Origin of the sequence: Alcaligenes faecalis, from assembly GCF_041521385.1 — a bacterium.
Taxonomy (GTDB): domain Bacteria; phylum Pseudomonadota; class Gammaproteobacteria; order Burkholderiales; family Burkholderiaceae_B; genus Alcaligenes; species Alcaligenes faecalis_E.
Genome location: NZ_CP168006.1, coordinates 4,045,459 through 4,102,856, shown reverse-complemented (window position 1 = coordinate 4,102,856; position 57,398 = coordinate 4,045,459). Strand labels below are relative to the sequence as shown.

Sequence of the window (57,398 nt, the reverse complement as noted above, 5' to 3'; positions counted from 1 at the left end):
ACACGCGGCAGATGGGGCAGAGCGGATCCTCAAAGACGGCCATCTTGCGTTGTCCGTTGCCATGGACCTGCACAATGGCTTGACTCAGCGGTAGTGATTCCCATGGGATCGCGTTGAGCTTTTCAAGGGCTGGTGCGGTCACGTCACGGCGGTCTTTCATGTCCATGAGGGCCCCCCCGACAAATGCGTACCGTCCGGTTGAGTCGCTATAGAAAATCTCGTTGCCACTGACGACCTGGTACATGCCGGCAATAGGCGTGGTTGAGATGCTATCGATGGGGACAGAACCTTGAGTGTGTTCCTCAATAGCTGCTTGCACGTCAGACGGTACGCCTTGAGCCCAGGACGCTGTGGCCAGTCCCAGGCTAAGGCTTGAACTGGCTGCCAGGCGAATCAGCAAAGAAGAAGGGGAGTAGGTTGAGGTAAGCATGGTTCGGAAGAATCCTGGTTGTCAGTAATCAAAGGCGCGAACGCCTCGGGCGACACGGCATTGTTCGACCGCGTCACGAATAAGTTGGGAGACGTGCTGAGGGCTAGCGATCGCGCTGATGTGCACGGTCGGCGTCGAGGCGTCAGTGGTTTGCAAAACGACACGGCCACGGCCAAACAGGGCTTGAAAGAGGGTGCCGGAAACGGCGATGTCTTTTACCCGGTATAACTCCAGGGTTTCGACACGTTTGACGAGGATCCCGCTGTATTCCAGTAGGCGTTGGTTCGTCAGTTCATAGCGATGATTGGCAACCTTAAGGTATCGGTAGATCGCCCACAGGACAGGAATGACTGTCCAGCAGAACAGGATAGCGACAATGAACCAGCCCGCATTGATGAGCTGGCCTTCTGTGCCTACCCAGATAAGTTCTGTCTCTCGCGTGGATGCAGGAGGCGCAATGTGGCTGGCAGCAGCCTGCGATAGTGGGGGAGGGGTGTCGAATGGGTCCATGTGGCCACTGTAGGGCCGCATGAAGTGTGTGTCTGTTCAAACCCTTGGGCACATAACCAAGGGTTTCGACTTGACAAGCCTTTAAATCAATTCTAGGCCGATTCGTTGTTGGCGTTTAGTCGTGCGGCGTCCGGCGATGTGAATGTGCTTTCACAGGATCCGCAGATAATCTTCAACTTTGGTTTACCCCAGACGCTTGTGCCGCATGGGCAGACGTACTTCCAACGGTTTGAATTGCCGGTGGGTTTTATCGGCACACTCTCGTCGCCATGGGCGGCGTTGCTCGTTGAGGAGGCACTGGAGGCCAAGGCTTGAGTGAGTGCTGGAAGCGCGATGTATGGAGGGGCTCCACCTCCTACTGAGCTGTCCAAGCGCTCAGCGGCGCTACGAGGTGCGTCGGCATGTGAAAAGCGATCGTACCAGGTCAGACAAAATGACTGGGTGAGCAGATCGGCGCATGCTTTCACAAATTTGCCATCCTCAATCGCATAATCAGCCATGAGTTGGCCAGTGCGAGCGCCACCAGGTTGGCCAGTCGAAGAGGGCATCAGTCCAATCGCTTCCATCTTCGAGGCCCACTCTTCATTGTGATACCTGCCACGCCCAGGCTTGCCGAAATGGAATTGCCAGAGATGGCACATTTCATGTACCAAAGTTTGCATGGTTTCGATCAAGGGCATGACGGCAAAGTAGGCCGGGTTCATCGCTATTTCGTCTGTATAGGTGCCTTGAGCATCGACAAATCGCTGGCTTGAGAAGTAGCCCATTGAGCGTTTCTCGCGTTGCAAAGTAATCAAACAGTTAGGCAACCTACCGTCGAATAGGGCGGTATTAAAATGATCGTAGGCTTGTTGCAGCTCGGTATATGTTTGATGGGTCGGCGCCGTTTTCATGTTCATGGTGGTCTTAAAGCATGAATTTGTATTGCACAATACACTACATTTGGCGTCAAAGCATTGGCCGAATTTGAGATTGGAGACAGTTAAACTAGTCACCGCGTGAGATCTCGTGCTCCTGAAATTGCAGTTTTTTTAAAGTCTATATGGAATGAAATGAGTACATCCAACATTGAGGCCCTGGCCAGCATTTGGGCACGGATTGCTGAGGAAACGGAATTCCCAACCGACTACGAAGGGACGGCCACGCCTGCGGCACACCAAGCCAGCGTAGCAATACAGGTACGGATTCGGGATCATATCGTCGCGACCAACGACATGCGGTTGTTCGGCCTGCTGCACTTGCTGGGGCAGGCGTCGCTGTGCATGGAGCAGGTGCTATGGCCGGAGGAATACGAGCGGATGGCCCGCGAGGTTGAAGAAGCTCTGGGTGAAGTCAGTGATCCCAATGCCAGGTTGTACACCCATGAGGAAGTAATGCAGGTGATGCAAGAGCGGAACCAGCAGGCACGAAGCAAGCTCCGTTGATGGGGTGATGTAATTGATGGCTGTTTCGGCTTGAGCGGGGGACGCTGGGCTATCGATCACGAACTCAAGGGGCCTTGTCTTTGCGTTGCATACAACTGTCGAAGCATGTTGCATGTAACGGGTAATGGCCGTACTATAAGTGCATAGTTATGGAGGTCAAGATGGCAAATGTAAACGCGAGAGTTCAGAAGCACCGGGATTCCCTCCGGCAAGCAGGATTGCGCCCAGTGCAGCTTTGGGTGCCTGATACACGTCGGCCCGATTTTGCGGCGGAATGCCGCCGCCAGGCGCAGCGGGTAGCCAAGGCAGACAAGACCGATGTGGATACAGAACATTTTATGGATGAGGCTCTGGCTGACCTGGATGGTTGGACAGAATGAGACGTGGGGATCTAGTTACTGTTGCAATGCAAGGGGATTTTGGAAAGCCTCGGCCTGCATTAGTGATCCAAGCGGATTTGTTCGCTGCCCATTCCTCGGTCACAGTGCTCCCAGTAACCAGCACAATTGTGAATGCGCCCTTATTGCGCATTAGCATTCAGCCAGACCTAGAAAATGGTCTACAAAAACCTTCGCAAATCATGATTGATAAGGCGTTGACTGTTAAACGGGATAAGATTGGCCAAGCCTTTGGATCTGTTAGTGCTGATACACTGGTAGAAATTGAACGGTGCCTTGCTGTTTTCTTGGGAATCGCTAAGTAATACAGAGTGTGATGAGGGCTGAGGTATATGAAATATGCTCTGAAACTAGCTCGACATGGAAGTATTTTTCTTGGCCGAGTGGCATGGATAGGAATGATGCTCGCAGTTGATTTCTTCCTGTTGTTGATGAATTCAAGTAGCAGGGAAAATCGGAACAACATGGCCGCACCAGAAGTCCCCGATCCATTGGATCGGATGGATCCTAGTTGGGAGTTCTACTGGGGAGATCGTGAATAATTTGGCTTAGCGGGTACTAATTTAAAGGGCCAGGGGTGGGGCTGTCAAAAATTCTATTTTTATAGCGTAATACGAAATCGCTGACAGGCCCACGTATTTGAATAAAGAGTTATCGTAGGATAACGAAACCTACCGAGCACAACCATTTCAGATCAGCGGTGAATGTCGATGTGCGCCAAACTCCAGGTATATCAGTTTCTATAAGCACACCAAGCATTTCCAGTTCCGCACCAAAATATGGTCCAAAGCCTGGCACAAGTACAACTCCTTGCAACCCGACTGCAGAATCAAAAGTCTTTCCCGAATTCGCGATTAAATCGAGCAAAAGATATCTGCGAACTGTATCTTCGCCCTCCACATTAACTGCGATAGTCTCTTGGTCAACAGTTTTGACTAAACCTGTCTGTATGGAGACTGTGATTGCTCTAGAGATCTCGACGGGGGTGTAGCCCTCTTTAGACAGAAGATTTATAACGCCATCTTTCTGGCCCTGTGTACGGATAATGGCGTGTGCAATCTCGAGAGGCGTCAGGAAACCAATCTGCTGTAGCTTACGGCGTAAGCGAATAGCAGCACTTCGAATTTGGAAAAAATCGTCTGTAGTAGACTTCGAAAGTATTTTCCTCAAATCCCCCGCAAGTGCAGATGAATAGCCTGCTCCATCAACATACTCTAAAAATAATGGACCGGGCGAATTGGACCAAGATCTAGCCATAACAGCCTCGGCGTTCAAACGAGATGTATCTGTTTGGTCAACATTCTTGTGGGAAACACTGCCCGAGTCACCTGCGTAAAATTGAGATTGAACAAATAGGCGCGGACTCCAGCCGTCGACCCGAAATGGTAAGACGAAATCAAATGCGCGGGTTTTTTTGTCTTGGTTTGCAGATTCCTCTGCATCAGCAGCGTCTGGAGGAAGGTCAGTCTCTTCAAGTCTCCCAGCTTCGACGTCAAGCACGACATCAGTTCTGTTGAAATCAACATCGGACCTAAGGCCCCAGTCCAGCATATAACGCCTCAGCCGATCTTCTGGTTCATGGCCTCCTGATGCAGACACCGAACCTCTCACTTGAAATGCAACGAGAGGTGCGAGTAAAGCGCTGGCTGCTTTACCACTTTGCTTTAATTGCCAATAGCTTTGAGTAAGGACAGTAAATTGCTCCCGAGCATGATCGCCAGCCAGAACAAACTCTACGAATTGATTCAATAATTGAGTGGCGATTTGGCGGCATGGATTGACATCAGGAGTCATACCGCCGTCTTCAAATTCGACGAGCAACGCCGCAACGCGTGCCATATATACGTCCGACTTCAGCACCCTCGGTATAGCTTGCTCAACAATCTCAACCTTCCCACGTGTTTTTTTACGAGTGGGCAGAGATGTCCAACCCAACTGGTTCTTTAGGTAGAGTGGAAACTGACATTTGTGATTGTTGTCTGATTTGCCTGTTACGATGAAAAGTGCTGATGCAAAAGCCTGAAGCGCTGTGAGTGCGATGCCCTCCGGAGTGCTTTTAGACGCACTTTCTGAGCGCTGCTCTATCCGTGAGCATACTAACGCTGTATAAGCCTCGGCTATTCCCGCAGTGGAAACTACCGACGGATCTTTAAAGTCAGCCACAATTGGGCCGAGGGTATCGAAAACGTCTACAACGCTACTTAATACATCCTTAAATTTTCTAGTATCTTTTAAATCAGTTAGCGATGGTGTTACCCATACGTCAAACTCACCAAGCCATTCTGGAACTGATTTTTGTTGTTCATTTAGTTTCACTGAGTGACCTTTCCTTTAGATTGTTCGACATAGTTTTTAACAGATATCGCGAGATGTTGTCCAAGCAATGGGGGCACCGCGTTGCCGACCAATCTGTAGCCCGCTTTTAAAGACGCCTCATCGCCTTGTGAGAAAATAAAACTATCAGGGAAGCTTTGCAGTCGGGCACATTCGCGTAAGCTTAAGGGTCTATTTTCGGAAGGATGAAGAAAATAGCGCGGGTTATCAAATATAGTAAGAACTGTGGGGGACGGTTCATTCCAATCCGGACGCTTAAAGAGGCCGGAATTGAACATAGCACCCTTCAGATCATATTTTCCAGCTACTTCCTTGATATAGTTTTTGGTCAATAAATCATCTATTTCGTCACAGTTAATTTCTGATAAGCCGGACAATTCCTGTATAACTTCTAAAGACAAAGGGTTTCCGTTCGGTATGTCGCCGTATTGCTTGTGCCTACGGTTTAAGCCAATAGTCTCTAAGATTTTTTTTTGGCGTACCGTTACGTAACCGAAAGCCTCAGGTATGTTCCACGTATAAACAGCAGTTGCAGCGTGTCGTACATTGCAAAGTTTTTGACCTGGTCCAATGGCTCGGAACACGTGTTCATACTTTTCTGGCCATTTTTTGATAACGGCATGGTCGGAAACACCGCCTAGCGTAACAAGGTCGCTAATTGCGTCATGCATAGTGACTGGTGGTGCAAGCACACTCGCCGTATTTTCAGTATCCCATAATGACAGTGCGTCATTTACGATTGAGAATTCTCCGTTACGGGATTTAGCCGCGTGTGTTGGCTGAGGCCAATGAAAGGAGTGGTGAGACTCGAACTTGGTTCCGACAAAGATTATTCTTCTACGGTGCTGAGGCACACCGAAAGCTGCAGCGTCGAGAATTTTGAATTCAACGGAATAACCCAGGTCGGCAAAGTCGTTAATAATTGATTTCAGATAATGCCCGCCAAAATTTTGGTGCAGCCCATCGACATTCTCGGCAATAAAGATTGTCGGTTTAAGTGCCGCGACTGCTCGCTTCATCTCCTGATAGAGAGCATTGCGTTCGTCATCTGCTCGTTTTGGGCCAGCCTTGGAGAAGCCTTGACAGGGAAACCCTCCCAGTACAACGTCGCATTGACCGATCTTTTCGATAGCCTCATGGAATTCAGCCGATACCACATCGTAAACGTAGGCTCGCTCATCTACGTTGCGCCGATAGACCTCGATCGCCTTGGGATCGTTGTCAGCCGCAAACACGAGGTCGAACCCTTTGGACTGGAAGGCGTAGTCGAGGCCCCCACACCCACTGAACAGACTTACAGTCCGGAGCATCTTAAGGACTTCCTTTGTTGTAAATGCCCAATTGTAGCTGTGTAGGAACGAAGGTAGCAGCCTAACGCCGCTTTGAGGTACAGAGACTTGCTGTGCGCTGGATGACCATACAAAATAAGGCTAGGGAGTATTGGCGGGTGAACGGGCGCTCAACAGCGAGCTAAGCGTCTAAGCCGGGGCGTTTCCTACTTTACAGTTCCGGTAGTTTGGGCAGGTCAGGCCTGGACTTACCCAAGTAAAGAAAGTTCTAGGAATTGTATGGATTTCCTAGAACTAGAGGTGATTTGTGTCTACTTAGTCTCAGAAAGTATTGAGTTTTTATTTCTTCCCTCCAAACATTTTCCCTAACAATGGAATTCGTCCCGAGTTGGCTGCTCCGTTTCCTCCCTCGCTTACCATTTTATCGATACCACCCGCCACTTTTAGCCCGGCCCACGCCATCATCGAAGACCAAATGATCGGTAATCCGACATACAGTGACAGCAATATCGTATTTAGAACCATTCGTTTATAGCCTGCTGGAATCGCTCCTTTGCCGATCATCATGGCTTCTTGAACAAATATATTGCCCAGAGCGCCAGGGTACATGGCGTTGATTAGGTGACCGTCGATCCAGGTGGCGATGTACCACATCGATGCCCACATTTTGATGGTAAGAATGGCCATGGCTCCTAAGAACAACACCCGAAGACTGAAGCCGCTGACCAAGGTGGCCAAGGGAAGAAACGCGTAGATACCCATGAGAACCAATGCCTGGATCATCGGTAACGAGGTCACCAATGGCATCCATGCCATGCTGGCCATGAAAGCTGCGCCTCCTACACCGAGCGTGCTCCCAGCGCCCGTTATCGTTCGTCCTGCGACTGTAGCAGCGTCATAAGGGGTGCCCATCATCTGGTCGAAATCAACAAAGACTGGATTGGCTGCGGTTGACGCCAAACGAGCCACTTCATCCTTTTGTTTGTCGAACGACGTAAAGGTGAGAACGTTCGCCGCTCTGGATGCGAACGCTCGAACACCTGGGCTGCCATCGATCAGCTTTTCTCGTAGCTGATCCTCCCACCATTGCTTGCAGGTTGGACGTCCAAACTCTGGGTTTACGGCACCAGTAACTTGTGGGTCCACGTTGCTCGATGGGTCGTAGTACTCAGTATCGCGGGAGTAATCGATCGCAAAACCAGTTACTGGAGCACGGCTGCGCATGGAGGCGTAATACCCAGGCTCAGTTCTGAAAAACTGGCTGCCCATCCAATCCACATCAGTTGGCCCATAGTCGGTATTAGATTCTGCCAAGATCGAGGCACCTGATGCACTGATTCTGCTGCGATCGCTGCGCAGATACTGACTGCGTGCCGGGATAAAGCATTCGCTATAGAAGCGTTGCACATCACCGAGCAAGGCGGGGTCTTCGATTGTGGCATTCTTGGCCATATCCTCCAGAACCCGCATATCAGATCCAGAATTATTCATGCCATTGCGAAAGGCATTGTTTATCCCAGAGCTGATGGACATGATGGAATACCACCATAGGGGCACGTTACTCAGCCCGCTGGCCTGGCTCATGCTTCCATCAATAGCATCGCGTAGTGCCGTATCGTAGGTGCTGCCACTGGCTCCAGGCGTTGCCTCTACAGGGTTAGGGTTATCAATCGAAGGAGGAGGCACGTACGACAAGCGCGCATACGTTAGGCTTGTGATGGGCGAAGTGAAAAAGCAGACCGACATCACAAATAACATGACGATGAGCTGCGTTTGTACGCTTTTGATAACCCCCATAACGCCGATGTCTTGCATTCCCCGCTGGCCAGCTTCGCGCCAGGCATTGAGAATTACCACCAGAAAAGGGATGACGACCAAGCCGGTGCCGGTCACGATCTCGCCAAAAATATTGGCAAAAGCCCACCCGTAGAAAGTGGTAAAGAGTTCGAGGTAACTGTCTAGTTGCATGGCTTATTCCCCCACCTAAGCCGTCATGAGCGCTGTTGCCAAGCGCCATATACGGTCGAGGCCAATCGGGATCAAGATTAAGTACAGTGTGATAAATGCGGCCACCTTGCGGCGGCTAGCCAGCACGGCGTCATATTCGAATTCTTGAACAATATGTCTGGCTTGAAGCCAGCGAACGACGGATGGCCAGCGCCCGATTATGAGTAGTGCTGCCATACATTGAGCGATAGCACCGATATCTCGCACTGACGTCGTTCCCTCAAGCAGGGTCAGGAGTTTATGTTCCTGTCCGATAAAAGACTGCGCTAGTGCGCCGAGCAGCCCAATGAGCAGGAGAAATCCGGCCAAACCGATGGCGAGCCATATCAGTGCTCGCCACAGCCAGCTGCGTTTTTTGGTGAGAGAGGCTTGTGTCATAGTCCAGGCACCCGTCCACCCACTGCTGGGGCAGGATCAACAGGGTTGCCACCCGGTACGTTCAGTGATTGTGTGTCAATGGCGGACTGGGTGTTGATGATCGACAATGCCGTCTGGGACGTCAGATCCTTGCGGATCCGAGCCTCATACATCAAGTCGTCAATGTAACCACTTAAGCGATCGACCGAAGCCTGGGTGTTTTGGATGGCATCTCCTGCGGCCGTAACCTCCGGTAAGGTCAGACCTGTCATCAACACGCTACGCGCCACCAATGCCTTATTGATCACCCGGTGCATCGCCATTTCCTGAGCAATGCGGTTCACAGCGATGCTGCGGGTGTCAGGCGGCATCGCCCGTAATGAGTCAAGCAACTGGGGAGATACGGCAAAGCCAGGAGCTGAGATTTCTGCGAGATCGGCATACGTGGCCGAGTTCGATGGGTTGGCCATTGCCTCTAGCTTAGGCTGGACGAAATCGACTTCGGCTTCATATTTGGGCCCCAGGCCGCTGGAGGTCACGACCGTAGTTGGGGCGGGGCAGTGATGCTGGCCGCAGGTATAGACCTTCTGATCCCCCAAGACTTCGGTTGTCCATTGGGCAAGTTCTGCCGGCGATTTAAACGCACGAACCAGGCGAGAGTTTTTCTCGGCAGGTGAGTTACTGTAGTCCGTGGTCTCTGATGCGGTGATTGGTTTGTTGAGGGTAGCGTTGTAGCCTGCCACAGAGAGATCTCGCACCGGCTCAATGGGTCGTCCTCCTACACCCCCGGCATTTTGGCCAAAGACCCATGGCACTCCAGCTTTGTTCGCCTCTTCATTTTTCTCAATGTCGATTTTCGCCTGGTAAATATCGCCTTGCGCAGAGGCCTTGATCTTCCAGCCTTCTCCTTTGGCCATCTTGATCCAATCTTCATAGGGATTCTGGCCCGCTTTGACCATGGCCTCCATCTCTTCGCAGGATTTAAGGCTGGCCCCAAGCAGGAGATCCACTTTTTGCGAGTAGTTTTGGAAAATCTGATACAGGCCTGGCTGTGCGCGTTGCAAGACGTATAAGGGGAGGGCAGCGATACCAGATTGAATCGCCCCAGTCACCGTCTGGCCCAGGTTGTTGAGGTTGTTCATGATGTTGGCCCAAGATAGGCCTATATCAAACTTGCCACATGAATAGTTCAGCCGCGCATTTGCACCAAAACCTAGGTTGTGTGCGACCTGACCGCGATAATTGGCAGAACCGCCAGGCGACCCACCTCCCATTCGGTAATACAGTGAAGAGCCGCGTATGGGTTGCGCGTAGGCGTCGGGCATCACGCTCATGGCGGTCAACGCAAGAGCCAGCATCATGGCGGCTGGTTTTAAGCGCGGTGAGAAGGGGCGTCGTGGTTGTTGCATAAGTATTCGTCCTTCACTTAAGGGATGCTGTATAAAAACTCACCACGGATACGGCAGCAGTCATAGTGGTTCCACATGTTCCACATGTAGCCGTCGGCACCATCGGTCTTGTAATCACCAAAGCTGGCCAGGCTCAGTGAGTCATCGGCCCCAAAGGTCATGCAGGAGCGTTGGGCACTCGGATAAATCATTTGCCAGGTGGTGGGCTTGGAGGTGGGGAAGTACTTGTAGCCCCTACCTGGTTGTAGACGCTTGTAAATGTGAGGCTGTGCCGATTGCGAGATGATGCTTCCGACACGCGTGGCCAGCACGGCGGAGGCCTTGACTGGGTGTGACTGCACCAGTTCGCCGTTACGTGGGTATATAGGCCCCCAGGTAGTGGAAAGGGGCGAGGTGCTTACTTCCCCTGTACCAGGCACCCATGATTGGGGGTAAAGCATCTCCAGCGGCCAGAACCCGCGCCAGCTCATGGCATCCATGTCCGACTGAAAATGCAGATTGAACACCGACGCTGAACCAGGGCAGAACATGCTCGATAGCCCCCCTGAGGCTCCCAGGCTCTGGGCGATCTGCACCATGTCTCTGATTGGCCCAAGATCGGCACCCACCATATCGACGCCGGACAAGCCAATGGCTTGGGTGCTGACGCTTCCCCCAAAGACATTGCCTAAATTGCCAATCGACGAACTTAACTGGCCCAGTTTGGCTGGGAAGGCAGAAATGGAGGAAATGATGTCTGCTGGTGCATTGGCCATGGCACGGGTTGCTTCAATAAACTCGTTGCCCAGCTGTTGGGGGACTTGCCGCCAGGACTGCGCGATACGAGGCAGCTCTGTGCGAGTGAAAGCCAGCAATTCGCTATAGCCCGGAAACTGGAATGAGCTGCCAAAGCTGGGGATGTAGCCGCTGGCGATGCTGGCAATCAAGCCTGCCGGGTTGCCGATGGCGTCCGCACTTTTATAGGTCGTCACCTCGGTGCCCTCGCGCTGTGTTCCTGCTGAGGCGTCGATCGGGGCGCCGACTACAGCCGATCCCACTGAGGAAATAGTTGTTGCCAATGGCTTACCCACCTCGGCCCAAGGATGAGCCAGAGGGTCGTTGTAGGTGCTGATCACGACATCAGGCACGTAATGGGCAACCCGAACCGACGTCCGGATGAAGCAGCCAATGAGCGGGACGCAGACCAACCAGACACAGATGCCTTTGACTTGATAGGACGTGCAACTGGGTAGTGCGGCGACCGTGTTGGTGACGACGCCCGCCGTGGTGGTTGCTGCTGTGGCTTCTACAGGTCGCAGCGCGGTGGCCAGCACCAGCAAACTGACCGCCAGCATGTGCCTGAAGCGCAAAGTAGTGATCGACATGAGTGCTCCTTAATGCTGGCTGTCACGCCAGGCCATAAGCGCCTGGTCAACGTCGACATAGCCAAAAACCACATATCGTTGGTTGATGACGACGGCTGGTATGCGGTCAATCTGATAGTGCTGTGCGCGTGCCAGGCCGTTAACGGCACTGGCGACCATGGGCTGGATCATTTGTCGCAAGCGGGTCTCATTGGCCGCCACCCACTGTCGGGCTTCATTTTCGTCTTGTGGCATTCCGACGTTCATTTGAGCTTCGAGATTACTCAGCGCATCCAAACGGTAGACAGTCTGGATGTAGGGGGGCCAATCGGTTGATATGACTGGCATGGCGGTGTTGACAAATACCTCTACAGATAAGACTCCTGCATACAAATCTTGGCCAGGCTGTTGCGCGGACGATGGTGTGGCCACGGTACATAGCGCAGAAAGCAACGCCATGCGAGTTGTGAGCTGAGAAGCAGCGGTGAAAAATGAGCGGGCTTTAATCATGAGCGACTCCGGGCCAGTTCTTGTGCCACCATTTGAGCCGCACCCATTTCGTTGATTCCATGTTTATCCATCAGGCGACGGCGGTGTGCTTTCTCATGACCCTCGGTCATGGCCAGCGCAATGGGAAGAGCAGGAGGGACGTTGCGAAAGAGCATCTGGCCGGTCGCAGAAATCAGCACCCCTTCCGTGTATTTCGGGGGCTCCTTTTGGGCGGATTCCATCATCGCTCGCTGCTCGTTGGTGAGCGACCGGAACCGCACCACTTCTTCAATCTCCGCTTTGTCCATGGTCAGCAGCATCCAGTACTCACACATCGAGAGCACGCGCTCCATGGAGTCGGGGAAGTCTTTCAGGTTTTGTGTGGCAAGCCAGAACCAGGTATTGAATTTGCGCCACATTTTGGTGCCCTTGGCTATCTTGGGGCCAAGCAGCTCATTGGTTGTGATCAAGTGGCCCTCGTCCGTAAGGAACACCATCGGGCGACCAGAGTGTTGGTTCAGCTCGGCACGGGACTGTACTGAGTCGATGAGGCTTGTGTATGCAACTGCCAAGGCGTCTTCATAGCCGTCTTGAGTGAGCGTACCCATCTCAACTAGAGTGACATCTGCATCCGGCCAGTCCTGGCCCTCGCGATTGAATAATTTGCCTCGCAGTGCCTGAGTGAATGTCATCATGGACTGGCCCATTTCTTCGGCGCGGGCCCGCCGCGCCGGTGACATGGTCTGGTCTTTATTCATGTGCATGAGCTGCAGGGCCACATCTTGCGTCAACGGGTGCTTGGCTCCCCGTTCCTTGCAACTGATCGCGGCCATAATGATGGCGCGTGATACCAGGTAGCGGTCGGCTCGACTCATTTGTGCGACTTCGTCCGCTTCACCTCCTGTGATCATCAGGATCGCGGCAATCAGCATCTCGCCCAGCAAGTCTCTTTTATCCAGCTCGTCGTCCTGCTCTTCGTCCTCTTCCCTGGCCTGGAACGTTTCATGAAAAGACACGTCGGCAGTCGACGGCTCATCATCTTGGCCAAGCAGGGCATTGAGCAGCTCGTCATCGGGCAGGCCTGCGTTGCTTCGTGCCTGCTGCTCGGCCGCCACAAAGCTCTCCATCACTTCACTATCATCTAGTAGTTGGTACGCATGAACGAACGGTGGCAAGGACACTTTTGCACTACTGTTCAGTTCAACTTTGTAGGTCGATAGCCCTCTGTCTTTAAAAAAATCCACCAAAAGGCCGAAGGAGTTCCCGGCATCGACAATCACCAGCCGTGGCCGATGAATGGCCATCGTCATCATGGCGATGTAGTTCAAGGTGGCCGATTTACCGGCTCCGGTCGGTCCCAGCACCAACATATGGGCGTTCTTTTTACGATCGCGTTTGTTGAGCGGATCCACAAACAAGGGTTCCCCGCCGCGATTCCAGAACCACATACCAGGGTGGGGTGTGCCACGGGCACGGCCATACAGCGGTAAGAGACGCGCAATATGGGAGGCGAAGGTCAGACGGGATCGACGAAGTACCTGGTTATCGAAGGCAGGGTCATAGTTAAACGGCAGCGCCCGCATGAATGTGTCCAGCGGGACCAGGTCATGCTGATTGCTGATGAACTTCAGGCCTGATGGGATCAACAGCGCATTAATCGTGTTGATGTTGCTATCGAGTTCATCTGTGCTGGTGGCAGTCGCGTACAGGGTCACCATCATTGGAAACAGGTGGTTGCCCCGAACTATTTCACTCAAAACATTGGAGCATTCCCGGTAGGTCTCGATGGCCTGGGCGGTCTTGGCGCGTGAGGCATCCCGGATCCGCTCAATTTGTGACTCTACGATGTGCTGCGGCGCAATCGTGATGGAGACCGAGAGCATCGAGCCGGGAGGCAGACGGTCAAATCGTGCAAATCGCTCTTTACCGTTGGCCAGCTCCGCCGTGAAATGACCAATCTCAGGCTGCTTGCGCATATTTTGCAGGGTCAACGCCTTGACGGGTACGCCATCAAATTCAAACAATCCCTGTTCCAGGTTCGAACGGGGCTCATTGATGCTCAATAGCTCTGACAAGTCCCATCCAAAAATGGGCGTATCCTCGTCATCGGTCAACGGGGTGTCGCCGGGATAGGGTAATTCACGCATCATTTGCGTGCCTGGCGCCCAAGGCAGATCACGGTTAAAAAACGGCAGTAGCCACTCATACAGGTCTTTGCCGGTGCAGCGGCGAACGGCTACACCGGCTTCGGAAAACGTGGCCATGATGGTGTTGGCCACCGACTCGATTTGCTGCACCGGCGTTTGTGGATCATCGGCTGCACCGCCAAATCGACGATACAGGCAACAACGGACACGGCGGATCTGCCCGCGCCAGACTTGACCGGTGACAAGCGTATCGGTGAACAGGCCATTGGGTTGCGAGACATTCGACAGATGCGAGCGCACCTCATCCAATACCGCCTGGGTAAACGGCGAGTTCAGGATCTCCTGGCCCAGGCCATCGTCCTTGTGTTGCTCCAGGATATAGTCGGTGAAAGTGTCATTAAGATGATCTAGGTTACGGTCATCGTTGACAAAAAACTGAGCAATCCACGGTGCGCCGTTGACCGATGGCATGGCTTGCAAGGCCTCCTGAATCTTCTGGGCGTGTTCATTCAGGATTTCGATAGGCATGGCCTCGGTCGCAATGGGAGAGAGCTCAAACATTGCCCCGAGGGTATTGCCATCACGCAACACAAAAATGCGCTCATCGGGGGCATAGCTGATATAGGGCAGCATGTCGGTAAACGACGGTGGCCGCAGGGCCATGCGTCGACGATCTGCCACGGTCTGCCCTGGAGAGAGGGCCTGAATCGTGCTCTGTGGTGAACGCTTACCACTTGGCTGTGTTGCGCTTTGACGCTTGAGTCCGAATAGGCTGGCCACATTAGCGATCATCTGCGGCTCCCTTCTTGTTGGGGCTTGGTTTCGCAGAAAAGTAGTCACGTCTCCATTGCAGTAAGTCCTGGGTGACTTCACCAGGTAGCGCATACTGTGTCTGGTCGTACATCGGGAAGACGGTCACGTAGCCTGGAACCGGATACTGGCCCTTGGCCAGATGCGGAAACACCACCATTACCAGGTCAGGATTTGGCAGCCGAGCAAATCGCTGGTTCATGGAATCAACAGCTGACCAATATCGCTGGGTTAACTCATCACCTGGATTAATCGGTCTGGCTTGAGTGCGCTCACGCATCCGTTCCTGGGGGGTGATGCGTGACTGACGGGTCGCTTCGTTTCGATAGTCAGTACCTCGGTAGACGTCCAGCACCGTTGGCGAATCCTTAGTGACCTCATTAAGTGGGGATTCGCGATCCATCATGACGGTGCAACCGCTGAACATGGCGGTGGTGATTAGAGCCAGCGCCAGGCGTTGGGCAGTTTTATTCCAGACCATAATGTGCTCCACGAGAAAGCTGCTGCGTCCCTTGCTGGCGGTACACCAGCTTGCGGGCGTTGGGCATCTTGTCAATCTGCAGTTCTTTATCCAGGTGAATGACCATCTGCTTGCCAGCCGGGGTTACAACGGCGTCAAAACTATTCTTGAGGCGGGAGGTCATCCAGGCGACGACTTCATTGGTTGCGCCAGAGGCGGCTTGTCCCATGGCGTAGCTGCTACGCGAGCCGGTGATTTGAGAGGTGGTATTTCCTGTGCCCAGGTTGTTCGAGACGGTGCGCTGAGCATCGGAGAACGCTTGCGCAGCGACATCCAAGCCCTTGAGCGCAGCCAGATCGGCCAGATAGGCCGGTGCATTGGTGACGAATTTGCCAGGAATGCAGGGGTTCCCATGTACGTCTGAGATGTAGCCCAGGTCCTGGGTGGTGCCGCTACCATTGACGTTGGCATTCCCCCCGCCTTTGGAGCGCTCAGAGATGGTGCGAACCGTGCCATCATTAAAGACAAAGGTGACCGAGCGCACTTTTCCTTCTGAGCACGACAGCGCCATATCGCCGATTGCCACACCGGTGACGATCATCCCCTCAATGTCTGCTGGTAATTCAAAGCCATTGGCTGCCAGGTTGTCGCGGCCGACAATCGCTTTAAACTGCATCGGGTCAGTGACACGGCCATCAATGGGCACACGTCCGATGAGACTGGTCATCGATACTGCGCCGACCAGTGTCGAGTTCTCGGGAACAGTAAAGTACGGAATCGGTTCAGGCTTGGCGGATTGTGGTGCTGACCGTGTTTGTGTGGCGGTGAGCCTGGACACAGGGCCCATGGAGCTATTGGCATAGGCCTGATTGCCACTGGTGCGGACATAGCGCGTAATGGCTGGTCCGTCATTGCCATTGCGGCCCTGCTCGGACTGCGTTACCGCGCTATACCCCATGGGAGGTAAAACACGGTATGGCCCTGATGAGGTAACAGTCGGAGTGGGCGATTCTGTTCCTAGGGAAAATGATTGTCGTGGGACCAGGGGAGTCGTCCGCGTCTGAGCAGCTCGATTGGCTGCTTCGGTCTCAGAGCGGGCTGGTGACAGTTGAAAGGCGCGTGAAAAAGTATCGACTGCTTCGGAGCCACGCTTCAAGGTGAGGTTGACTGCGTTTTTGGCGCCCGTCTCGTCGCCGGTTGGGTCGATCGAGTCCGTACGGGGGCCGTCAAGATTGAGCGTGTCGCGTTGCTCTTGTTCGATGCGACGCGAGACCGTGGCATTAGCACCACCCACGCGCTTATTCTCAGCGATGAGTTGATTGTTCATCTCGATCACGCGTGCCACATCACGCCGCAACTGTTCATTGCTGGCGGTGACGGTGCGTAGGGTTTCGGCGGCGTTGTCGTTGTCCGCTCCTTGCGCGGTAGGCAGTGTGGCACTTTCAGGCGTAGGAATGGAGGTCAATACCGAGTTGCTAGATTCTCCTGAACCCGTAAATTGCCTGTATATCACCACGCTGACTATTAAGACGGCGACACCACCGAGGATGGGGATCAGTTTGTTGCTGGACGTGCTGCTCATGCTGTTGTTCCTTTATTACCGGCAGGCTTCAAATTGGCGCTGGCACACCAGATAAATGGCGGTGGTGTCCGTCTCGGAACCGGCTGGGCCAATTCGACCGTGCTGCGCGGTGGCTGCAATCCATTGGCCGCGCACTTGCTCAAGTGGAATCTCCAAGGGGCTATATGACCGGTTCTTGATGAGAACGGCTGTCACATAGAGCTGGCCAGAACGCCACTGACCAACGGGGGTGGATACAACATGGACGCCACGTATTAGGTTGGCAATTGGCTCAGCAGTGACTTCGACCTGCTGCACACCTGAGAACGGGGTGGCAAGCCGCTTTGGGGCATAAAGCTGGCGTGCGGCGTAGCGGGTGAGCTGGACCATATCTGTCGGTGCTGATTCCGCCATTTGCTGGCTCAATGTGTGTTCATTGGCCATGCTGGTCGCTTGCGCTGCCGCTTGGGAAGCGGGACCATCACCTCCGATCTCCTCTGAACCAGGCGATGAGGAAGCAACGACAAAAACCTGAAGTTCGCTACGGGCACTGGCTGTTGTGCTGTCGGCAACCAGATCGAAGGGAATTTGCTGCCCAGAGTCAATGAGCTCAGCAATGATTCGCACGGGTGTGAACTGCTGGAGGGCCGTGATGTACATCGTGCGATCAATGACTTCGATTCGGGCAATCTTGGACATATCCGATGGCACATGCAGGGCGGCAGGCGCAGGCAAGGTAATCATGCGTTCGATGCCCACAGGCAGTGGCGCACGTACCGGAGCTCGATTAAACACGGCTCGCTCGACGCCATGCGGTTTATTTTGTGGTGGTTTGCGGATGGTCGTGCCGCTTTCGTCCTGATTATCCTTGGCCTGTTGAATGGCTGCATCCACAGTGCTCTCCACCATAGCTTGGTCACCCATCACATTGACGCTAGGGTTTTGATACTCAGCGTTAGAGGGTGAGGAGCCAAGATTGGGAATCTCTCCCAGATCGGGTGCGTTATTCACTGCTGCGTTTGTTGCAGAACCCACATTGACACTTGAGTTGACGCTGTCAGGGGCTGGAGCAATAAGATCTGCTGGTACGCTCTCCAAGTTTGGCCCCAAGTCTCGTACTTGTGCCTGTGCGTACTGGGCCAGCCCCAAAAGAGCGCAGGCCAGAGCTGTTTTGCGAATGCTAAGAATGGCTTTCATGGATGACAATCTCACTCGCTTTGAGGTTGGACGGGTCGCACCTGGATAGGTGTCGGAGCGGGGTCGGTCACGTTGGTGGCCGGGTCGGTGATCGTGCCGGGCAATGTGGCGGGCACGATTTCTGACTCAGTTGGCAGCTCGGGACTTTGGTTGTTCTTCTGGACTGCGGCGACTTCGTCAGGATTCAGGCGGGCAGGGCGGTTGTTGCCATAGCAGTCAATGGCCAGCTTCCAGGGGTTTTTCTCGGGGTCAACGTCATATCGCACGACACGCATCGGATACCGGATGTAGATGTCTTTGATTTGTTGACCACGAAATGTCTCTTGCAATTGCATGTCGAGCAGTACTGTCCAGGTGTTGGTGCCTTGCGAAATGACTCGTCTGGGTGAAAACCCAAACCCTGGAATCTCGGTCATGATGCGTGTGCGTGAGCGCAACTCACCGGCTCTATCCCGTGTGTTCATGTCGTTCTCTAGCTGAGCGCGACAAGACGGGGTGATGTAGGCCTGGTAGTAGTAGATTTGCTTGCCGTAGTCCTTGTACCCGTCGGCTTGCCAGCGGTTGACCTGCTGCCAGATGTAGTAGGCAAAGCCATACACATTGACGTCAGGGACCGGCGACTGGCCGTCGGTCACGGTGACGACATCCCCGCCTTGAATGTTGGGGTGCAAATTGACGTCGATTCGATGCGGTGTGCGGGCAGCAAAGTACATACCCACAGCCCCAAGAGCGGCGACAACTAAAACAAGTGCGCCCAGTCTTTTATTTGTCGCCTGAACAGTGGCCAGGGCGTTTAAATATTTTGAACTCATACGTTGTTGCTCGCTTTATCCGCTATCGGTGTCACACCTTGAGCAGCGCAAGAAGAGGGGATGGCCGTTTCGCTCGTAGAAACAACGTTCTGACGGGACGGTTTAGGGTTGAATGAAGTGGACAGGCTAAAGGGCAAGGTCCGGCCCAAGCTCCAATAACCGTTGTGGCGGATGAATTTGGCTTTCACCCACCCACGAGAGGCCATCCAGTGGTGCATAGCCTGGTTGTAATAGCCGTCAGGACGGTTGCGCTTAAGTCCCGCCAAGTATTTAGAGGCAAACCACAAAATGACTAATGGTCCAAATAGCATGATGGCCAAAAGTGTTTGCCAGAAGCCGGTTATGGCCAGCAGTACCAAGCCCAGCAGCAGACACACCACGACGGAGATCAGACCGATGATTTGTGCTTCATCGACCGTCATACCGTTCAGAATGGCTGGTTGAACATTCACGCGATCGGTTATCGGCGTAGCGATGCCCTGGGTAACTTGCTCATCTAGCTGTTCAAGGTGTGGGGCAGAGGGCTTGCGAGCCATATCGACTTTTCCCCTTTACCCGAGCGTGGCGATGGCATACGTGGCCAGTGCGACAAGCGCAATGGCAAGCACACCGCCAGTGATTACGTATTCTTTCAGGTCAGCAATATCAGCCTGGCCACGTGTGTATTGGGTCCACTTTGTGATTGCGCCCATCACGACTTTCAGGAAAAAGTAGCCAACAAAGATCATGGCCAGAATCGTGATGCCCTGTTTCCAGTAAGCACCCATCGCTCCAAGCCAATCGCCGTCAGCAACTTGAGCCCCGTCAATGCCAGATCCCGGTGTAGGCATCGTGGGCAAAGCTGCCATGGTAGGTGACGAAAGTAACGCTACAGCAGGGATCAAAGCGGCTTGCGCGAAGTGACGCTTGGCTTTTTGCCACCCCGCTCGGGGTGCCGCCAACAGAGCGTTCAGTGTGGTCATAGCTAAACTCCGTATGGTTTGATGTGTTAAGAAGTCCTGTGAGCGTCAAACCAACACCCACAGGATTAAGGACAACAGCACAACTAATTTGACGCAGGCCCAGACCACCTCTTCCTGCTTGAGTTGGCCCTCCCGGTAGTTATCCAGGGCGGTCATCCCTAGCCAGGCAAAGAACAGAACCACAATCGCAACCGTGATGATCGTCAGCACGACCTTCATGGCGTTTGGGTCAACACCCGAGCCTGCTGCAAACGCCTCTCTCATGTTGGAACCCAGCTGTGCATTGTTCATGCCCATAAGGGGATCTCCTGAAGTTGCGTCATTGGCGGTAGTCGCCTCGCAGTGGCTCGACTGGGCGCGGCTGCATAGGGGCATTAAGGTGTTGTTGAATTCCCCGACGCATCACGTCCAGATCATTGATCAACCACTCATATCGAAAATTGACCCGTTGAGAGGGAGGGGCATCACGAGAGGCTGCGGCCACCATCTGCTGAACGACGGCCAGCTCGTTTTCAATCCGTGCCAGACTTTCGCGCTCACTATCGGCATCACCAGCCTGAACGGTGGCGCATGCGACGAGCATGAGCGCGGTTGCCCAAGCGCGATGAGTCTTACGTTCTGAGGGGCCAGATTGCTGTGGTTTCATTTCTGTCGTTTCTCCAATGTCGTGATGTGAGCGAGAGGCGCTACATATACTTTTTGAGGGAAGCCACTGTGGTGCTGAGCGTTGCAGCGACCAACGCGGTGAAAATCAGAACCATGTAAGCGGGGTTGAAGCCGCCGAAAGGCCAGGTCAAATACAGACCGAAACCTCCAGTAAGTGCCCAGGCTGTGTATCGCTTAGCGTGGTGATAAACGAAGGAGGACTCTCGGCCGCCGCTCCACCTGCGCAAGTCACGCCGTACCAGGCCATCGACCGCACCCACTAGGCACGCAAGAACAAAGGCTGGCAGCGCATAAAGGGCAATCGAAAGTCGAAGCGCTACATCCATGGCGACATACATGGAAAGCACGAGTACCGTGCTGATAAATTGGCCGGCATCAGCGCCAATCGTTTTCAGCCTGGAGGAGAGGCTGTTGCCGTTTGCCTTTATTTCTTGTGCACGACGAAGGGCCTGTTGACGCTGCATGGCGGGGTCATGGCTATTGGCATACCACTGCAAGATTCCGAATTTCTCGTAAGGCCATGAGATGTAGCTGAGCATCTTGTTTGAGAAGGCCACGGTATTTGGAATAATCAGGCTTTTCGGGGCAGCCTCGATATAGCTCAGGTCCTGCTCCACGATAGAGCGAGCATGGCCTGTGCCTTGGTCTTTCCAAATCGTATGAATGCCGGCCAGCTCTATGATCAACCCCAGCACACACGCTGAGACAGAGACCATAAGCAAACCCATGACCATCTCAAAGGTCATCAAAATGGGGCCGCGAGTGGTGGGCTTAACAGGGCGGCTGGTCGAGTTGGTACTCATCCGTGCCCCCTTGTGATCAGGCCCATCGTGTCAGTGTTTATCGCGCTTTTGCTTTGAGTGTCGTCATCGGGGTCAGGATCCTGCACCGCTAGATCAGTAGCGATCATGCCCGTGCCATCGGCGATTGGCTGGCTATTGAGCCAGTTTTCAGTGAACCAGTCGGTTTCACTGGCCCATTGCTCGGAGGTCCGGTAGCGGGCCTTCATTTGTGCGGCGACGTTTTGCAAAGACTGCGGTACAAATTCGTCGTTTCTTGCATCAGCCAACGGGATTCGGATCTTGAAGCGTCGATTGCCTTCAAGTAGCGCAAAGGCTTGGCCTTGCGGTAGTTCCAGCACATCGGCTGGTTCAATCATAGGGACCTTGGTTTTGGTCCAGATATCATCGTTGCGACTGATGAAATCGACGCCGGTGCCTTGGGCGGCGGTGTCTGTGACGCCTGACATTGGCGTGAGATGGACCACCTCGACTTCGGGAACCTGGTCCGTCAGCAGCTTGGCCGTCGTGACACTACGCACGCGCAGCATGACCAGGTGGTTAAAGTTGTCCAGGATCTGGCCCGCTTTGGCCTTATCTCCGACTTTTGCCTCAATATCAAATGCTGACTGTGTGTACGCGGTGATCCGAAAGCCCGAGCCCCCCAGCTTGTTCACCATGGGCACAAATTCGGGACCTGCAATCTCATTGACCTCGTCAAAGTGAGCGCAAATGGTCGGCAATACGATTTTGCCATCTGGCGCATGGGGGTCCAGTCCGGTCTTATAGAGCTTGCCGCCGACGCTGACCAAGTCGGCCAGCATGGAGTTACCCACGGCAGAGGACACGACCGAGTCAGACAATGCATCCAGGCCTACATAGACCACACCGCCCTGACGGATGACGCTCATCCAATCAAAAATTGGTCGCTTATCGGTTTGGTCGTAGTAGTCGGGAGAGATCAGTTTGCCCACCGCGCCGGTAGTCAGTTTCTCCAGAAACGGGCCAAGACTGGCGATGATCTTTTCGTAGAAGCTGCGTTCATAACTAAAGGCGGCTGCCAGGCCTGCGAGGACCGTATCGTTGATCTTGGCTTCTTTAATGAGCAAGAACATCGCTACAAACTCGGGCTGTCGATCTGCCAATGCCCGTGGCACTGGCGGGGCGGTTTTGCGGTCTTGCAGCGCGAGCTCAAGGCTGGCCAGCCTTACTTCCCAGTCGATCAGACGGCCTTGGCGGGCCTGCTGGGCAAACACCATGCGGGCATAGTCCATGAACAGGCCGTCAATGCCGGTCACATCTTTGAGCAAGGCTTCATAGGTCGGGACACGTCCCAGCGCAACCTGGGCTTGAGCCACAATATTGGTAAAACGCCAGGAGAACTCTTTAAAAGCGGCGGAGTTTCCGCTGCTGGGCAAGGCGTTGGTGGCACGAGTGGCCACTTCTGTGATGCGCGAGAAGTTGCCGATGCCGTTGTACCTGGCCGAGATCTCGGGATAGCCAAGATGGAACATGTAAAACTGGTCCAGGCGGCCTGCACGAGCGCATTCGGCATACATACGCAGCATCAGATCGGCATCCCCCTTGGGATCGATCACGATAGTGACGTGCCCAGCATGAATGTCCTGGGTGGCAAATAACTCCAGCAGCCTGGTCTTGCCCACGCGCGTGGTGCCCATGACCAGCATGTGTCCATTGCGAGAGGACTGGCGAATCTTGACGGGGGCTTCGTCCATGCTGCCCACGCCATGCACGATGGGTGAGCCACCTAAGTCTGGGTGAGGCTGCAATGGGTTGAGCCAATGATCAATGCCCGCAATTCCTGCAATGGCTCGCACAATGGGTTTGACGGGGCCTTTGCCTTGCGCTTGTTCAATGGCTTTCGAACCCAGGCTGCGTAGGGCCAGCTCTTTGCCCGATGGACGCACAAAACGCTTGGCCTGCGGTTGCAAGGCCTCACGTTTACGTTGTGTGTGCGCTTGCGACCACTCGAACCCTTCGCCCAGGTAAAACTCGCCCGGTGCCACGGGAATTTTGGCGGGAGCAATTTTCGTGACTTTGTAGTATTTCAGGTGATGGTGATAACGCTTGATCCGCATCGCCTGCTTAAAGCGGACCCCGCCAAAGTAGCCCGATCCTGCTGCTGCAACGTAGCCCAAAGAAGGGGGCATCATCAGCGCCCAAGGCGCCAGGGCAGCCGTGGCCGTGACGGACCAGGCCGTTGCCGCACTCCAAATTTCGACAGGTGGACGCAGTAACGCTTCCAAGACGGCGTTATTTTTCATGCGCTTCAACTCGTTCAAAACCTTCTGAGAAGATGATCTGTCGCGCTTGACCGTCCAAGCCAATCAGCACGGGATAGACAGTCACTTGCGCTGCGGCAAGACGGCTCTGTAACCAGTGGCCGGGATCAGGGACGATTGGCAATGCGTTGGCTTGTCGCTGGATGTTTTTAAAGCGTTTTTCACTGGCTGCGGATACCACAATGACAGTGGCCTGCAGAGAAAGCAGGCGAGCCTGATGGAGCTTGAGCCATTCTTCTGAGCCTTTGTCGTCACCCACAATGGCTAATGTTTGGGTCATCCATTTTGGATTGAATACTGGAACAGCCGATGGCTTGAGCACGCCAGGTTGTAGCAAGTTAGAAGTCAGCGGAAACTGGATACCGGCACCAACACCAGGTTGGTCTGCACCTGAAATTAAGGCCGAATAATAGGAAACAGCAGGCACAGACTCATCAATAATGGATGGTTCCTCTTGTGCATAGGCTTGGGGGAAATCCATTACGGTCGCAGCACTCAAAGCGAGGACGATCGCGATGCCCAATGCAGTAGCGGTGTACAAAAAGAGAGCGGCGTTACGGCGCATATCGCCTCCAACCGGTCGAGGTGGCCAACTCCGACGCATCTAACCCCAGGTTGGCCAATTTGTTGAATACGCCACGGCTGTAACGATTGCCGCGGCTGATCCGTTCTTGCGTATTTCTGGAGCCCGTGTGATAGAGGGCGACCGCCAGACGCCAGGAACTGTTGCGGTCAAAGTGTTCACGCAGAATTTGTGCACCTACATCGAGATTGGGGTAGGGATCCAGAGCACGCTCAAAACTTTGGAGCTTGTCGTTGTGGTAGCCCCAGTTCACCTGCATTGCACCGCAATCCACATTGCGGATACCTCTGACATCCACATACTTACGCAAGGCCTTGAGGGTGGCCTCATAGGAGCCATAGCGCTTAGCAGCACCTCTGACGCACAGAGTCCAAGGGTAGGGCAGCGTCTGCCGACCAAATTTCATTTGCGACTCTTGTAGTGCGACGCCGTAAAGTAGCCACGGATCAATGTTCCAACGCTGTCCCGCCCAGTCATAAGCGCGGGGTGGCAACAAAGATGCCGCCACGATCGGCGCACCAGGACGGGTGCGCGTGCGAGGCATCTGACGCACATACCCGTGGGGGATGGTCGTCTGCCCCTGGGGTGTGATCTTGGGTTCAATGCGCACAGCCGTATCTGACCAATATGGCCACCACTGCGGGTCCAGGCCTTCGGGCTGCGCCAGCTCCGATTGCGCAGGCACAGCCATTGCCCACGAGCGCGTCATGACGCCACTGGCCGTCAGTGCGGTGAGGGCGCCAAGAAACTGTCGGCGGTGCATGGCGGTACCCATCACTTCGCAGAGCCCTGTGCTGGCTCACTTTGAGTCAGAGGTGTGTAGCCCGGAGCGGGGACCTCGATGATGGCCGTGCGCGGCACGTTCAATGTGTCAGCCGCACCTACCGTGGCGGGAACGGGTGGGATTTGACTGAAATTGACAACTGGCTCATTTGGGTAAAGGCGTGCCATCGCTTCGGTGAAAGCACGATTCCATGCCAATGAGCGCTCCACGTCGGCATGAAAGGCGCGGGCGAACATTTCGGCATACTTACGGCGCTCTGCTTCCGAGGTCGCGTGAATGCCCAGAGCTTCAATAGGCGAGAGGTTTTCCACCGAGAATGCTTTGCGAGGGCCTTCCAGCAAGGTTTTGGCGCGCAACATTTCTTCGTCGGTTAAGCCCCAAATATTGGCGCGCAGGCGATCTACGGCATCCAGCGCAATCGGATTACGCCCTTGTGACTGCGTAGCGTTGGCGACTTCTTCGGTACGCTGCTGAGCGGTGGCCTGGGTTTGCGAATGCGCCATCGCAGGGAAAAACAGGGGCAGGCTGATGGCTGCTGCTTTGATTTTCATAAGGCGCGGCATCACTGGCCCTCCACAGTTAATTTGGTGGTTTTTCCGTTTACGAGAAAAGAGGCGCTGCGCTCGGATGCGCTTGCGCTTTGCAGCGTGACGCCGTTGACGGTGTCACCTGGTCGCATCACTAAGGTTTGGTTGTCGCCTGCGCGTGTACTGGCGACGACAACGGAGGGTTTGCCATCCCACATATCGACTGAGACCAGACGAACGCTTGGCTTCGGTGCGGCCTTGGCTCGACGAGTGACCGGCTTTTTCACGGGGGCAGGTTCAACAACTGGCACCGCCTCTGGTTCTGGTTCAGGTGTAGGTGCAGGTGTGGACAGAGCAATCAACTGTTCGTTTTGTTGTAAGAGCTCATTGAGTAACTGCCTGATTTCGGTGACATCACGTTGCAGGGACGAGATTTGCACCTCAAATGTTGGTGTTTCTTGAACGGCGTACGAGGCTTGCGATGTTTCAAGGTTCGATGGGAACGACTCTCCGAGATCAATGGAAAGTTCTTGGAATTCCGTTGACTCTGCCGTGTCTATCGGATCTGTTCCCATGGGCATGTCAGAAGCTTTCTCTACATTGCCTAGTTCACTGGTGGTGGGAGCAGGGGAGGGCTCAGAACCCTTTTCCTCATCCTCAACAGGGGCGACCTGGTCTTCGATTTCAGCCAGTGAAGGTTCGGCTGCCGACAAGGCGGCTGTTTGCTCAACCACAGGTTGGTTAAACAGGTATTTCCAGCTCAAGAAAAGGACAGCAAAAAGCACCAACGCCAGGATTAGCTTCCACGGATAGCCTGTCTTTTTCTTGAGCGTTGGAGCATCGGTAAGCGCTGCGGATGCCAATGGGGATGGCGAAACGCTGACTGCTTGCGGTTGATTTTCTTGTTCAGCAAAGAAATCGGTGACTGCTTCATTGTTTTGCGTCTCGGTCAGGGGATCCACTACAGACGAAAACACGGGCTCCACGTTCTGTTTTTCAACGCTTGCCGTTGGTTCTTTGCGAGAGAACAAAATTTGCATGAGTGTTCGCAAGACACCTGGCTTGTTTGGGGTAGCGTCCTCCAACTCACGACGGGAGTCATAGTCGTGCTGATCCAGCTTTTCTTGGCGTTCACGCTCAAGCTGCTGGTCTTGCTCCATTCGTTCATGTTCCAAGCGCTCGAGCCGTTCACGCTCTAGCTGCTCGGCTTGCTCCCGGCGGCGAAGATCGTCTTGCTGCTGTTGCCATTGTTGATCTTGTTGGTTCATGGCTGCACCCCGCTGATGCGCTCGGTCAGGGGCAACCACGGCTTTTTAGGGTCAACTGTGACGGGGTAGGTTTGGGCGTGGAGCCAATTCTGTGTCAGTTCGACGCCTGACAGAGTCGGCTGTGCCGCTAGACTGATCCACAGTCTGCGACGGATGGGGTCCTCGTCCCAGCGCCAGGTCTCACCTACGAGTGCATTTAAGACATCACGCACTCGATACGTGCCCAGCGACCGCTGGGACTCTGGAAGGGGTAAGCGAAGAAACTGCGCGGCTTCTAGCGACAGCTTGGAGCGATCAAGCTGCCAGCCAGTCCGTTTGAGGGTGTACTCAATCGCACCATCAATGGTGGCTACGTCTTGACGTGGGTAAGTCAGTGCCACAAACACAGACAGGGGATCAGAAACGCTATGCCCTGGTGTGCTGGCTTGTGTGCTGTATTGTCCTATTCGCACCTGTGTGCCGTTGTCGTAGGTATCCCCGACCTGGGCTTGGGCCTGCAACGCCAAAACAGCCAGTGGCGCGGCAACAGCGAGTCTAGCTGTCCAGCTCATGAAGTACTCCATCCGATTGAGAATGGCGTTCAGTGTTGCAAAGGCACCCCAAGGTGTCGCTCGTTAACCCAAGGTCACGTAACACGGGGTTTCAGCTTGACGAAAACAGTTATGTGCGTTATCCGCGCGGCCTGCTATATGCGTTTTTGAGTAAGTGAAGAAAGGGTATTCAAGTTAAAATGTTTTGCATTGCACAATACAACTAGAACAAGAATGTGTTGACGGACTGCCGGGGCGTCAATCCGCTACTGGGAAAAGGTTGCTACGGGTCAAGGGCCTTATCCAAAGGGCCGCCGTCCACCTAAAAATCCGGTGGCCGTCGGGAAAGGCTTTACAGGTAGGGGAAAAGGGGGCTTACGGGTTACGCAGCGCTTCACCCAGGGGCTGGGTGAAGCGCTGCAAATGGCCTCGGCCAGCATAGCGGGCTGTGACTTATCAGAACTTAACGTTGCGCGCAAGCGAGAACCCTAGGTTACGTCGCACCCGGTATCGCGTTGAGTGATAGCAAACCGCTTTGTAGAGTGGCCGCTATGACTATCCTCGCCCACCTCGCTGAAAACGAGCATCCATACCCCGATCCTGGGTTCCCCCATTTTGGGCGTGATGCGCACGACCGTGCTCATGCGATTTACCGCATTGTCGAGCTCCTGACTGAGCTCGGATTGGCTGAATGGGTCCCCCATTTTTCAGCCTGGCTATCGCGTTATGACGGATTAGAAATTTATGCCGAGGATGAAGATGATCCTCATCTGTGTGTGAGAGAGATTTTGAAGAATCATTGTCAGAACCTGGCGCAAGAAAGCAGCCAGGCCGTAGATCTCGCAGGGCGCAAAGAGAGCATTGTTGAAGATATTTTGCAGCAGCCATTTGTCCATTATCGGGCCCACTGGGGCAAAAATATGCTGCCTGATCCTGATTCAATTCAATGGAATCCACTGCAGATGAGCTGGTTCCATTTCCTGCAGCTGGGCGATCCGCAACATCCCACTGAGTCACTGCATATTTTGCTCACATTGCGACATCCTCGTCCGACTCTGGAGACGTTGCGAGCCCATTTGCTTGAACGTTAGAGCATGACTCACCGCCGAACCCCGCCTTGGATCTCGAAGTTCTCCACTTTTATTCCGCGACGCGCCTCCAGTACGACTAAGCCCGCACCGGTTCCGCCACCTCCAAGCCCCCCACCAGTTCCAGTTGCCCAACGTGTAGCAGGGCGGGAGGAAGGGTGGTTGCGTGTTCTTGAGTCTGATGACTTGATCCGTCTGCTGAAAGCTCAAAAAGCGGTTCATCAAATGTTCCTGCAGTCTCGCGTAGCAGATCCTGTTTTTCGACGAGATTTCATCCCAGCTATCCGACGATATGCAGAATACGTCCAGCTTATGCCTGCCTCAGAAGCACACCATCACGCCCACGCTGGTGGTTTGTTGGCCCATACGCTTGAGATGGTATTGGCAGCCATGACCTGGCGAAACGCGCATTTTTTACCTACGAATGCTCCCGTTGAGCAGATTGACGCCGAGCGTGATCAGTGGACCTATGTGGTCTTCTACGCGGCACTGCTTCATGACATTGCCAAACCGATGACAGACCTACGGATCTTATGGCGAGGCGGGGCGATGGATGAACCGTTGCGATGGAAACCGCTGGCTGGCTCCTTGTTCGAAGTGGGGCAGGGGCGTCTGGATCTGGAGTATCGGGTCGAGTTTGAGCCAAAAGCCAGCCGGGACTACCAGGCCCATAATCGCCTGGCACTGACCCTGCTTCATCAGATTGCACCAAAATCTGCCTTAACTTTTTTGTCCCAAACGCCTCACGCCTTTGATGCGCTGACTCATTATTTGTCTGGCCACAAGGATGGATTATTGGCTGACATTATCAAACGCGCTGACCAGGCCTCCACCAGCAACGCATTGATGAAGGGCAGTAAGGCTCGTTTTGCGACAGCCAATGCAGTACCGCTGGTGGATTTACTCATGCAAGCGCTCAAAAGCATGTTGCAGTCTGGAACGGAATTGCCGCTCAATCGTACTGGAGCTGCCGGATGGGTGTATGACGGCTCTGTGTGGTTTGTGGCTAAGCGTTTGGCCGATGCCACGCGGGCCTGGATTAAAAAGCATGAGCCTGACGAGTCTGTACCTGGAGAGGCCAAGAACGATAGGCTGTTTGACACATGGCAGGAATATGGAATCTTGCAAGTCAGTCCTCATTCTGGCCAAGCTATTTGGCACGTTGAAATCAACGGGCAAACGCCGGCAACAGAAGAGGGCACAGAAACCCATCAATATCGACACAGACTAAGTGTGCTGCGCTTTCCACTGTCAAAGCTCTATGATGATCCAAACTTATACCCACCGGCGATGTCCGGAGAGATCCATGTCCGGGCCAAGCGTGGCGATGATGAGTTTGAAACAGAGGCTGATCCAGCTGCGGTTGATTGTGAGCACAGCGCTGACACAACAGTCATTCAAGCCAAAGCTGCTCCAGAACACATTGATGAAGGAATATTGCCGCAAAAGGTGGCCACAACGGCCAAAACTGCTTCAGCTCGTTCCCAAACTGCAGCACCCAAGCGTAATCTCGTACCAGCAATGGAGTTTAGAAAGCCCAAAAATGCGTCAACTGGCGCAGCCAAGCGTCAAACACCGAAAAATGGCGCAACGCAAAGCGGCAACCAGCCCAAACCTGTGCCAACCTCAAGCAATACTCACCAAACTGCTTCGATTCAGGCATACGACGACGAGACGGTGATTTTGCCAGCCGAACTCGCCGTAGATGGCTTTGATGTTGACGATGACTTTCTAGATGAAGCTGATACAGCATCCAACATTATTCATCGCAGCCCACCGCAAGCGTCGCATAAACCCACGCCTGTGCCAGGCAAAAAATTACATAAACATGAAGCAACAGCCCTAGCTGCAGCACAGGCTAAAAGTGTTGAGCCAGCCTCTGTTGAGCACACACCTGGAGCATTACCAGCCTTACCGACGCCTAAAGCGCCGGTTCTTGAGCCTGAGTCTGCTCCAAAGACACAGGCAAAATCGCAACGCATGTTCAGCCAGGCCAACACCACGCCTGTCGTGTTGACCCCGAGCCTGCCTGAACTACCGCACGAAGCTCCTGTGAAGGAACCCAGTGAAGCCGCGACGGCGTTTATACAGTGGCTGCAGCAAGGCTTGGCCAGCCGTGAGATTAAGTACAACGAATCCGGGGCACCCGTGCATTTCGTAGAGGAAGGCATGGCACTGATTTCACCCAAGATTTTCAAGCTCTATGCGGCTCAAACAGGGCCTGAAGAACAGGCCGACGCCATGGGGATGCAGATTCAGCGAGAGGTTATCAAAGCTGGGTGGCATCGGATGCGGCAAGTAGAAGGTGGTGGCAAGGTCAACATCTTGCGCTACCAGATCATTGGCAAAGGAAATGTGCCGATCGCCTCGCTGGCGGCGGTGGTGTTGATGGACCCGGACCGGTTTGTTTTACCCGTGCCGCCCGTCAATCCAGTATTAAAGTTGGATCGTTGAATGAAGGGGATGTTTGACACAGGATAAAGTGCTGTGCTACCGTCCGATCAGTCGTGCAATTCAACGTTTCGACGGGGTTTCGGTTTAGATTACTGTGAGGTGCCTAACTTCACATAATGCAAAAGACTGCTGAACAGGCTCGTTTTCCTCCCTAGAGGACGGCTGGGAAACATCGCATAATGTATATTATGTAAAGTCATTGGGTGATAGCATTTCGTCTCTCCCCCTAAAGAATCGCCGCGACGCTCTTTCTGGCTACTGTTTTTCTGCGGATTATTTTTCCTCCAAGGTAGTTAAGTCTCCCCTTGCATGGTTATAGTGACGAGCTATGTGAAACGGAGCGATACACGATGGGCCATGTATTACAGTTTGCCGAACGCGATCCCAGCTTGAGTGATGACTTAGCCAAGACGCAGATTGATGCGCTGCGCGAGGCGCTGTTGATGAAGCAGTACGAACGCTTGCAAAAGGCGGATCAAACCTTGCTGATTGTGGTGGCAGGTATGGATGGTGTGGGGAAAGGCTCGGCGATTAATACCTTGAATACTTGGCTGGACCCTCGTCACGTCCATACCTTGGCTTTTGGCAAGTTAAGTGAAGAAGAAGCCATGCGGCCTTTAATGTGGCGTTATTGGAATCGGCTGCCTGTTCGCGGTCAGACGGGGTTGGTGTTCGGCTCCTGGTATGCCCCTTTGATGAAAGAGCTGGGCCGCAAAAAGCCGGATTCGACCAAGATCGCCCTATACACCCATTTGATCAATCGTTTTGAGGCGCAGTTGGCCTTTCAGGGCGTGCAGGTGTTGAAGTTATGGTTCCACCTCTCCGCCCAAGCTCAGTTGAACCGATGCACGGCTTTGATGGCCGACCCAAATACAGCTTGGCGTGTTAGCAAGGCAGACTTGAAGGTTCACAAGAAATTCAAGCAATTGCGCAATGCGGCCACACAAACCATTAATCTGACTCATAGAAATTACGCCCCTTGGGTGGTCATCCCCAGTGCCGATCCAAACTTGCGTAATGTGTCTTTGGCAAAAGTCGTGTTGCAAGCCTTGGACAAACCGATTGTCCCGCGACAGGTCAAAGAGCCGTATGCTTTCCCGTTTCGTTTGAATGTGCCGACCGCCACCTTGCAGTCCCCTCCTCCAGCGGAGCCTGTGCTGGATTATGATGCGGAGCTTTTGCATTGGCAGGGCCGCTTGTCCGGCGCGGTACGTAGCAAAGCGTTCCGTAAGCATTCTTTGGTGCTGGTCTTTGAGGGGCGTGATGCTGCGGGTAAAGGCGGCACTATTCGCCGTTTGACCGAGGCTCTGGATGTGCGTACTTACGACATCCACCCTATTTCTGCCCCTAATGCGGTGGAGCTGGCACGTCCGTATCTATGGCGTTTCTGGCGTAAATTGCCGCGCCTGGGGGAGATCTCCATTTTTGATCGTTCCTGGTACGGGCGAGTGCTGGTCGAGCGAGTTGAGAGATTGATCACCCGCGCTGCTTGGCACCGTTCTTACGAGGAAATCAATGAGTTTGAGGCGCAACTGCTGGCCAATGGTACGGCAGTGATTAAATTCTGGCTGGATATTGATAAGGACGAGCAGCTCAAGCGTTTCAAGGCTCGCGAAGAAACTCCCTTCAAGGCCTACAAGATTACGGAAGAGGATTGGCGTAATCGGGGCAAGTGGACGGCGTATCAACGCGCGGCTGAGGAGATGTTTGCCCAGACCGATACTCATATGGCGCCCTGGCATATTGTGCCCAGCAAGGATAAAAAAGCGGCTCGTATTCAGGTGTTGCGTACCGTTGTGGAAACGCTGGAGTCTTTGGATGAGCACATGATCAGCCTGAATGAGCCAGCCTTGTCGGATCAAGTGAGTGAGCAGGTATAGGGCTGCAAGTGGTTTTTACCGGCAAGGCTTTGCTGCGTACTGTATAAGACAGCGACGGCTTGACTTCTGTTGAACGTATTGTTTGTTTGTAGAGACAAGGAGCCTTATAAATCCTGCCGCGCTGCCAGACTAAGTATCTTGTGCCAACGCTTGGCTTTTGCAGCATGGGCAGGCTGAATGTCCCAGCTTTGCGCCGGGTTACGCAACCTAAGTGTCAGTCCCCTGCCCTGTGGTTCTACGGCTTCTATATCCGCAAAAATAAACCCACGCGTCCCCTGCCCGGTTTGAATTTGTCCACGCTTTTGCAAGGCATCCAGGCGTATCGTGCCCTCGGGTAACGCCAGCTCCAGAATGCGCTGGCCTTGTTGTTCTTTGCCGTGGATGGCCAGATAACGGCGTCGCCAGACGATAAAGGGCGCCACCAGGATGGCCGCCGCTATCAACAGGCTCAAGATCGCGGCGAGGATTCCGGCACTGGCGCTGACCAGGTTAAAGAGCTGCATTCCACCATACACAAGCGCCACAATAATCCCTATGAACAGCAGGAAGAGGATGATGGGCATGGTGGAAAACGCCTAGTTTTAGCGAGCTTGAACTTTTACAGTGGCAGCGGCTTGGCGGGCGTTGGCACGGGCCGTTTCCAAGTCAGTGTCTGCTGCCAGGGCAACACCCATGCGGCGTTTTTCAAAGCTCTCGGGTTTGCCGAAGAGACGGATATCGGTTTGCGGGATGCGCAGGGCTTCGGCCACATTCAGGAAGTCCACGTCTTGTGCGTCTACGCCACCGTAAATCACGGCGCTGGCGCCGGGCATGCGCAAGGCGGTATTGACAGGCAGACCCAGAATGGCGCGGGCGTGCAGCTCAAATTCGGATTGCCATTGGGTAGCCATGGTGACCATGCCGGTGTCGTGTGGACGGGGGCTGACTTCGCTGAACCAGACCTGATCGCCTTTCACAAACAGCTCTACACCAAACAAGCCTTGGCCGCCCAGGTTCTGGGTAACGGCTTGGGCGATATCGCGGGCGCTTTGCAGAGCCGCGGGACTCATGGGCTGGGGCTGCCAGCTTTCTACGTAGTCACCATCCACCTGTTTGTGGCCGATAGGATCGCAGAACTGGGTTTCGATCTGGCCGTCTGCGCCGACGGCACGGACGGTCAACAAGGTGATTTCGTAGTCGAAGTCGATAAAGCCTTCCACAATGACGCGGCATTGGCTGACACGGCCGCCGGCCATGGCGTAGTCCCAGGCTTTGGCGACGTCATCAGGCCCGCTGATTTTGCTTTGGCCTTTGCCCGAGCTGCTCATCAAGGGTTTAACCACGCAGGGGTAGCCGATCTTGTCGTCGATAGCGGCTTGCAGTTCTTCCAGCGATTCGCAGAATTGGTAGGGGCTGGTGGGAACGCCCAGGGTTTCAGCGGCCAGGCGGCGAATGCCTTCGCGGTCCATGGTCAGGCGAGCGGCACGGGCAGTGGGAATGACACGCACCTTGCCTTGGGCTTCCAGCTCTTCCAGCACGTCAGTGGCGATAGCTTCAATCTCGGGCACGACCAAGGTGGGCTTTTCCTGTTCGATCAGGGCGCGCAGTTGCTCGGCGTCGCTCATGGTGACGGTGCGCGAATGATGGGCGACTTGCTGACCGGGTGCGTTCTCGTAGCGGTCTACCGCGATGGTTTCTACCCCCAGGCGTTGCAGCGCAATCAGCACTTCCTTGCCCAGCTCTCCCGAGCCCAAGAGCATGATTTTGTCCGACGACGACGATAAAGGGGTGCCCAACAGGCTCATGGCGCGTGCTCCGCTGAAAATGAGAAATTTAAAAGCGGTATTGTAATGCAGGCGACGCCGGGTTTTTTTCAAGCAGGACTGCTTTGTCCGCCCTGCTGGCATACCGGCCTGCGGGGCGGACGTTTTCAAGATTTCAGCTTAAAAAGCAAACAATCCTTATTCCACCATTAACTGCGCCATCATGCCCAAGTCCTCATGCTCCAGAATGTGGCAATGAAACATGCGCAGGCCTGGCAAGTCCTGGCGGAATGCAAGGCGCACGGTCTCGTTGGGGCGCAGATTGACGGTATCTCGCCAGGCCCGGAATGGCTCCGGGACGGATCTGTTGCCGGTTTGACGTGCCAGCACCTGAAACTGCGTTCCGTGCAGGTGGAAAGGATGGTCCATATGGGAGTCGTTGATGATATCCCAGTACTGCCACTCACCAGTCGGGCAGCGCAGGTCTATGCGGTTCATGTCGTAGACCTGGTTGTTAATGCGGAACATGGAGCGCATGGCTGCCATCCTGGGCATCATGTCGCTGTCCATTCCTGTCATGCCAGAACCGTGCCCAGACTGCATGTCATGGCTCATGGGCATGACTTCGCTAAATATGACTTTTGTGGTGCTGGAGGCTGCAGGAATAGCCGGCATTACGCGTAATTGCTCGGGTAGCTCGATTTTCTCGTGGCGGATTTTGAGTGTTGCCAATATCAAGGTCTCGGGATTTTCCTGCACCATCATTTTTTGCCTATCGTAGTACAGCGCCTGCAAGCTGCTGTCCAGGTTTTTTGCCGTCTGGATAAAGAACTCCACCCGTTCGGCCGGTGCCAACAAAACAGAGTCGACAGCAGCTAAAGGTTGCTCCAGCAGTCCCCCATCCGTGCCAACTTGAATCAGGCGGGCACCGGGGATATGCAGCTTCAAATAGCGGGCAGAACAGGAGTTCCAGATACGGATGCGTTCTGCAGTGCTGGTTTGGACAAGGGGCTGACGTTGACCATTCAGTAGTACGAACTGCCCTTCCCGGCCATTCATCCAGTCGGGGCCTGTATTGGCTGGGATATGGCCTTTGATGTCCAGCCGCAAGTCGCTGATCGCCCAATGTTGTTCCGCGTAGTCCTTCAATGGATCTTTGGGAGAGCGAACAATAATCGTCCCGCCCAGTCCGTGCGCAACTTGCTCACCGCTTTGGCCATGGGGGTGTGGGTGATACCAGTAGGTGCCCGCACAGCCTTCGGGCAAGGTAAAGCGGTAGTAGCGGCTTTGTCCCGGCAAAACGGCATCTTGCGGATTGCCGTCCTGATCAGAAGGTACGGGCAAGCCGTGCCAGTGAATTGTGGTGGCCTGATTCAACTGGTTTTCAAACTCGATTTCTACTTGGTCGCCTTCGTAGAGCTCAATCAAGGGGCCGGGAGCTTGGCCGTTGTAGAGCCAAAGCTCGGTGGTTTTGCCATCTGCCAGCACCCGTTGATGGGCGGCTGCGGTAATTTTGGCCTGAAATAGCCCTTTATTCTGACTACTGTTTTTCAGTACAGGTAAAGATTGCAGAGTCTGACCTGCCGGCATTTTTTCGGTGGGCATCAAGGTTTGCTGAGCCAGCATGCCGCGGCCGGACATAGTTTCCGACATGGGGCCGTGGTGGCCCACCATTCCTTGCGCCCAGCCCCTCAGTGGCAAGCTGCTCAAAAGGCTGGCACCTAAGGTCAGTTTGAAAAAGTCGCGTCGTTTCATGGATTTATTCCTATGGATCATCAATACACATGCGCCGCCCATACTCAGTCAGCACAGGCTTTGGAAGCTTGGGGCGGCAGTTAAAACAAGATGATCAGGACCAACGCGGAGGGGGTTGAGCGGGGCCAATCAGCCGGGAAAGGTAGTCTTGGTGTAAAGGAATGGGAGGGAAAGCGGGCTGCAAGGCGAACTCTTCAGGCACGGGAAGGAGTGTCGCCAGACAAGCGCAGCAGCCACCTTTTTGTGGAGTATTGCAATGCGTGGCAGCGCCATGGTGAGATTGTCCTGACGCGGCATATTGCACCTGAACCGTGCTGTGAGTGCTGCTCTGAGTCGTTGCGTGTGCGGCAATGCTGGTACCCAGCCCCATGCAGGCAAACAAAACAATAAGGCTGACTACTAAAAGCCAGCCTATGGTTTTGCGAGATGAAATGGGTGTGCACAGCATGGGCAGAAGCTTAGCACGCGGCTTCTGTTTGTCGTTTGCGTTAAAACAGACCGTTACACGCAGCAGTCCATTCATGATGGCTAGCGAAGCAGGAGGAGACTCAAAGCACGAGGAAGGTGATGAATTGTGCTTGCCTTCGGTTCGGCTGGTCGTTCATTCAAGGTAGAGGCTGGGCTTTGTCTTGTTTTGGATTGAAATCCCGCTAAATCTGCTGACACCCCTTTAGGCGATTGAAAGCGCACCCAGCCTGCCTTGGTACTGCTTGGCCTAGCGTGTTGAACAGGCTTTATTGTTCAGGGTCGCTTTTGATCAAGCGCCGCTTCAAACGTACAGCCCGAACGGGCTGAGTCTGGGCTTGCTCCAGTTCCTGGCTGAGCAATTGGGCTTGCTTGCGCGCCTCTTCATTTTCCCGCTCCAACAAGGCAGCCCGAGTACGCAGCATTTGCAATTGCCCCTGCATTTCTTTGGCCAAACGATGGCTAATATCCAGAGCCGCCTGCATGGCACGACGCTCGCCCTGCTCTTGTCCTAGTTCTTGGCGCAGTTTCTGCATGTGATCTTGTTGCTTGTTTAGCTCTTGTTCGTGCGCCTGATGCTGCGCTTTGTGCGCTTGCTCGGCTTCCTCCATGTGCTGGCGCAATCGCGTTTGAACGGAGCGTTCCTTGTCGATTTCCAGTAAGGCACGGCGCTCGTTAGCCTGGGCGCGCTCCTCGGTCAGCTCAATGGCTTTGTGCAGCCGCTCCAGATCCTGGGTGAATTGCTCACCTTGGCGGCGTAGTTCTTGCTGAATTAGCTGCTTTTCGGTTTCCAGCTCGTTTTGGCGTTGTTTGGCGTGCAGCAAGTCTTGTTTTAAAGCTGCTTGCTCCTGACCGGCTGTCTGCAGTGCTTCTTTCAGCTTTTCTATAGTGGCTTGGGCGTTTTTCAAGGCCCCCTGCTCTACTTCCAGCGCCTGTTGGGCTTGCCGGGTTTGGGCCTGAGCCTGTGTGACGCGCTCATCTGCTTGGGTCTGGTAATGCCGCATTTGCTGTTTCGAGTGTCCCATGGCTTCTTGCCAGATACGGCCCAGCAAATCCCCTGTCAGGGTTTGCAGCTCTTCAGGCATATCGGCCACGTCCAGCCGAACCCGGCTTTTATCTCGCAAATCTTCCCAGAACGTCTGCAACGCCTGAGCCGGTGCGCTCATGCTGCCCTTGCGCACCAATTGGTACAGCTTATTGGCTGTAGGCGTGACGCTGTAGCGAAAAAACAGGAGTGCAGCCACTTCTTTGTACAAGGTCTGCGTATGGCTGAAGCGATCCCGCAATTGGGCAACATCGGCCAGGATTTGGCTCTCGTTTGGCTGGTTTTGCTCCATTTTTCCACCTCAGTGAATAATTTAATTAATAATACAATGTAATATATAAAATTATCAACAAATCGAATTCTATAATTTGACATTATCTCTATAATGTCAAATATCTAGCTTTAAATAGCTCAGATGGCACAGGCACGGGTCTGAAAGCCCTTCCCTGCTCTTTTAACGCCTCCGTTTTTCTGCTTATTCATGGAAATAGCCAATACTTCGCCCTCAACCGATTTGGGATCGGACGATATTGCTCAATTACTGGCCCGTTTTGATGGGCGGCAAGGAGCAAACCGTTCTCTGGGTGGGCGGGCGCAGATTGAGGCGCAAACAGATATAGAGGCGCTGCGGGCCTGGTTGGCACGCTATATAGATAGCCCGCGCACTTACGCGAACTACCGCAAGGAGGCGGAGCGCCTTTTGCTGTGGGCGGTATTGGAGCGTCGCAAGGATCTGTCCTCGCTTAGCCTGGAGGATATCCTGGCCTATCGTTTGTTTTTGGCTGATCCCCAACCAGTGCATCGCTGGGTGGTGCAAGGGGGCTCTCGCCCTGCCCGTCACCATGCGGCGTGGCGGCCATTTGCGGGGCCTTTGTCTGAAAGCAGCCGGAATCAGGCTTTATTGATTCTGAACTCTTTATTTAGCTGGCTGGTACAGGCGGGGTATTTGGCGGGCAATCCTTTGGCCTTGTCTCATCAGGGCCGTCGTCAAAAGAAAGCTACCGCTCCTCAGCAACGGTATTTGAGCCGACTGCAATGGCGTTGGGTGCAAGAATACATCCAGGCCCTTCCTGAAGATACACAGAGCGAGTTGCGTTACAAAGCCCGGGTGCGCTGGCTCTTTTCTATTCTTTATGGCGGTGCCCTACGCATTTCCGAACTGGTTCAGGCGCGTATGGCCGATGTTCAGGAACGTGCTGATACGGGAGCGACAGCCCAATGGTGGCTGCATATCCACGGTAAGGGCGACAAATGGCGTCGTGTGCCTTTAACGCAAGAGCTGTTTGACGAATTGATGCGCTATCGGCAGGCGTATGGCCTGGAAGGTTTCCCCCAGGCTTTGGAGCCCTATCCTTTATTGATGTCCGCCGGCGCCGGCGACAAGCATCTGACGCGGGCCATGGCGCATGTGCTGGTCAAACAGGTTTTTCAAGGTAGTGCGGATCGTTTACGGAGCTTGCATCCTGATCAGGAGCCCCAGGCTCGTATTCTGGAGCAGGCCTCGGCACACTGGCTGCGCCACTCGGCAGGTTCACACCTGGCTGATCAAGGCGTGGATTTACGTATCATCCGTGACACCCTGGGCCATGAGTCCATCGCTACGACCAATATTTACCTGCATACCGATGATGATCAACGTCACCAGGCGCTGGAGCAATCCCATAGCCTGGGTTGGAAGTAAGGCATTCGCTTCGAGACAAGAAAGTCAGATGGTAAGCGCCAGCAGCAATGCGATAGGATACGATTCCTGACGTGGCGGAGCACCTGTTCCAAGGAGCACGTCCCACCCAAACCTTGCTATAGATGATTGTTGGAGCACCTATCCCTTATGGACACGTTTAATGTCATGCGCACCTTCCGGCGCATTGTGGAGTTGGGTGGGTTGGCCAAGGCCGCCGAGGATCTGGGGATATCGGCAGCCGGCTTGAGCAAGCAATTGCGCAGCCTGGAAGCGCATCTGGACACGGTCTTGATCCAGCGCACCACGCGCAGCATGAGTCTGACAGAAACCGGCCGTAGCTACTATGCCGAATGCTGTCGGATACTGGATGAGCTGGACGCCTTGGAACGCTCGGTCAAACAGCAATCCCAACGCGTAGCGGGTACCTTGCGCGTGAATGCCCCCTTGTCCTTTGCGCTTAGTGTCTTGTCGCCCTTGATGACGGAGTTTCTACGCATGTATCCGGACCTGAAGCTGGAGTTGGTGATGGAAGACCGGATTGTGGATGCCGTGGCTCATGGTTTTGATGTGTCGGTGCGTTTACGTACCAGCCTGGATGATTCCACCTTGATTGCCCGTCGTCTGGCCACCATCGAGCAACAACTCTGCGCGGCTCCTGCCTACCTGAAGCAACATGGTCAGCCTCAGACGTTGCAGGATTTACGTCATCACAAAATGATCAGCTACAGCCTGGCGCATACTCAAGGCATTGTTTTTGATAGTGATATTGATAGTGTCCCTAACACGCCGGCTCCTGGCAGCACGGCCTTGCTGTTTTCAGGCGAACATAGTCAGGTGAATAACAGCCTGATGCTGCGCGACTTTCTGATTGCCGGTTTGGGGATTGGTGCTCTGCCTTCCTTTTTGGCTGATCCGGCCATTGCCAACGGGCAGTTGCAACGCGTTTTGCCCGAGTTCGTGAATGAGCCACGGCATATTTATGCCGTGTATCCAACCAACCGACACCTGCAACCCAAGGTTAAAGCCTTCGTGGATTATCTGGCCGCCCAACTGCCCAATGCCATGTCCAAAGCCCGGTAAACAGGTCTTTCTGAACCCGGAGTAAAAACAGTCTGCACCGCCACGTGCTTATTCTCCGCTCCGGGGAACGCTATTGTGATGACCATCTTACAAGGACATCACAATGCACGAACAAACCCACCCTGGCACGACTCAGCCGCTGGTTTCCCCTTTAGTTATTGATTTCTTCCATGATGCTGTCTGTGGATGGTGTTATGTCATGTCGCCACGTCTGCGGCAAGTGGCTACCGACCTGGGTATCCAGGTCCGCCACCATACCTTTGTGCTGCAAGACAGCCGTGAGCAAATGCTGCGGGCTTTCGGCTCTATGGAGCGCGCCAAACGTGAAATCCTGGGGCATTGGGCCGCCTGCGCTCAACACGACGATACCCAGTCCATCAATATCGAGGGCATGCGGGCACAGAACTTCGAGTATCCCCACGGCATGCTGTCCGCCCTGGCGTGTCAGGCGGCCTGTCTGCTGGCTGGTGAGCAAGGTCATTGGGATTACTTCGATGCTGTGCAGCGTGCGCATCTGACAGACAGTCGCAATATTGGCGATATGGACACGCTATTGAACATCGCCGTTGCGCAAGGTTTTGACAGTCAGGCCTTTCTGAGTGCTATGGATAGCGATGTTGCTCATCAGCGGGTTCAAGCCGATCGTGCCGAAGCCGTACGGCTAGGGATCCAGTCCATCCCTACTTTATTAGTTTCTTCACGCGAGACAGGCCAAGTGTTGGCCCGTTTGCAGACCCAGCCTGCCGACATGCTCAAAAGCCGTTTACTCGCCTTGCTGTAAACGCGGCTCTCCCCCCTTTCCTATCTACGCTTCACAAAAAAGGACATCCCATGTCGATTCGTTTTTCTTACCGTCTGCTCGGTTTATTGTTGGTTGGCGCAAGCAGCATGAGCGTCTCCCTGGCCCATTCCACCCACCAAGCGAGCAACACCCCGTCTCTTGGTGCTCAGGAAGTAGGCATCAGCCCCTGGGGGCCGGATGATGAAATTGGCCGCCTGAATCTGATCACCCCTGCTTCCCGGGCGGCCATTTTGTCCCGCCTGGATGGCAGCAAAGTCTATGACTTGGCGACTGATTACTACCTGGGCATGCCTAGCTGGCAGGATGCGGGTGACCCGCACTATCAGTTCTGGATGACGCACACCCCCCGTGGCACTGAGGTGGATGATCCGATGGGGGTGGGCAAGGACATGAACGCGGTGCGTAGCTATACGGGCACGGCCTTTTCCATGTACAGCCATACGGGAACACATATTGATGCCCTGAATCACTTCGGGATTCATGGAAAGATCTGGAATGGCTTCAAGGCTGATGAGCATCTGGGTGACCGTGGCTGGAACCGCACGGGTATCGAAAAATTCCCGCCCTTGATTGCCCGTGGTGTCTTGATTGATGTGGCCGCCGCCAAAGGTGTAGACATGCTGCCTGACCAATACCGCATCACGCGTCAGGACTTGAAGGATGCCCTGGCCCGTCAAAAAACGGTGCTGAAAGAAGGTGATATTGTCCTGATCCGCACGGGCCGCATGAAGCTCTTCAATGATCCCAAAGCCTACATGAATGCGCCTCCTGGCATGGGCCTGGATGCCGCTCGCTACCTGGTGGAAGAAGGCGGCGCCATGGTTGTGGGTGCGGACAACTTGAGTTTTGAAACCTTCCCTTCCGAAGTGCCCGACGACTACGTGCCTTTGCACACGTACCTGCTGGCACAACAAGGTGCACCGATTATCGAGCTGATTGCGCTGGATGAATTGTCCAAGGACAAGGTCTATGAATTCGCTTTTATTGGTGGCCCGCTCAAGATCCGGGGTGGCGATGCGGCTCCGCTTCGCCCGGTTGCTATCCCGATTCGCTGATTGACGGGAACAGTCAGACGGATACCCCGCCTGTCTGACATACGACTGTATTGGCAAATAAGGGCTATCGCGTTTGTCTGCTGTTAGCGAGCGTGCAATATGCTACTGTTGGACGGGTTTGAATGCGCCGGGCGCCTGTTGAAGAGGCGTCCGGCTTTTCTTTATGGAGTTCGTAATGACTTATACCGTTTATCTGTCCGGCGAAATTCACACGGATTGGCGCGAGCAGATTGCTCAAGGTGCAAAGGCCGTTGGATTGGAGATCACCTTTACCAGCCCTGTCACCGATCATGATGCCAGCGATGCCGCAGGCGATCACCTCGGGCCGGCCAGCGAAGGTTTTTGGCGTGATCACAAATCATCCAAAATCAACGCCATTCGTACCAGAACCTTGATTGAGCAAGCGGATCTGGTCGTGGTGCGCTTTGGCGACAAGTACAAGCAGTGGAATGCGGCTTTTGATGCCGGTTTCTGTGCCGCCTTGGGCAAACCTTATGTCACCTTGCATGCCGAGGACATCATCCATCCATTAAAGGAAGTGGATGCCAGCGCACAGGCCTGGGCGACCACACCCGAACAAATTGTCGAGATTTTGCGCTATACACTGAAAGCCTGAGCGATAAAAACTGAATCCTGAGTGTGGCGATGCTGCCCTGCTCGATAAAAATGCCGTCCATCCGTGGCGGCATTTTTCTTCTCTGAGAGAGAAGAGAGAAGAGAGAAGAAAAAACCCGCTGTTAAAACAACGGGTTGTAAAGATCTGCCGTATGAGGTGTTTTGATACGCTCTTAATTCAGCTTCACACGACGTAAGCGTAAGGCATTGCTGACCACAAAGACGCTGGACAAGGCCATGGCGCCTGCCGCAAACATGGGCGAGAGCAAGGTGCCGTTAAAGGGATACAGCACACCGGCGGCAACCGGAATCAGCGCCACGTTATAGGCAAAGGCCCAGAACAGGTTTTGACGGATATTGCGCATGGTCGCGTGGGACAGGGAAATGGCGGTGACTACACCCTGCATATCCCCCGACATCAAGACGACATCAGCCGCTTCAATGGCAATGTCCGTGCCGGTGCCAATGGCAATTCCCACGTCTGCCACAGCCAGAGCGGGTGCATCGTTGATGCCATCACCGACATAGGCCAGATGTTGATGGGTATTGCGCAAGGCCTGAACCGCTTGGACCTTGCCTTCGGGCATGACTTCCGCCACCACTTCATCAATATTGAGACGGCGAGCAATGGCATTGGCCGTGTGGCGGTTATCGCCGGTAATCATGACGACCTTGATGCCACGGGCATGCAACTGCTCAATGGCCTGCGGGGTGGTTTCCTTGATGGGGTCAGCTACGGCCAGCAAGGCAATCACTTGTTTGTTGCGGGCGGCGTACATGGGGGTTTTGCCGTCCTGGGCCAAGGTTTGGGCTTGCTCGGTAAAGGCAGACAAGTCTGCGCCTAGCTGTGTCATCAAGCGGTCTGCGCCTACATGCCATTGGTCGGTACCAATCTGGGCGGTGACGCCTAAGCCTGTTAGAGACTCGAATTGCTCGGCTTTGGGCAGCGCAATGTGCTTGTCCTTGGCGGCGCTGACGATGGCTTGGGCAATCGGATGTTCGGAGTAGTTTTCCAGAGCGGCGATGGCAGCCAGGGCTTGATCCTGGTGTTCACCGGAAGCGCAGACAAAATCGGTCAGCTCGGGCGCGCCTTTGGTCAGGGTGCCGGTTTTATCCACGGCCACGACTTTCACATCGCGCAGTGCTTGCAGAGAGTCCCCTTTACGAAACAGCACACCGGCCTGTGCGGCACGACCTGTCCCCACCATGATGGAGGTCGGCGTAGCCAGGCCCATGGCGCAAGGACAAGCAATAATCAGCACAGCCACGGCATTGACCAGCGCAAAGCTTAGCGCAGGCGATGGGCCAAAAACCAGCCAGACAATGGTGGTCAAGACAGCCAGTGTCATGACAGCGGGCACAAACCACAGCGTGATTTTGTCGACCACGGCTTGAATCGGCAGCTTGGAGCCTTGGGCCTGCTCAACCATGGAAACAATATTGGCCAGCACCGTATCCTGACCCACTGCCGTGGCCTCAAACTCCAGCGAACCTTTTTGATTGACAGTGCCACCAATGACTTTATCGCCCTGGGATTTGGAGACCGCAATGGATTCTCCCGTCACCATGGATTCGTCCACATAGCTTTGACCGGCAACGATATCTCCATCGACCGGAATACGCTCGCCGGGACGAACCAGGACGATATCGCCGGTATGCAGATCGGCTAAGGGCAGCTCGACTTCCTGGCCGTCACGACGCACACGGGCGGTCGGCGGTTGCAGGCTGAGCAGGCGTTGAATAGCCTCGGACGTCCGGCCTTTGGCACGCGCCTCCATGACACGGCCCAGCAAAATCAGGGCCACGATAACGGCAGCGGCTTCAAAGTAAACATAAACGGATTCGGCAGGCAGCCACTGGGGGGCAAAGGTGGCGACCAGAGAGAAGGTGTAAGCAGATAAGGTGCCAACAGCGACCAGCGAGTTCATGTCCGGGCCGCCCCGCAACAGTACGGGAATCCCTTTGGTGTAAAACTCGCGGCCAGGAAAGAACAGAACCAAAGTGGTTAGCACAAACTGGATTAACCAACTGTTTTGCGTCCCTATGGTGCTGGCCACCCAATGGTGAAAGGCGGGCACCATATGGCCCCCCATCTCCAGAATGAAGACGGGCAAGGCGAGAATGGTTGCCAGCCAGAAACGTTTGCGCAGGGTTTCGTAGCTGTGCTCGGCGCGCTCGAATTGGTCATTTGTGGCGGCGGCCTGGGCCAGGCTGGCGGGATAACCGGCTTTACTGACGGCCTGGATCAGGTCGGGAGTTTTTACACCGTGCACGACCTGGACATGGGCTTTGGCGGTAGCCAGATTGACCGAGGCTTTTTGTACGCCGGGTACTTTCAGCAGGGCTTTTTCCACCCGGCCCACGCACGAGGCGCAAGTCATGTCCTGCACATCTAAAACAATGTTTTGCAGGGAAATTGTGTAACCACCCTTTTCCACTGCCTGCATAATGGCGTCGATCGGGGCGGCACCCTCAAAGTCCACAGTGGCTTTGTTGGTGGCCAGGTTGACTTGGGCCGATTGCACCCCTGGCACCTTGCCAATAATTTTTTCAACCCGACTGACGCAGGAGGCGCAGCTCATGCCTTCCACGTCTACAGTCAGGCGTGAGCTCTTGTTTGAAGTGCCTGTTGTCATCGAAATCACCCTTCAATGGATCGTCAATAAAGCCACTTTAGGGCTTGACCCGATGGGAAGGTCAATACGTGATAATAGAGGCCCCCACGCTGCGCCTTCGGCTTGCGCTCCACCTCGCGGCCGGTATGCCGCTCGGATTCGTCTGGCACGCCGCAGTCCGCAATGGACTACGGTGTGTCCCGACTCATCCCCAAGGGGGCGTTTTTACCGGAGCTGCCGGGCTTTGAGGCGGCTCAGCAGTAAAAAAACGCCTCCGAAGAGGCGTTTCAAGGGGAACGACGACTAATTAGAAATCAATCGGCTTAGTAAGCAACGAAGGAGCCGTTGTTGTTGTTCCAGTCGTTGGCTTGAGCTGCAACTTGATCACGGCTCAGCTCGGAGCGGGTGTCGATACGCGGGTAGTCGCTCATGGAACCCGCACTAATGTCACCTTGCTCTTGAGCAGCAGCCAGCTCTTGAACCACTTGCTGACGGCTCAAAGGAGCATCGGTCGATTGAATCGTTGGGTAATTCAGGTTTTCACCAGTGACATCATTGTTGGTGGCTGCCATGGCAGTGCTGCTCAAGGCGGTAGCACTCAGAATCAGGCTGGCGATAGTTGCGCGTGTGGTGTTTTTCATTATTTACTCCAGTGTGTTTTTCGGTCGTTCGCTGTGATGTTTAGCGAATCGTTGGATGGAGTATGAGCCTTTCTAAACCTAGTAAAAACCCTTAATATTGCAAATGTATTTCCATTCATGGAACAATCCAAATGAGTACCATTATCGCCGGCCCCTTGCTCAACGACATCGCGATTTTCGTGGAGGTGGCCCGCGCCCGTCACTTTAGCCGTGCTGCCCAGGCCTTGGGAATGCCCGTCTCCACGGTGTCACGCCGTATCCGTGAGCTGGAAAAAGAGGTGGGGGTGGCTTTGCTGAAACGCAGCACCCGTAATGTGGATGTGACCGATGCCGGACAAGTGTATTTCGAGCGTTGTCTGGCTGTCGTTGAACAGGCACGGCTCGCCCACGAGCAGTTGCTGGATGTGGCACAGACACCCAAAGGCCGCTTGCGCGTTTCCATGCCGGCCAGCTTCAGCATTGTGCTGATGCCGTCCATCATCCGCGGCTTCAATCAGCAATACCCTGATATTGAGCTGGAGTTTGACTTGACGATCCGGCCTATTGATTTGCAGGCGGACAATTACGATTGCGTCATTCGTGTAGGTGCCCAACCCGACTCCAGTGCGGTCTCCACCATGTTGGGACAGATTCGATTGGGGTTGTATGCAACCGGCAATTATCTGGATCGCAAGGGGCGGCCAAAACACCCTTCGGAATTGGAGGGACATACGTGTATCTGCGCCCGACCTGCCAGTGCCGATCGTATCTGGTCCCTGCGTGGCCCAAATCAAGAGCGTTATGACGCTGTTGTGGAAGGGGCTATCACTGTGAATAACGCCATCATGATGCGCAAACTGGCTGTGCATGATTTAGGCATTACTGCGGCCTCTTTGCTGGAGCGCCGTCTGGATCCGGATTGTGCTCAGTTGGAGCGTGTCTTGCCTGATTGGGAGTTCGCACCTTTCCCCATTCTGGCGCTATTGCCATCCCGTTTGATGCCACAAAAAACCCGTGTGTTTTTGAACTATTTGCGTAGCGAACTGGACCGATTGATGTCGCAGCCGGAGCTGGATGTTGCAGCAGCAGGTCAGACTTATCCTTGAAAATATAAGTGCTATGGCCGTGATGCGCTATTGATCAAAACCTAACTATGCTATTTATAAACGTTTGGCCCCTTTGGCCAAAGCCATTAAGGGGATGGTAAATGAGCGCAACAATGCAAGGCTTGCTGGCTGGACTGGCAATGTGCCTGGCTTTAGGAAGTAGCAGCGTGCACTCGCAAACCGTTTTGCTGGAAGCGGTCGAACAAGGTGATAGCGCCAAGGTGCGCGAAATTCTGTCAGAAAAACGAGCACGTGCCAGTGTCAGTGTCAGAGACGACCAAGGGCAAAGCCCCCTGCTGCGCGCGACCTGGTTGAACCATGTGGATATTGCTGGGCAGTTGATACGTGCGGGCGCGGATGTGAACCAGACTGACTCCATTCACGACAGCCCTTATTTAGTTGCGGGTGCACAAGGCCGTTTGGAAATTCTACGCATGACCCTGAAAAACGGAGCAGATCTGCGTAGCGTGAATCGTTATGGCGGCACCGCCTTGATCCCGGCCGCAGAACATGGCTATGTCGATATCGTACGTTTGCTGCTGGCAGCGGGTGTAGACCCTAATCATGTGAATTATTTGGGTTGGACTGCCCTGCATGAGGCCATCGTGCTGTCCGATGGGGGGCCAGAGCATCAGGAAGTGTTGCGCTTGTTGATCAAGGCCGGGGCGGATGTGAACTTGCCAGATCGTCAGGGCGTGCGGCCTTTGAGCCTGGCGCGCCAACGCAGCCAAACCGAGATGGCCGAGATTCTGGAGCAGGCTGGGGCAAATCCCTAAGCCTGGCCTGTTCGACCACTGTTTTTTTCTTCTCATCAACAACAATAACGATTTTATGTCCTTTACTCAGACTGCGCCGACACAGTCAGGCGCATTGGCCAGCCCAGGGTTGTGGCTGGCTTTCGTCATTTTGGTCGGGCTGAACCTGCGCCCTTTTCTGACATCCAGTGGTACTTTGGCCAGACAGGTGGCTGAAGGTTTGAATATGCCTTTGAGCAACCTGGCCTGGTTGACTTTGCTGCCCATGATGGTGATGGGGCTGGGGGCTTTCTGTATGCCTTCCCTGCGGCGGGTCCTGGCGCTGCGCCAAGTACTGATTGCCTCCTTGCTGCTGCTGTGCCTGGGGTGTGTGCTGCGCTGGTTTGTGCCTAATGGCGTCAGTTTGATTGCGACGGCGCTGGTCTGTGGTTTGGGAGTCTCCTTGCTGCAGGCAGGCATGCCCGGTTTGATCAAGGAGCAGTTTCCGCGACATATCGCCCAGGTCACCGGAGTCTATTCCGCCACCTTGATGGGAGGGGGTGCTTTGGGCGCCCAGATTACACCGTGGGTCAGTTCCATGACCGAGAGCTGGCGTATTGCCTTAGCCTTCTGGGCCTTGCCCATTAGCGTGGCCTTGTGGATTGCCTGGAAAGTGGTGCCACGTGAGGAGCCTGGCGCAAATTTGTCACCTCCCTCTCTGTCTTTGCTGGCCCGTCCCCGCACCTGGACCTTAATGCTGTGTTTTGGCCTGATTAACGGTGGTTATGCCTCCTTGGTGACCTGGCTGGCGACGTTCTACCAAGATCGAGGCTGGACGGCGGAAGCCAGCGGCAGCCTGGTGGCGGTTTTGTCGGTGGCACAAGCGATTGCTGCGTTTGGCTTGCCGACTTTGGCGGCCAAAAATAAGGATCGCCGCATGTGGGTGTGGTTGGCCCTGGCGTGTCAGTGCGTGGGCTTCCTGGCCTTTGCTTATATTCCTGACATGGCTCCGTATCTGTGGGCGATTATTATTGGCATCGGTCTGGGCGGCTGCTTCTCCTTGCTGCTTCTGGTGGCGCTGGATCATTTCCCCGATGCAGCGCGTGCCGGGACATTGAGCGCCTTGATGCAAGGGGGTGGTTTTCCGATAGCGGCTCTCTTTCCCATGATTAGCGTGCAATTGCGTGAGATCAGCCATGGTTTTCAGGCAGGCTGGATGTTGCACGCGGTAATGGCGGTTTTGGTCGCGATCATGGCTTGGAGCTTCCAGCCATCGCAGTACGCTAAAAAGATGAAGCGGGATGACACGATCTGATGTTGTGGAAAAAGCCTGCTTGTTGATGCACCCAGGCTTTTTTGCCTTGGTTTTTTTGTAGTTTGGTCGTTGACCCACCTGCCACGCATGTATTCGCACATCGAAATGATGGGCGCCGGATTACATGGAAAACCGCAATCCTGAGCAGATGAACAGCCAGTCAAAACGGCTATTCTCCGATGGTCATTTCCCTGTGTGCACTCAAGCTGCTTATTCTTTCGGCGCACCCGCCATGATCCAGTCCACCACCGCCTTGATGTCCGCGTCGGAAATGGCCGGGTTCGCGGGCATGGGCAAAGGGCCATAAACCCCCTTGCTGCCTTGACGGATATGCTGGGCAATCACTTCAGCGTTGGCTGGATCATCCTTGCGCATGGCAGCAATGTCCTTGTACGCGGGACCGACTACTTTTCTGTCTACGGTGTGACAGGACAGACAAGCATTTCTGGTCAACACATCCTTGACCGAGTCAAAGCTGGCCTCGGCCGCCTGGGCACTGAAACCGGCACTGAACAAGGCCATACAGACCAGTAGCTGCTTCAAGCTCATGAGGGGTATCTCCTAAGTAAAACGGGCGCAAGAAATGGGAGTGTGGAGTGGGTGCTGCGCTTGTATTTTTCCGTACATAAACGGGGCCATGTGGCATCCACACCGTGATCATACGGTTATGATAGAACAAGCTTTTACAAATCGCGGTGGGTCTTGATACTGATCAAGCTGGCCGTTGCGTTTATTCTGTACTGTCCTAGTAGAAGTTAGTGCTTCATACTTAAATAGTTCATACACTACAAGAGGTCTTCATGCTTAATGTTCTCGTTCCTGTCGATGGCTCTGATGCTTCCACGCGCGCTTTGAAAACAGCGGTTGACATCCTAACGGGCAAACCAGAAGCCACTTTGCACGTGCTGGCTGTTCCTACACCAATCGTGTCGGGTAACGTCAAACGCTTTTTCTCGGAAGATGTGTTGCAGGCGTACTATCAGGATGAAGGCAGCAATGCGCTTTTGCCCGCGCGTTCCGTATTGGCAGGCTCACCCTTGAAAGTCAAGGAGAGCATTATTGCCGGTAATGCCGCGCAAACGATCAAAGAGTATGTGGAAGCAAACCAGATCGATCACATTGTGATGGGTACTCGCGGTTTGAGCGCCCTGCCCGGCCTGGTGCTGGGTTCGGTTACAACCAAGGTACTGAGCCTGGTGCATGTGCCCGTCACCTTGATCAAGTAATTGAGTTGACTATTCAGTCTTGGCAGGCCGTCTACATGACGGCCTTTTTTGTATGAGCTTGAATCAGCTTGTGTGGCTCAAGCCACAACGCCTGGGGTGGTGCGGGTATACGCTGGCGTAAAGGCTCAAGACCTGGGCTGAATGCGTAGCAATTGGCCGTCGCTTTCGTCGGTCAGCACATAAATGTCACCATCCGGCCCGACGCGCACGTCCCGGACGCGTTGCTTCAAGTCTTGCAGCAAGCGTTCTTCTCCAACAATATGGCCTTCTTCGTCAAATTGCAGACGAATCAAGGCTTGTCCTTTCAAGGCTCCTACAAACAAGCTGTACTGCCAGTCCGGGACACGTTCGTCCTTATAGAAAGCCATGCCGCTGATCGCGGGTGAGACTGACCAGTAGTGGATGGGGTCGATCAGACCCTCAAGAGGTGTGGAACTGGCGTTGGGAATGGGTTTGCCGTCATAGCCTTGCCCCTCGGTACGCAAGGGCCAGCCATAATTGGCACCTGATTGAATTCGGTTCAGCTCATCGCCGCCTTGCGGACCATGTTCAGCCACCCACAGCTCATTCGTCCAAGGATTCCAGGCCATGCCCTGCGGGTTGCGGTGGCCGTAGCTCCAGATTTCCGCCCTGGCACCGCGTAGACTGCGAAAGGGGTTGTCGCGTGGGACCATGCCATCTGGGCGGATACGTACGACTTTCCCTTGCAGGTGATCGAGTTGCTGGGCGGTGGCCGGTTGATTGTTTTCGCCCAAGGCGATGTACAGATCTCGTCCACCCGGATCAAAAGCCATGCGCACGCCATAGTGCTGCCCGGTGGACAAGGCCGGTTCCTGGCGGAAAATCGGGCGGAAGGCGTCGATACGTTTCAGGTCTGAAGACAGCACACCATAGCCCACGGTGGTGGCGGAGTGTTGCTTGTCACGCCGTTCTGCATAAGCCAGATAAATCCGGCGGCTACGGAAAAAATCCGGGGCCAGAGCCACATCCAGCAACCCCCCCTGGGATTGCGCGTGGACGTTAGGCACACCGGCAATCGGTTCGGACAAGCCGTTTTCTTTCGTCCAGACACGCAGGCGGCCTGGACGTTCGGTAATCAGAATACCAGCATTCTTGGGCAAAAAAGCCATGGCCCAAGGGTGTTCCAGCCCACTGACCAGGGTCTCGACCGAGACGGCCGGTCCACGGATAGCAGGAACAGGTTCAGATTGTGCCTGGGCCGATACCGCCACAAAGGCCATAGCCAAACCCAGCACGGTGGCTACAAATGCAGAGGAAAAACGGTAGGTTTTCTTTATACGCATAAGGCAGTGAAAGGCAGATAGGTGGGATGAAACACTCCCCTACTCTTTCATAGGGACAAATGGCTGCACTGTGGATGTATTCGCCCCATTGAAGGGGCGAATAAAGTCAAGCATAACCGAGGCTGAAACTTAGCCAGGGTGGGTCATATCCAGTGGCACAATCCACTGATCGTACTGCTCGTTAGTCAGGTAGCCTGATTTCAGTGCAGATTCACGCAGGGTCAGGCCCTCTTTATGGGCGGTCTTGGCAATGTAGGCGGCCTTGTCGTAACCGATGTGGCGGTTCAAGGCAGTGACCAACATCAGGTTCTGATCCAGATTGTGTTGAATTTTGCCCATGACAGGCTCCAGACCTTGGGCGCAATGCTCGTCAAAGGCCAGGCAAGCGTCACTGATCAAGGCAATGCTCTCCAGCACGTTATGCACCATCACAGGCTTGTAGACGTTAAGCTGGAAATTACCTTGGCTGCCGGCAAAGCCCACCGCGGCGTCGTTACCGTAGACCTGCACGGCCACCATCGTCAGGGCTTCGCATTGAGTCGGGTTGACCTTGCCGGGCATGATGGAGGAACCAGGCTCGTTTTCAGGGATTTGCAGTTCGCCAATCCCGCAGCGAGGACCGCTGGCCAGCCAGCGTACGTCGTTGGCCATCTTCATCAAGGCACCGGCCAGAGTACGCAGGGCAGCAGACAGGTTGACCAGCGCATCGTGAGCCGACAGTGCGAAGAATTTGTTTTCGGCGGCCTGAAAAGGCAAGCCTGTGATCTTGGCAATATGGGCCGCTGTGCGCTCGCCAAACTGAGGGTGGGCGTTCAGGCCCGTACCTACCGCCGTGCCGCCAATCGCCAACTGATAAATACCGTCCAGCGCCTTGTCCACGGTTTGCAGGCCGAAATCAATCTGGGCGACCCAGGCTCCGATTTCCTGGCCCAGCGTGATAGGGGTGGCATCTTGCAAGTGGGTGCGGCCAGTTTTCACAATGCTGTTGAATTGCTTGGCTTTGGCCGCCAGGGTGTCGCGCAATTGGCCTACGTCTTTGCGCAGGCGGCGCTGACATTCCAGACCCACCGCGATGTACATGGCGGTGGGGAACGTATCGTTGGAGGATTGGCCGCGGTTCACATGGTCATTCGGGTGGACGGGCTTTTTGCTGCCCTTCTCGCCACCGGCCAGCTCAATGGCGCGGTTGGAGATCACCTCGTTCACGTTCATATTGCTTTGTGTGCCGGAACCCGTCTGGAACACGACCAGCGGAAACTCGGTGTCCCACTGGCCTGCAATCACTTCATCAGCCGCTTTGACAATCAGTTGGGCCAGATCGCCGGGCAACTCGCCCAGTTCCTGATTGGCCAGGGCCGTAGATTTTTTCAGAATACCCAGCGACTCGATCATGCTGCGGCCCCACTGAAAGCGGTCACGGCCAATCGGAAAGTTCTGGATCGAGCGCTGTGTCTGCGCGCCCCAATAGTGGTTGGCCGGAACCTCAATGGTTCCCATGGAATCCTGTTCAATACGTGTCGTACTCATCATGGCTCCTGTAAGAATTCGGAATACAGTTCAGTTTGAAAATGGGGTGTTCACGGCTGGCGCAAAAAGCGCGCAGCCCACACACAGGCAATATCGAGCATGCGGTTGGAAAACCCCCATTCGTTATCAAACCAGACCAGCATATTGACCAGCCCGTCCCCATTGGTTCGGGTTTGCGAGCCGTCCACTACAGCAGAGTGTGGATTGTGATTGAAGTCGATCGAAGCATGGGCCTGATCGGAGTAGTCAAGAATACCAGGCCATTGCTGTGCTGCTTTCTGGAATAGCTGGTTGATTTCATCCCGGCTGGTGTCACGCTCCAGATTGACCATCAAATCAATGGCCGACACGTTCAAGATGGGCACACGTATGGATTTGGCCTGAACCTTGCCTTTAAGTTGCGGCAAAAGGCGCTCTACGCCGGTAGCCAACCCGGTAGAAACCGGAATCATGGATTGCAAGGCGGAACGGGTACGGGCCAGATCGCTGCTGTGGTAGCCGTCGATCATGGGCTGATCGTTCATGACCGAGTGCAGCGTGCTTAAAAAAGCATGGCGTATGCCAAAGGTTCTATCCAGCTCTGCCAGAACCGGGATGATGGCATTGGTGGTGCAAGAGGCGTTGGAGACAATCCGCTCGTCCCCCTGCAGTTGCTCATGATTGATGCCCAACACAGCGGTGAAATCGACATCTTGAGCACTATTGCCGGGGTTGGACACCAGAACACGCGGGCAACCGGCGTTCAGAAACTGCTGCAGCTCGGTGCGGCGACCAAAGGCACCACTGCATTCGATCAGCATATCCAGATTCAGTGCCGCCCAGTCTATGGCCTTGGGGTCGGTTTCATGCAGCACCCGAATGGCTTTGCCGCCCACAATCAGTTCGTGCTCATTGTGCTCTACCTGGGCCGGAAACACGCCATGAGTCGAATCAAAGCGCGTCAGATAAGCCATGGTGGCAATCGTAGCGGGCTCGTTGATGACGACGACATCAAACTCTTGGGCTCGAGGAGATTCGTAGATGGCGCGCAGCAGGCATCGGCCAATGCGGCCATAACCATTGATCGCGATGCGGATGGGACGAGGTAGCGGCATGATCAGGAAAAATCAGAAGGTAATAGAGAATCCGCCGTCTACAACCACAATATGGCCATTGACATAGGAAGCAGCCGGAGAAGCCAGGAACACAGCAGCGGCGCGGATTTCATCCGGATTGGCCCAACGCCCCAAGGGATTACGGCCAACGACCAAAGGCCCCTTGACCGGATCCTGTGCCAAAGCTGCATTGCTTTCCGTGGCAAAGGTGCCGGGGGCGATGCCGTTGCTGGTAATGCCCTGCCCGCCAAATTCTACGGCCAGTGCTCGCACCATGCCGGCCAGACCCTGCTTGGCAACGGGGTAAATAGCGTCGCCTGGGCGAGCCAATGGGCCTGCAATGGAGGTCAAGGTCACAATACGGCCTTGCCGGGCCTGGATTTTGAGCATGGCCTGGGCGGCGTATTTGGACAGTTTCAATGTGGCTAGCAGGTCAATCTGCAGTAATTGTTCAATATCGTCCCAATCGGCATCCTGCAAGCGGCTGCGTAGTCGCACACCGACATTGTTCACCAGAATATCGGGCGTGCCGACGCGCTGGCACAGGGCTTGATAGGAGCCGGGCAAGGAGCCCAGATCGGCCAGATCGTGCTCCCAGGTATCGATCTGGACTCCGCCTGCTTTAAGCTCGTCGGCTAGAGGCTGGAGTTTGCGGGCGTCACGGCCATGCAAAATCACATGGGCGCCATGGGCGGCGTAGGCACGGGCGATTTCCAGGCCCAGACCGGCGGACGAGCCGGTTACCAGCGCGCAACGACCGGCGAGGGAGAAATTGGCTTGGTAGGAGCGTAAATCAGTCATTATCTACAGCGTATGGCGTGCTTGGCCACGGTGGAAAGCCACAATGTTGTCGATCAACTGGTTTGCCAGTGTCTGCATGGCCTCCTGACTGGCCCAGCCTATGTGTGGCGTCAAAATGTAATTGGGTAAGTCTAACAAGCGCATCAGGATATGGTCAGCAGGCGGCGGTTCGGGCGTGCACACATCAATACCTGCGCCACCCAGCCAGCCTTGCCGCAAGGCGTGCTCCAGCGCCTGATTGTCGATCAGCCCGCCACGGGCGGTATTGATCAGCAAGGGACGGCGTGGGGCCATGCGCTCGAACTCGGCCATGCCCAGCATGTTCTGTGTTTCTGCAGTCAGCGGGCAATGCAAGGAGAGGATATCCGCCTGTTCCAGAACCTGCTCGAAAGGCACGCGGTCGTCCGCATTGCTGACGAGGGTCTGACCACGGCGCTGAGCAAAGATGACCTTCATGCCCAAGGCTCGACCCATACTGGCAGTGGCTTGCCCCAGAGAGCCCGAGCCAATCAGCCCCAAGGTGGAGCCCGCTAAGTCACGGATGGGATAGTCGAAATAACAGAACTGCTGGGCTTGTTGCCAGCGGCCTTCCTTGACGGACTGGCGGTACGCGCAGATATTGCGACGCAAGGCAAAGATCAGCGCAAAAACGTGCTCCGGAACACTACGTACGGCATAGTCGCGGATGTTGCTGACCACAATCTGGCGTTCGCGGGCGGCATCCAGATCAATATTGTCGCTACCCGTGGCGGCCAGTGCGATCATTTTCAAATTGGGTGCGGCCAGCAAATGCTCGCGTCGCAGCGCCACTTTATTGCTGATGACAATATCAGCATCAGCAATACGTTCGGCTACTTGATCGGAAGTGGTACGCCCGTAAACGTACAGTTCATGTTTAAAGGGAACCTGTGGCAGCTCGACGCTGTCTGAAAGCGTTTCCCTGTCCAGAAAAACGATACGAGTCAAAGAAGTCATGCCTGTCCTTGTCCTTGAGCTGCCCCTGGTATTCTGGCCCTATTTTCAGAGGGTTCTTGCCTTTGCTTGGGACCATCATCCGATATAGTAATGGGATTGATGCAGGCTTGTCCCTGGTCTCACTCTCATAACCCTGTTTTATAGGTTATTGCTTATGCTCTTGTCCCTCTTGCTCTCTTTGGGCGCCCATACCCTGATACCGGATAACGTCGCTAGCAACACTCCCCCACTGTACGACATACGGGACTTCTTCCAGAATCCCAAGCGCAGCGGGTTCCGAATTTCGGATCAGGGGAGCATGCTCGGCTTTATGGAACCCGTCAAAATCGACGGTCACCCCGCTCGGCAAAATATCTTTGTGCAAGAGTTAAGAGGCAGTGAGCCGGTCGGTGAGCCTCGTCGTGTCACCGCCGAACACCAACGGGATATTGCCGAGTACTTCTGGAAAGGCGACGAGACCGTTATTTACGCCAAGGACGTCAATGGAGACGAGAACTATCACGTTCTGGCTGTAAATGTGATCACGGGCAAAGTCACGGACCTGACACCGCTGGAAGGGGTGCGCGCCGGTGTACAGGACGATTTGCCGGACGACCCGGAGCATATCCTGGTGTCGCACAATGGCCGTAACCCGGAAGTGTTTGATGTCTACAAGGTGAATGTCCTGACCGGCGAAAGCACCCTGGCTGCCGAGAACCCCGGCGATGTGCTGGGCTGGAGCACGGACCATCAAGGACGTGTGCGTCTGGCGATTTCGATCTCCGGCGTAGATTCCGAACTGCGTTACCGTGACAGCGAATCCGAGCCTTTCCGCAGCATTTTGCAAACGGACTTCCGTACCGAAGTCAGTCCCCTCTTCTTTCACGCAGATAACCAGCGTTTTTACGCGCTGAGCAATCGTGGCCGTGACACTTTGGCTTTGGTTCTGATTGATCCAGCTAAACCTGATGACGAAGAAAGAATCTACGAATTACCCCATCATGATTTGATGGGCGCTGGCTATTCCCGCCTGCGCCAGGTGCTGACCTCGGTGGATTACT

General features: G+C 54.5%; 54 protein-coding genes (2 of these 54 only partly in view). 16 read left to right on the top strand and 38 right to left on the bottom strand.

Going from position 1 to position 57,398, the window contains the following annotated elements; all coding sequences use genetic code 11:
- The 3 genes from ACDI13_RS17950 to ACDI13_RS17940 all read right to left on the bottom strand — a co-directional run.
- On the bottom strand, positions 1-430 hold the 5' portion of the coding sequence (locus ACDI13_RS17950) for a DsbC family protein (protein ID WP_316988367.1). The gene continues 314 nt to the left of window position 1, outside the view; the window shows 430 of its 744 coding nt (coding positions 1-430); it begins with the start codon at positions 428-430; its stop codon lies off the left edge, out of view.
- Positions 431-451: 21 nt separating this feature from the next.
- Positions 452-961: a PH domain-containing protein gene (locus ACDI13_RS17945; RefSeq protein ID WP_372372553.1), complete on the bottom strand. Its 510-nt coding sequence runs from the start codon at positions 959-961 to the stop codon at positions 452-454.
- 71 nt (positions 962-1,032) lie between these two features.
- Entirely contained in the window at positions 1,033-1,839 is an 807-nt protein-coding gene (locus ACDI13_RS17940; protein ID WP_316988365.1) for a SprT-like domain-containing protein, read from the bottom strand.
- A 153-nt stretch (positions 1,840-1,992) separates the two neighbouring features.
- On the opposite strand from ACDI13_RS17940, the gene ACDI13_RS17935 reads away from it, so the two are divergent.
- The 3 genes from ACDI13_RS17935 to ACDI13_RS17925 all read left to right on the top strand — a co-directional run bounded on the left by ACDI13_RS17935 (position 1,993) and on the right by ACDI13_RS17925 (position 3,067).
- Positions 1,993-2,364, top strand: a complete 372-nt coding sequence (locus ACDI13_RS17935) for a hypothetical protein (protein ID WP_009454061.1) — start codon at positions 1,993-1,995, stop codon at positions 2,362-2,364.
- A gap of 227 nt (positions 2,365-2,591) precedes the next feature.
- Positions 2,592-2,744, top strand: coding sequence for an antitoxin MazE-like protein (locus ACDI13_RS17930; RefSeq protein ID WP_009454060.1), 153 nt, complete (start codon positions 2,592-2,594; stop codon positions 2,742-2,744).
- Positions 2,741-3,067 (top strand): type II toxin-antitoxin system PemK/MazF family toxin, encoded by a 327-nt coding sequence (locus ACDI13_RS17925; RefSeq protein WP_316988363.1) that lies wholly within the window; start codon positions 2,741-2,743, stop codon positions 3,065-3,067. The genes ACDI13_RS17930 and ACDI13_RS17925 overlap by 4 nt, the downstream gene beginning before the upstream one ends.
- Positions 3,068-3,413: 346 nt before the next feature.
- Here the strand turns inward: ACDI13_RS17925 and ACDI13_RS17920 are convergent, their stop codons facing one another.
- The 23 genes from ACDI13_RS17920 to ACDI13_RS17810 all read right to left on the bottom strand — a co-directional run bounded on the left by ACDI13_RS17920 (position 3,414) and on the right by ACDI13_RS17810 (position 27,400).
- Positions 3,414-5,078, bottom strand: coding sequence for a hypothetical protein (locus tag ACDI13_RS17920; RefSeq protein WP_316988362.1), 1,665 nt, complete (start codon positions 5,076-5,078; stop codon positions 3,414-3,416).
- Positions 5,075-6,406 carry a DNA (cytosine-5-)-methyltransferase gene (locus ACDI13_RS17915; protein WP_316988361.1) on the bottom strand — a complete coding sequence of 444 codons (1,332 nt, stop codon included), beginning with the start codon at positions 6,404-6,406 and terminating at the stop codon, positions 5,075-5,077. The genes ACDI13_RS17920 and ACDI13_RS17915 overlap by 4 nt, the downstream gene beginning before the upstream one ends.
- 318 nt (positions 6,407-6,724) lie before the next feature.
- Positions 6,725-8,353 (bottom strand): conjugal transfer protein TraG N-terminal domain-containing protein, encoded by a 1,629-nt coding sequence (locus ACDI13_RS17910; RefSeq protein ID WP_372372549.1) that lies wholly within the window; start codon positions 8,351-8,353, stop codon positions 6,725-6,727.
- Between the two features lie 15 nt (positions 8,354-8,368).
- Positions 8,369-8,770 (bottom strand): hypothetical protein, encoded by a 402-nt coding sequence (locus ACDI13_RS17905; protein ID WP_316988853.1) that lies wholly within the window; start codon positions 8,768-8,770, stop codon positions 8,369-8,371.
- The gene (locus ACDI13_RS17900) at positions 8,767-10,158 is read right to left on the bottom strand and encodes an integrating conjugative element protein (RefSeq protein WP_316988852.1); all 1,392 of its coding nucleotides are present in this window, start codon (positions 10,156-10,158) and stop codon (positions 8,767-8,769) included. Before ACDI13_RS17900 ends, ACDI13_RS17905 begins: the two co-directional genes overlap by 4 nt.
- 17 nt (positions 10,159-10,175) lie before the next feature.
- A complete protein-coding gene (locus ACDI13_RS17895) occupies positions 10,176-11,522 on the bottom strand; it encodes a TraU family protein (RefSeq protein ID WP_316988851.1) in 1,347 nt (448 codons plus the stop codon).
- Positions 11,523-11,531: 9 nt separating this feature from the next.
- The gene (locus tag ACDI13_RS17890) at positions 11,532-12,011 is read right to left on the bottom strand and encodes a TIGR03757 family integrating conjugative element protein (RefSeq protein WP_316988850.1); all 480 of its coding nucleotides are present in this window, start codon (positions 12,009-12,011) and stop codon (positions 11,532-11,534) included.
- Positions 12,008-14,929: a conjugative transfer ATPase gene (locus tag ACDI13_RS17885; protein WP_316988849.1), complete on the bottom strand. Its 2,922-nt coding sequence runs from the start codon at positions 14,927-14,929 to the stop codon at positions 12,008-12,010. The genes ACDI13_RS17890 and ACDI13_RS17885 overlap by 4 nt, the downstream gene beginning before the upstream one ends.
- The gene (locus ACDI13_RS17880) at positions 14,919-15,428 is read right to left on the bottom strand and encodes a TIGR03751 family conjugal transfer lipoprotein (RefSeq protein ID WP_316988848.1); all 510 of its coding nucleotides are present in this window, start codon (positions 15,426-15,428) and stop codon (positions 14,919-14,921) included. The genes ACDI13_RS17885 and ACDI13_RS17880 overlap by 11 nt, the downstream gene beginning before the upstream one ends.
- Entirely contained in the window at positions 15,415-16,989 is a 1,575-nt protein-coding gene (locus ACDI13_RS17875) for a TIGR03752 family integrating conjugative element protein (protein WP_316988847.1), read from the bottom strand. Before ACDI13_RS17875 ends, ACDI13_RS17880 begins: the two co-directional genes overlap by 14 nt.
- Before the next feature lie 15 nt (positions 16,990-17,004).
- On the bottom strand, positions 17,005-17,877 hold the full coding sequence (locus ACDI13_RS17870; RefSeq protein WP_372372545.1) for a TIGR03749 family integrating conjugative element protein: 873 nt from the start codon (positions 17,875-17,877) through the stop codon (positions 17,005-17,007).
- 299 nt (positions 17,878-18,176) lie between these two features.
- Positions 18,177-18,977, bottom strand: coding sequence for a PFL_4703 family integrating conjugative element protein (locus ACDI13_RS17865; protein ID WP_080584946.1), 801 nt, complete (start codon positions 18,975-18,977; stop codon positions 18,177-18,179).
- Positions 18,974-19,513, bottom strand: coding sequence for a TIGR03750 family conjugal transfer protein (locus tag ACDI13_RS17860; RefSeq protein WP_086060447.1), 540 nt, complete (start codon positions 19,511-19,513; stop codon positions 18,974-18,976). The genes ACDI13_RS17865 and ACDI13_RS17860 overlap by 4 nt, the downstream gene beginning before the upstream one ends.
- 15 nt (positions 19,514-19,528) lie before the next feature.
- A complete protein-coding gene (locus ACDI13_RS17855) occupies positions 19,529-19,939 on the bottom strand; it encodes a DUF2976 domain-containing protein (protein WP_316988845.1) in 411 nt (136 codons plus the stop codon).
- Positions 19,940-19,984: 45 nt separating this feature from the next.
- Positions 19,985-20,230 carry a TIGR03758 family integrating conjugative element protein gene (locus ACDI13_RS17850; RefSeq protein ID WP_316988844.1) on the bottom strand — a complete coding sequence of 82 codons (246 nt, stop codon included), beginning with the start codon at positions 20,228-20,230 and terminating at the stop codon, positions 19,985-19,987.
- A gap of 28 nt (positions 20,231-20,258) precedes the next feature.
- A complete protein-coding gene (locus ACDI13_RS17845; protein ID WP_316988843.1) occupies positions 20,259-20,585 on the bottom strand; it encodes an RAQPRD family integrative conjugative element protein in 327 nt (108 codons plus the stop codon).
- Between the two features lie 40 nt (positions 20,586-20,625).
- Positions 20,626-21,408 (bottom strand): TIGR03747 family integrating conjugative element membrane protein, encoded by a 783-nt coding sequence (locus tag ACDI13_RS17840; RefSeq protein ID WP_316988842.1) that lies wholly within the window; start codon positions 21,406-21,408, stop codon positions 20,626-20,628.
- On the bottom strand, positions 21,405-23,669 hold the full coding sequence (gene traD, locus ACDI13_RS17835) for a type IV conjugative transfer system coupling protein TraD (protein ID WP_316988841.1): 2,265 nt from the start codon (positions 23,667-23,669) through the stop codon (positions 21,405-21,407). Before traD ends, ACDI13_RS17840 begins: the two co-directional genes overlap by 4 nt.
- On the bottom strand, positions 23,659-24,252 hold the full coding sequence (locus ACDI13_RS17830; RefSeq protein WP_316988840.1) for a PFL_4695 family integrating conjugative element protein: 594 nt from the start codon (positions 24,250-24,252) through the stop codon (positions 23,659-23,661). Before ACDI13_RS17830 ends, traD begins: the two co-directional genes overlap by 11 nt.
- Positions 24,242-25,033: a transglycosylase SLT domain-containing protein gene (locus ACDI13_RS17825; RefSeq protein WP_222668031.1), complete on the bottom strand. Its 792-nt coding sequence runs from the start codon at positions 25,031-25,033 to the stop codon at positions 24,242-24,244. Before ACDI13_RS17825 ends, ACDI13_RS17830 begins: the two co-directional genes overlap by 11 nt.
- Positions 25,034-25,044: 11 nt before the next feature.
- On the bottom strand, positions 25,045-25,617 hold the full coding sequence (locus ACDI13_RS17820) for a hypothetical protein (protein ID WP_222668032.1): 573 nt from the start codon (positions 25,615-25,617) through the stop codon (positions 25,045-25,047).
- Complete coding sequence (locus tag ACDI13_RS17815; RefSeq protein ID WP_316988839.1) at positions 25,617-26,849, bottom strand: hypothetical protein; 1,233 nt, start codon at positions 26,847-26,849, stop codon at positions 25,617-25,619. The genes ACDI13_RS17820 and ACDI13_RS17815 overlap by 1 nt, the downstream gene beginning before the upstream one ends.
- Entirely contained in the window at positions 26,846-27,400 is a 555-nt protein-coding gene (locus tag ACDI13_RS17810; RefSeq protein WP_045931322.1) for a hypothetical protein, read from the bottom strand. The genes ACDI13_RS17815 and ACDI13_RS17810 overlap by 4 nt, the downstream gene beginning before the upstream one ends.
- Positions 27,401-27,930: 530 nt before the next feature.
- Here ACDI13_RS17810 and ACDI13_RS17805 point away from each other — a divergent pair.
- The 3 genes from ACDI13_RS17805 to pap all read left to right on the top strand — a co-directional run bounded on the left by ACDI13_RS17805 (position 27,931) and on the right by pap (position 32,801).
- On the top strand, positions 27,931-28,470 hold the full coding sequence (locus ACDI13_RS17805; RefSeq protein WP_131071802.1) for a hypothetical protein: 540 nt from the start codon (positions 27,931-27,933) through the stop codon (positions 28,468-28,470).
- A gap of 159 nt (positions 28,471-28,629) precedes the next feature.
- Entirely contained in the window at positions 28,630-30,921 is a 2,292-nt protein-coding gene (gene mobH, locus ACDI13_RS17800; protein ID WP_316988838.1) for a MobH family relaxase, read from the top strand.
- A gap of 350 nt (positions 30,922-31,271) precedes the next feature.
- Positions 31,272-32,801: a polyphosphate:AMP phosphotransferase gene (gene pap / locus ACDI13_RS17795; RefSeq protein ID WP_316990411.1), complete on the top strand. Its 1,530-nt coding sequence runs from the start codon at positions 31,272-31,274 to the stop codon at positions 32,799-32,801.
- A gap of 104 nt (positions 32,802-32,905) precedes the next feature.
- On the opposite strand, the gene ACDI13_RS17790 is transcribed toward pap, so the two are convergent.
- The 4 genes from ACDI13_RS17790 to ACDI13_RS17775 form a co-directional block, all read right to left on the bottom strand.
- Entirely contained in the window at positions 32,906-33,364 is a 459-nt protein-coding gene (locus tag ACDI13_RS17790) for a hypothetical protein (protein ID WP_316990412.1), read from the bottom strand.
- Between the two features lie 18 nt (positions 33,365-33,382).
- Entirely contained in the window at positions 33,383-34,585 is a 1,203-nt protein-coding gene (gene purT / locus ACDI13_RS17785; RefSeq protein WP_316990413.1) for a formate-dependent phosphoribosylglycinamide formyltransferase, read from the bottom strand.
- A 156-nt stretch (positions 34,586-34,741) separates the two neighbouring features.
- Positions 34,742-36,298 carry a multicopper oxidase family protein gene (locus ACDI13_RS17780; RefSeq protein ID WP_316990414.1) on the bottom strand — a complete coding sequence of 519 codons (1,557 nt, stop codon included), beginning with the start codon at positions 36,296-36,298 and terminating at the stop codon, positions 34,742-34,744.
- 734 nt (positions 36,299-37,032) lie between these two features.
- Positions 37,033-38,100 (bottom strand): DNA-binding protein, encoded by a 1,068-nt coding sequence (locus ACDI13_RS17775; RefSeq protein ID WP_316990415.1) that lies wholly within the window; start codon positions 38,098-38,100, stop codon positions 37,033-37,035.
- 189 nt (positions 38,101-38,289) lie between these two features.
- On the opposite strand from ACDI13_RS17775, the gene ACDI13_RS17770 reads away from it, so the two are divergent.
- The 5 genes from ACDI13_RS17770 to ACDI13_RS17750 all read left to right on the top strand — a co-directional run bounded on the left by ACDI13_RS17770 (position 38,290) and on the right by ACDI13_RS17750 (position 43,042).
- Positions 38,290-39,489 carry a tyrosine-type recombinase/integrase gene (locus tag ACDI13_RS17770; RefSeq protein ID WP_316990416.1) on the top strand — a complete coding sequence of 400 codons (1,200 nt, stop codon included), beginning with the start codon at positions 38,290-38,292 and terminating at the stop codon, positions 39,487-39,489.
- Between the two features lie 147 nt (positions 39,490-39,636).
- Positions 39,637-40,569 (top strand): LysR family transcriptional regulator, encoded by a 933-nt coding sequence (locus ACDI13_RS17765; protein ID WP_316990417.1) that lies wholly within the window; start codon positions 39,637-39,639, stop codon positions 40,567-40,569.
- A gap of 103 nt (positions 40,570-40,672) precedes the next feature.
- Positions 40,673-41,350, top strand: coding sequence for a DsbA family protein (locus ACDI13_RS17760; protein WP_316990418.1), 678 nt, complete (start codon positions 40,673-40,675; stop codon positions 41,348-41,350).
- A gap of 50 nt (positions 41,351-41,400) precedes the next feature.
- Positions 41,401-42,426 (top strand): cyclase family protein, encoded by a 1,026-nt coding sequence (locus tag ACDI13_RS17755; RefSeq protein ID WP_316990419.1) that lies wholly within the window; start codon positions 41,401-41,403, stop codon positions 42,424-42,426.
- Positions 42,427-42,601: 175 nt separating this feature from the next.
- A complete protein-coding gene (locus ACDI13_RS17750; RefSeq protein ID WP_316990420.1) occupies positions 42,602-43,042 on the top strand; it encodes a YtoQ family protein in 441 nt (146 codons plus the stop codon).
- A 172-nt stretch (positions 43,043-43,214) separates the two neighbouring features.
- On the opposite strand, the gene ACDI13_RS17745 is transcribed toward ACDI13_RS17750, so the two are convergent.
- Together ACDI13_RS17745 and ACDI13_RS17740 are read right to left on the bottom strand one after the other, a co-directional pair.
- Entirely contained in the window at positions 43,215-45,677 is a 2,463-nt protein-coding gene (locus ACDI13_RS17745) for a heavy metal translocating P-type ATPase (protein ID WP_316990421.1), read from the bottom strand.
- 302 nt (positions 45,678-45,979) lie between these two features.
- Complete coding sequence (locus ACDI13_RS17740) at positions 45,980-46,297, bottom strand: DUF4148 domain-containing protein (protein WP_316990422.1); 318 nt, start codon at positions 46,295-46,297, stop codon at positions 45,980-45,982.
- A gap of 131 nt (positions 46,298-46,428) precedes the next feature.
- Here ACDI13_RS17740 and ACDI13_RS17735 point away from each other — a divergent pair, with 131 nt between their 5' ends.
- The 3 genes from ACDI13_RS17735 (at position 46,429) to ACDI13_RS17725 (ending at position 49,431) form a co-directional block, all read left to right on the top strand.
- A complete protein-coding gene (locus ACDI13_RS17735) occupies positions 46,429-47,382 on the top strand; it encodes a LysR substrate-binding domain-containing protein (protein ID WP_316990423.1) in 954 nt (317 codons plus the stop codon).
- Positions 47,383-47,483: 101 nt separating this feature from the next.
- A complete protein-coding gene (locus ACDI13_RS17730; protein ID WP_316990424.1) occupies positions 47,484-48,158 on the top strand; it encodes an ankyrin repeat domain-containing protein in 675 nt (224 codons plus the stop codon).
- Positions 48,159-48,213: 55 nt separating this feature from the next.
- The gene (locus tag ACDI13_RS17725) at positions 48,214-49,431 is read left to right on the top strand and encodes a cyanate transporter (RefSeq protein ID WP_316990425.1); all 1,218 of its coding nucleotides are present in this window, start codon (positions 48,214-48,216) and stop codon (positions 49,429-49,431) included.
- 210 nt (positions 49,432-49,641) lie between these two features.
- Here ACDI13_RS17725 and ACDI13_RS17720 read toward each other — a convergent pair whose 3' ends face one another.
- Positions 49,642-49,980, bottom strand: coding sequence for a c-type cytochrome (locus ACDI13_RS17720; RefSeq protein ID WP_316990426.1), 339 nt, complete (start codon positions 49,978-49,980; stop codon positions 49,642-49,644).
- Between the two features lie 251 nt (positions 49,981-50,231).
- Between ACDI13_RS17720 and ACDI13_RS17715 the strand changes: the two genes are divergently transcribed.
- The gene (locus ACDI13_RS17715) at positions 50,232-50,657 is read left to right on the top strand and encodes a universal stress protein (protein ID WP_316990427.1); all 426 of its coding nucleotides are present in this window, start codon (positions 50,232-50,234) and stop codon (positions 50,655-50,657) included.
- Between the two features lie 125 nt (positions 50,658-50,782).
- Here the strand turns inward: ACDI13_RS17715 and ACDI13_RS17710 are convergent, their stop codons facing one another.
- The 5 genes from ACDI13_RS17710 to ACDI13_RS17690 form a co-directional block, all read right to left on the bottom strand.
- The gene (locus ACDI13_RS17710) at positions 50,783-51,961 is read right to left on the bottom strand and encodes a PQQ-dependent sugar dehydrogenase (RefSeq protein ID WP_316990428.1); all 1,179 of its coding nucleotides are present in this window, start codon (positions 51,959-51,961) and stop codon (positions 50,783-50,785) included.
- A gap of 129 nt (positions 51,962-52,090) precedes the next feature.
- Complete coding sequence (fumC, locus tag ACDI13_RS17705; protein ID WP_316990429.1) at positions 52,091-53,488, bottom strand: class II fumarate hydratase; 1,398 nt, start codon at positions 53,486-53,488, stop codon at positions 52,091-52,093.
- A gap of 50 nt (positions 53,489-53,538) precedes the next feature.
- Positions 53,539-54,582: a glyceraldehyde 3-phosphate dehydrogenase NAD-binding domain-containing protein gene (locus ACDI13_RS17700; RefSeq protein WP_316990430.1), complete on the bottom strand. Its 1,044-nt coding sequence runs from the start codon at positions 54,580-54,582 to the stop codon at positions 53,539-53,541.
- A gap of 12 nt (positions 54,583-54,594) precedes the next feature.
- A complete protein-coding gene (locus tag ACDI13_RS17695; protein WP_316990431.1) occupies positions 54,595-55,383 on the bottom strand; it encodes an SDR family oxidoreductase in 789 nt (262 codons plus the stop codon).
- A 3-nt stretch (positions 55,384-55,386) separates the two neighbouring features.
- Entirely contained in the window at positions 55,387-56,358 is a 972-nt protein-coding gene (locus ACDI13_RS17690; protein ID WP_316990432.1) for a D-2-hydroxyacid dehydrogenase, read from the bottom strand.
- 154 nt (positions 56,359-56,512) lie between these two features.
- On the opposite strand from ACDI13_RS17690, the gene ACDI13_RS17685 reads away from it, so the two are divergent.
- On the top strand, positions 56,513-57,398 hold the 5' end (the start) of the coding sequence (locus ACDI13_RS17685) for a S9 family peptidase (protein WP_316990433.1). Its footprint extends 1,022 nt past the window's final position; only the first 886 of its 1,908 coding nucleotides appear in the window; the start codon lies at positions 56,513-56,515; the stop codon falls past the right edge of the window.

Coding starts and splice junctions, on each gene's coding strand:
- ACDI13_RS17870 (WP_372372545.1), bottom strand. CDS start 17,877: ATGGTGGAGAGCACTGTGGATGCAGCCATTCAACAGGCCAAGGATAAT.
- ACDI13_RS17775 (WP_316990415.1), bottom strand. CDS start 38,100: ATGGAGCAAAACCAGCCAAACGAGAGCCAAATCCTGGCCGATGTTGCC.
- ACDI13_RS17745 (WP_316990421.1), bottom strand. CDS start 45,677: ATGACAACAGGCACTTCAAACAAGAGCTCACGCCTGACTGTAGACGTG.
- ACDI13_RS17945 (WP_372372553.1), bottom strand. CDS start 961: ATGCGGCCCTACAGTGGCCACATGGACCCATTCGACACCCCTCCCCCA.
- pap (WP_316990411.1), top strand. CDS start 31,272: ATGGGCCATGTATTACAGTTTGCCGAACGCGATCCCAGCTTGAGTGAT.
- ACDI13_RS17910 (WP_372372549.1), bottom strand. CDS start 8,353: ATGCAACTAGACAGTTACCTCGAACTCTTTACCACTTTCTACGGGTGG.
- ACDI13_RS17855 (WP_316988845.1), bottom strand. CDS start 19,939: ATGACCACACTGAACGCTCTGTTGGCGGCACCCCGAGCGGGGTGGCAA.
- ACDI13_RS17905 (WP_316988853.1), bottom strand. CDS start 8,770: ATGACACAAGCCTCTCTCACCAAAAAACGCAGCTGGCTGTGGCGAGCA.
- ACDI13_RS17735 (WP_316990423.1), top strand. CDS start 46,429: ATGAGTACCATTATCGCCGGCCCCTTGCTCAACGACATCGCGATTTTC.
- ACDI13_RS17880 (WP_316988848.1), bottom strand. CDS start 15,428: ATGGTCTGGAATAAAACTGCCCAACGCCTGGCGCTGGCTCTAATCACC.
- ACDI13_RS17865 (WP_080584946.1), bottom strand. CDS start 18,977: ATGAGTTCAAAATATTTAAACGCCCTGGCCACTGTTCAGGCGACAAAT.
- ACDI13_RS17780 (WP_316990414.1), bottom strand. CDS start 36,298: ATGAAACGACGCGACTTTTTCAAACTGACCTTAGGTGCCAGCCTTTTG.
- ACDI13_RS17730 (WP_316990424.1), top strand. CDS start 47,484: ATGAGCGCAACAATGCAAGGCTTGCTGGCTGGACTGGCAATGTGCCTG.
- ACDI13_RS17690 (WP_316990432.1), bottom strand. CDS start 56,358: ATGACTTCTTTGACTCGTATCGTTTTTCTGGACAGGGAAACGCTTTCA.
- ACDI13_RS17695 (WP_316990431.1), bottom strand. CDS start 55,383: ATGACTGATTTACGCTCCTACCAAGCCAATTTCTCCCTCGCCGGTCGT.
- ACDI13_RS17885 (WP_316988849.1), bottom strand. CDS start 14,929: ATGATCGCTAATGTGGCCAGCCTATTCGGACTCAAGCGTCAAAGCGCA.
- ACDI13_RS17760 (WP_316990418.1), top strand. CDS start 40,673: ATGCACGAACAAACCCACCCTGGCACGACTCAGCCGCTGGTTTCCCCT.
- ACDI13_RS17715 (WP_316990427.1), top strand. CDS start 50,232: ATGCTTAATGTTCTCGTTCCTGTCGATGGCTCTGATGCTTCCACGCGC.
- ACDI13_RS17820 (WP_222668032.1), bottom strand. CDS start 25,617: ATGCCGCGCCTTATGAAAATCAAAGCAGCAGCCATCAGCCTGCCCCTG.
- purT (WP_316990413.1), bottom strand. CDS start 34,585: ATGAGCCTGTTGGGCACCCCTTTATCGTCGTCGTCGGACAAAATCATG.
- ACDI13_RS17830 (WP_316988840.1), bottom strand. CDS start 24,252: ATGCGCCGTAACGCCGCTCTCTTTTTGTACACCGCTACTGCATTGGGC.
- ACDI13_RS17895 (WP_316988851.1), bottom strand. CDS start 11,522: ATGTCGATCACTACTTTGCGCTTCAGGCACATGCTGGCGGTCAGTTTG.
- ACDI13_RS17840 (WP_316988842.1), bottom strand. CDS start 21,408: ATGAGTACCAACTCGACCAGCCGCCCTGTTAAGCCCACCACTCGCGGC.
- ACDI13_RS17790 (WP_316990412.1), bottom strand. CDS start 33,364: ATGCCCATCATCCTCTTCCTGCTGTTCATAGGGATTATTGTGGCGCTT.
- ACDI13_RS17860 (WP_086060447.1), bottom strand. CDS start 19,513: ATGGCTCGCAAGCCCTCTGCCCCACACCTTGAACAGCTAGATGAGCAA.
- ACDI13_RS17810 (WP_045931322.1), bottom strand. CDS start 27,400: ATGAGCTGGACAGCTAGACTCGCTGTTGCCGCGCCACTGGCTGTTTTG.
- ACDI13_RS17710 (WP_316990428.1), bottom strand. CDS start 51,961: ATGCGTATAAAGAAAACCTACCGTTTTTCCTCTGCATTTGTAGCCACC.
- ACDI13_RS17740 (WP_316990422.1), bottom strand. CDS start 46,297: ATGAAAAACACCACACGCGCAACTATCGCCAGCCTGATTCTGAGTGCT.
- ACDI13_RS17720 (WP_316990426.1), bottom strand. CDS start 49,980: ATGAGCTTGAAGCAGCTACTGGTCTGTATGGCCTTGTTCAGTGCCGGT.
- ACDI13_RS17725 (WP_316990425.1), top strand. CDS start 48,214: ATGTCCTTTACTCAGACTGCGCCGACACAGTCAGGCGCATTGGCCAGC.
- ACDI13_RS17750 (WP_316990420.1), top strand. CDS start 42,602: ATGACTTATACCGTTTATCTGTCCGGCGAAATTCACACGGATTGGCGC.
- ACDI13_RS17700 (WP_316990430.1), bottom strand. CDS start 54,582: ATGCCGCTACCTCGTCCCATCCGCATCGCGATCAATGGTTATGGCCGC.
- ACDI13_RS17890 (WP_316988850.1), bottom strand. CDS start 12,011: ATGATTAAAGCCCGCTCATTTTTCACCGCTGCTTCTCAGCTCACAACT.
- ACDI13_RS17805 (WP_131071802.1), top strand. CDS start 27,931: ATGACTATCCTCGCCCACCTCGCTGAAAACGAGCATCCATACCCCGAT.
- ACDI13_RS17900 (WP_316988852.1), bottom strand. CDS start 10,158: ATGCAACAACCACGACGCCCCTTCTCACCGCGCTTAAAACCAGCCGCC.
- ACDI13_RS17875 (WP_316988847.1), bottom strand. CDS start 16,989: ATGAGCAGCACGTCCAGCAACAAACTGATCCCCATCCTCGGTGGTGTC.
- ACDI13_RS17915 (WP_316988361.1), bottom strand. CDS start 6,406: ATGCTCCGGACTGTAAGTCTGTTCAGTGGGTGTGGGGGCCTCGACTAC.
- ACDI13_RS17825 (WP_222668031.1), bottom strand. CDS start 25,033: ATGCACCGCCGACAGTTTCTTGGCGCCCTCACCGCACTGACGGCCAGT.
- ACDI13_RS17925 (WP_316988363.1), top strand. CDS start 2,741: ATGAGACGTGGGGATCTAGTTACTGTTGCAATGCAAGGGGATTTTGGA.
- ACDI13_RS17755 (WP_316990419.1), top strand. CDS start 41,401: ATGTCGATTCGTTTTTCTTACCGTCTGCTCGGTTTATTGTTGGTTGGC.
- ACDI13_RS17845 (WP_316988843.1), bottom strand. CDS start 20,585: ATGAAACCACAGCAATCTGGCCCCTCAGAACGTAAGACTCATCGCGCT.
- fumC (WP_316990429.1), bottom strand. CDS start 53,488: ATGAGTACGACACGTATTGAACAGGATTCCATGGGAACCATTGAGGTT.
- ACDI13_RS17770 (WP_316990416.1), top strand. CDS start 38,290: ATGGAAATAGCCAATACTTCGCCCTCAACCGATTTGGGATCGGACGAT.
- ACDI13_RS17935 (WP_009454061.1), top strand. CDS start 1,993: ATGAGTACATCCAACATTGAGGCCCTGGCCAGCATTTGGGCACGGATT.
- ACDI13_RS17850 (WP_316988844.1), bottom strand. CDS start 20,230: ATGAACAATGCACAGCTGGGTTCCAACATGAGAGAGGCGTTTGCAGCA.
- traD (WP_316988841.1), bottom strand. CDS start 23,669: ATGAAAAATAACGCCGTCTTGGAAGCGTTACTGCGTCCACCTGTCGAA.
- ACDI13_RS17765 (WP_316990417.1), top strand. CDS start 39,637: ATGGACACGTTTAATGTCATGCGCACCTTCCGGCGCATTGTGGAGTTG.
- ACDI13_RS17940 (WP_316988365.1), bottom strand. CDS start 1,839: ATGAACATGAAAACGGCGCCGACCCATCAAACATATACCGAGCTGCAA.
- ACDI13_RS17815 (WP_316988839.1), bottom strand. CDS start 26,849: ATGAACCAACAAGATCAACAATGGCAACAGCAGCAAGACGATCTTCGC.